At 70.9% G+C, this 56,930-nt stretch carries 55 protein-coding genes (1 of these 55 running past the window's edge); 39 read left to right on the forward strand and 16 right to left on the reverse strand.

Translation table 11 applies throughout. The features are described from left to right. Both ACXAHD_RS04535 and ACXAHD_RS04540 read left to right on the forward strand, forming a co-directional pair. A partial coding sequence (locus ACXAHD_RS04535) for a hybrid sensor histidine kinase/response regulator (protein WP_475048780.1) occupies positions 1-2,273 on the forward strand: 2,273 nt, incomplete at its 5' end. Then, a complete protein-coding gene (locus ACXAHD_RS04540; RefSeq protein WP_281552161.1) occupies positions 2,270-2,833 on the forward strand; it encodes a response regulator in 564 nt (187 codons plus the stop codon). The genes ACXAHD_RS04535 and ACXAHD_RS04540, both read left to right, overlap by 4 nt. A gap of 60 nt (positions 2,834-2,893) precedes the next feature. Here ACXAHD_RS04540 and ACXAHD_RS04545 read toward each other — a convergent pair whose 3' ends face one another. Further along, positions 2,894-3,223, reverse strand: coding sequence for an STAS domain-containing protein (locus tag ACXAHD_RS04545; RefSeq protein WP_281552162.1), 330 nt, complete (start codon positions 3,221-3,223; stop codon positions 2,894-2,896). A 117-nt stretch (positions 3,224-3,340) separates the two neighbouring features. Between ACXAHD_RS04545 and hemL the strand changes: the two genes are divergently transcribed. Genes hemL through ccsB form a run of 6 tightly spaced genes read left to right on the forward strand, consistent with a single transcriptional unit; the run spans position 3,341 to position 9,393 of the window. Next, entirely contained in the window at positions 3,341-4,708 is a 1,368-nt protein-coding gene (hemL, locus tag ACXAHD_RS04550; RefSeq protein ID WP_281552163.1) for a glutamate-1-semialdehyde 2,1-aminomutase, read from the forward strand. After that, on the forward strand, positions 4,705-5,352 hold the full coding sequence (locus tag ACXAHD_RS04555; protein ID WP_123607031.1) for a histidine phosphatase family protein: 648 nt from the start codon (positions 4,705-4,707) through the stop codon (positions 5,350-5,352). The genes hemL and ACXAHD_RS04555 overlap by 4 nt, the downstream gene beginning before the upstream one ends. A gap of 1 nt (position 5,353) precedes the next feature. Further along, on the forward strand, positions 5,354-5,995 hold the full coding sequence (locus tag ACXAHD_RS04560; protein ID WP_281552164.1) for a TlpA family protein disulfide reductase: 642 nt from the start codon (positions 5,354-5,356) through the stop codon (positions 5,993-5,995). Then, positions 5,988-6,788 (forward strand): cytochrome c biogenesis CcdA family protein, encoded by an 801-nt coding sequence (locus tag ACXAHD_RS04565; protein ID WP_281552165.1) that lies wholly within the window; start codon positions 5,988-5,990, stop codon positions 6,786-6,788. The genes ACXAHD_RS04560 and ACXAHD_RS04565 overlap by 8 nt, the downstream gene beginning before the upstream one ends. Then, positions 6,788-8,377, forward strand: coding sequence for a cytochrome c biogenesis protein ResB (resB, locus tag ACXAHD_RS04570; RefSeq protein ID WP_289211522.1), 1,590 nt, complete (start codon positions 6,788-6,790; stop codon positions 8,375-8,377). The genes ACXAHD_RS04565 and resB overlap by 1 nt, the downstream gene beginning before the upstream one ends. Continuing rightward, entirely contained in the window at positions 8,377-9,393 is a 1,017-nt protein-coding gene (ccsB, locus tag ACXAHD_RS04575) for a c-type cytochrome biogenesis protein CcsB (RefSeq protein ID WP_281552167.1), read from the forward strand. The genes resB and ccsB overlap by 1 nt, the downstream gene beginning before the upstream one ends. On the opposite strand, the gene ACXAHD_RS04580 is transcribed toward ccsB, so the two are convergent. From ACXAHD_RS04580 to ACXAHD_RS04590, 3 genes are all read right to left on the reverse strand, one after another. Next, positions 9,356-9,910 carry a GNAT family N-acetyltransferase gene (locus ACXAHD_RS04580; protein ID WP_281552168.1) on the reverse strand — a complete coding sequence of 185 codons (555 nt, stop codon included), beginning with the start codon at positions 9,908-9,910 and terminating at the stop codon, positions 9,356-9,358. The genes ccsB and ACXAHD_RS04580 overlap by 38 nt on opposite strands. Positions 9,911-9,920: 10 nt before the next feature. Then, complete coding sequence (locus tag ACXAHD_RS04585) at positions 9,921-10,877, reverse strand: EamA family transporter (protein WP_281552169.1); 957 nt, start codon at positions 10,875-10,877, stop codon at positions 9,921-9,923. Between the two features lie 138 nt (positions 10,878-11,015). Beyond that, the gene (locus ACXAHD_RS04590) at positions 11,016-12,020 is read right to left on the reverse strand and encodes a hypothetical protein (RefSeq protein ID WP_475048785.1); all 1,005 of its coding nucleotides are present in this window, start codon (positions 12,018-12,020) and stop codon (positions 11,016-11,018) included. Positions 12,021-12,239: 219 nt separating this feature from the next. On the opposite strand from ACXAHD_RS04590, the gene ACXAHD_RS04595 reads away from it, so the two are divergent. The 15 genes from ACXAHD_RS04595 (at position 12,240) to mqnP (ending at position 31,432) form a co-directional block, all read left to right on the forward strand. Then, positions 12,240-13,040, forward strand: a complete 801-nt coding sequence (locus ACXAHD_RS04595; RefSeq protein ID WP_281552171.1) for a hypothetical protein — start codon at positions 12,240-12,242, stop codon at positions 13,038-13,040. Positions 13,041-13,129: 89 nt separating this feature from the next. Further along, positions 13,130-13,705 carry a GNAT family N-acetyltransferase gene (locus tag ACXAHD_RS04600; RefSeq protein ID WP_281552172.1) on the forward strand — a complete coding sequence of 192 codons (576 nt, stop codon included), beginning with the start codon at positions 13,130-13,132 and terminating at the stop codon, positions 13,703-13,705. Positions 13,706-13,748: 43 nt separating this feature from the next. Next, a complete protein-coding gene (locus ACXAHD_RS04605) occupies positions 13,749-14,333 on the forward strand; it encodes a cysteine hydrolase family protein (RefSeq protein WP_475048788.1) in 585 nt (194 codons plus the stop codon). A gap of 31 nt (positions 14,334-14,364) precedes the next feature. Beyond that, a complete protein-coding gene (gene hypE / locus ACXAHD_RS04610) occupies positions 14,365-15,390 on the forward strand; it encodes a hydrogenase expression/formation protein HypE (RefSeq protein WP_281552174.1) in 1,026 nt (341 codons plus the stop codon). A 32-nt stretch (positions 15,391-15,422) separates the two neighbouring features. Further along, positions 15,423-17,777, forward strand: coding sequence for a carbamoyltransferase HypF (gene hypF / locus ACXAHD_RS04615; protein ID WP_281552175.1), 2,355 nt, complete (start codon positions 15,423-15,425; stop codon positions 17,775-17,777). A gap of 30 nt (positions 17,778-17,807) precedes the next feature. Further along, the gene (locus tag ACXAHD_RS04620) at positions 17,808-19,142 is read left to right on the forward strand and encodes a diaminobutyrate--2-oxoglutarate transaminase family protein (protein ID WP_281552176.1); all 1,335 of its coding nucleotides are present in this window, start codon (positions 17,808-17,810) and stop codon (positions 19,140-19,142) included. A 43-nt stretch (positions 19,143-19,185) separates the two neighbouring features. Continuing rightward, on the forward strand, positions 19,186-19,893 hold the full coding sequence (locus ACXAHD_RS04625; protein WP_281552177.1) for a cyclase family protein: 708 nt from the start codon (positions 19,186-19,188) through the stop codon (positions 19,891-19,893). Next, on the forward strand, positions 19,883-21,223 hold the full coding sequence (locus ACXAHD_RS04630) for an MFS transporter (RefSeq protein ID WP_281552178.1): 1,341 nt from the start codon (positions 19,883-19,885) through the stop codon (positions 21,221-21,223). Before ACXAHD_RS04625 ends, ACXAHD_RS04630 begins: the two co-directional genes overlap by 11 nt. A 39-nt stretch (positions 21,224-21,262) precedes the next feature. Beyond that, positions 21,263-22,555 carry an amidohydrolase gene (locus ACXAHD_RS04635; RefSeq protein ID WP_281552179.1) on the forward strand — a complete coding sequence of 431 codons (1,293 nt, stop codon included), beginning with the start codon at positions 21,263-21,265 and terminating at the stop codon, positions 22,553-22,555. Beyond that, positions 22,542-23,792 (forward strand): ATP-grasp domain-containing protein, encoded by a 1,251-nt coding sequence (locus ACXAHD_RS04640; RefSeq protein WP_281552180.1) that lies wholly within the window; start codon positions 22,542-22,544, stop codon positions 23,790-23,792. Before ACXAHD_RS04635 ends, ACXAHD_RS04640 begins: the two co-directional genes overlap by 14 nt. 49 nt (positions 23,793-23,841) lie before the next feature. Next, on the forward strand, positions 23,842-26,451 hold the full coding sequence (locus tag ACXAHD_RS04645; RefSeq protein WP_281552181.1) for an ATP-grasp domain-containing protein: 2,610 nt from the start codon (positions 23,842-23,844) through the stop codon (positions 26,449-26,451). After that, positions 26,448-27,728, forward strand: a complete 1,281-nt coding sequence (locus ACXAHD_RS04650) for an MFS transporter (protein ID WP_281552182.1) — start codon at positions 26,448-26,450, stop codon at positions 27,726-27,728. Before ACXAHD_RS04645 ends, ACXAHD_RS04650 begins: the two co-directional genes overlap by 4 nt. A gap of 35 nt (positions 27,729-27,763) precedes the next feature. Continuing rightward, positions 27,764-28,990, forward strand: a complete 1,227-nt coding sequence (locus ACXAHD_RS04655; RefSeq protein WP_281552183.1) for a hypothetical protein — start codon at positions 27,764-27,766, stop codon at positions 28,988-28,990. A gap of 55 nt (positions 28,991-29,045) precedes the next feature. Continuing rightward, positions 29,046-30,509 (forward strand): menaquinone biosynthesis decarboxylase, encoded by a 1,464-nt coding sequence (locus ACXAHD_RS04660; protein WP_281552184.1) that lies wholly within the window; start codon positions 29,046-29,048, stop codon positions 30,507-30,509. Continuing rightward, positions 30,485-31,432, forward strand: a complete 948-nt coding sequence (gene mqnP / locus ACXAHD_RS04665) for a menaquinone biosynthesis prenyltransferase MqnP (protein ID WP_281552185.1) — start codon at positions 30,485-30,487, stop codon at positions 31,430-31,432. The genes ACXAHD_RS04660 and mqnP overlap by 25 nt, the downstream gene beginning before the upstream one ends. A 38-nt stretch (positions 31,433-31,470) precedes the next feature. Here mqnP and ACXAHD_RS04670 read toward each other — a convergent pair whose 3' ends face one another. Further along, positions 31,471-32,517 (reverse strand): terpene synthase family protein, encoded by a 1,047-nt coding sequence (locus ACXAHD_RS04670; RefSeq protein WP_281552186.1) that lies wholly within the window; start codon positions 32,515-32,517, stop codon positions 31,471-31,473. Between the two features lie 109 nt (positions 32,518-32,626). Here ACXAHD_RS04670 and ACXAHD_RS04675 point away from each other — a divergent pair, with 109 nt between their 5' ends. Then, positions 32,627-33,256, forward strand: coding sequence for a UbiX family flavin prenyltransferase (locus tag ACXAHD_RS04675; protein ID WP_281552187.1), 630 nt, complete (start codon positions 32,627-32,629; stop codon positions 33,254-33,256). Positions 33,257-33,281: 25 nt separating this feature from the next. Here the strand turns inward: ACXAHD_RS04675 and ACXAHD_RS04680 are convergent, their stop codons facing one another. Beyond that, the gene (locus ACXAHD_RS04680; RefSeq protein WP_281552188.1) at positions 33,282-33,542 is read right to left on the reverse strand and encodes a BldC family transcriptional regulator; all 261 of its coding nucleotides are present in this window, start codon (positions 33,540-33,542) and stop codon (positions 33,282-33,284) included. 247 nt (positions 33,543-33,789) lie between these two features. On the opposite strand from ACXAHD_RS04680, the gene ACXAHD_RS04685 reads away from it, so the two are divergent. Together ACXAHD_RS04685 and cds1 are read left to right on the forward strand one after the other, a co-directional pair. Continuing rightward, the gene (locus ACXAHD_RS04685; RefSeq protein ID WP_281552189.1) at positions 33,790-34,239 is read left to right on the forward strand and encodes an Lrp/AsnC family transcriptional regulator; all 450 of its coding nucleotides are present in this window, start codon (positions 33,790-33,792) and stop codon (positions 34,237-34,239) included. Between the two features lie 30 nt (positions 34,240-34,269). Further along, positions 34,270-35,370 carry an L-cysteine desulfhydrase Cds1 gene (gene cds1 / locus ACXAHD_RS04690; RefSeq protein WP_281552190.1) on the forward strand — a complete coding sequence of 367 codons (1,101 nt, stop codon included), beginning with the start codon at positions 34,270-34,272 and terminating at the stop codon, positions 35,368-35,370. Between the two features lie 6 nt (positions 35,371-35,376). Here cds1 and ACXAHD_RS04695 read toward each other — a convergent pair whose 3' ends face one another. From ACXAHD_RS04695 to ACXAHD_RS04705, 3 genes are all read right to left on the reverse strand, one after another. Next, positions 35,377-35,997, reverse strand: coding sequence for a putative glycolipid-binding domain-containing protein (locus ACXAHD_RS04695; RefSeq protein ID WP_289211524.1), 621 nt, complete (start codon positions 35,995-35,997; stop codon positions 35,377-35,379). 67 nt (positions 35,998-36,064) lie between these two features. Further along, positions 36,065-37,471 carry a DEAD/DEAH box helicase gene (locus ACXAHD_RS04700; RefSeq protein WP_281555754.1) on the reverse strand — a complete coding sequence of 469 codons (1,407 nt, stop codon included), beginning with the start codon at positions 37,469-37,471 and terminating at the stop codon, positions 36,065-36,067. A gap of 359 nt (positions 37,472-37,830) precedes the next feature. Continuing rightward, positions 37,831-38,244 carry a hypothetical protein gene (locus tag ACXAHD_RS04705; RefSeq protein ID WP_281552192.1) on the reverse strand — a complete coding sequence of 138 codons (414 nt, stop codon included), beginning with the start codon at positions 38,242-38,244 and terminating at the stop codon, positions 37,831-37,833. A 439-nt stretch (positions 38,245-38,683) separates the two neighbouring features. Here ACXAHD_RS04705 and ACXAHD_RS04710 point away from each other — a divergent pair, with 439 nt between their 5' ends. Next, entirely contained in the window at positions 38,684-39,166 is a 483-nt protein-coding gene (locus tag ACXAHD_RS04710; protein WP_475048796.1) for a hypothetical protein, read from the forward strand. 209 nt (positions 39,167-39,375) lie between these two features. On the opposite strand, the gene ACXAHD_RS04715 is transcribed toward ACXAHD_RS04710, so the two are convergent. Continuing rightward, positions 39,376-40,992 (reverse strand): C40 family peptidase, encoded by a 1,617-nt coding sequence (locus ACXAHD_RS04715; RefSeq protein WP_289211526.1) that lies wholly within the window; start codon positions 40,990-40,992, stop codon positions 39,376-39,378. Between the two features lie 295 nt (positions 40,993-41,287). Here ACXAHD_RS04715 and mqnE point away from each other — a divergent pair, with 295 nt between their 5' ends. Both mqnE and ACXAHD_RS04725 read left to right on the forward strand, forming a co-directional pair. Beyond that, positions 41,288-42,457, forward strand: a complete 1,170-nt coding sequence (mqnE, locus tag ACXAHD_RS04720) for an aminofutalosine synthase MqnE (RefSeq protein ID WP_281555755.1) — start codon at positions 41,288-41,290, stop codon at positions 42,455-42,457. A gap of 119 nt (positions 42,458-42,576) precedes the next feature. Beyond that, positions 42,577-43,797, forward strand: coding sequence for a DUF2254 domain-containing protein (locus tag ACXAHD_RS04725; RefSeq protein ID WP_281552195.1), 1,221 nt, complete (start codon positions 42,577-42,579; stop codon positions 43,795-43,797). On the opposite strand, the gene ACXAHD_RS04730 is transcribed toward ACXAHD_RS04725, so the two are convergent. Further along, positions 43,765-44,979 carry a cation:proton antiporter domain-containing protein gene (locus ACXAHD_RS04730; protein ID WP_281552196.1) on the reverse strand — a complete coding sequence of 405 codons (1,215 nt, stop codon included), beginning with the start codon at positions 44,977-44,979 and terminating at the stop codon, positions 43,765-43,767. The genes ACXAHD_RS04725 and ACXAHD_RS04730 overlap by 33 nt on opposite strands. A gap of 165 nt (positions 44,980-45,144) precedes the next feature. On the opposite strand from ACXAHD_RS04730, the gene ACXAHD_RS04735 reads away from it, so the two are divergent. Then, on the forward strand, positions 45,145-45,564 hold the full coding sequence (locus ACXAHD_RS04735; RefSeq protein WP_475048799.1) for a hypothetical protein: 420 nt from the start codon (positions 45,145-45,147) through the stop codon (positions 45,562-45,564). A gap of 8 nt (positions 45,565-45,572) precedes the next feature. Beyond that, positions 45,573-45,875, forward strand: coding sequence for a DUF4229 domain-containing protein (locus ACXAHD_RS04740; protein ID WP_278173167.1), 303 nt, complete (start codon positions 45,573-45,575; stop codon positions 45,873-45,875). A gap of 77 nt (positions 45,876-45,952) precedes the next feature. On the opposite strand, the gene ACXAHD_RS04745 is transcribed toward ACXAHD_RS04740, so the two are convergent. Continuing rightward, positions 45,953-46,441, reverse strand: a complete 489-nt coding sequence (locus tag ACXAHD_RS04745; protein ID WP_475048802.1) for a glutathione peroxidase — start codon at positions 46,439-46,441, stop codon at positions 45,953-45,955. 172 nt (positions 46,442-46,613) lie between these two features. Here ACXAHD_RS04745 and ACXAHD_RS04750 point away from each other — a divergent pair, with 172 nt between their 5' ends. After that, positions 46,614-47,168, forward strand: coding sequence for a Uma2 family endonuclease (locus ACXAHD_RS04750; RefSeq protein WP_281552200.1), 555 nt, complete (start codon positions 46,614-46,616; stop codon positions 47,166-47,168). 162 nt (positions 47,169-47,330) lie between these two features. Here the strand turns inward: ACXAHD_RS04750 and ACXAHD_RS04755 are convergent, their stop codons facing one another. The 4 genes from ACXAHD_RS04755 to ACXAHD_RS04770 form a co-directional block, all read right to left on the reverse strand. Further along, positions 47,331-48,917: a ricin-type beta-trefoil lectin domain protein gene (locus ACXAHD_RS04755; protein WP_475048805.1), complete on the reverse strand. Its 1,587-nt coding sequence runs from the start codon at positions 48,915-48,917 to the stop codon at positions 47,331-47,333. Between the two features lie 650 nt (positions 48,918-49,567). Next, positions 49,568-49,831: a hypothetical protein gene (locus ACXAHD_RS04760; protein WP_475048808.1), complete on the reverse strand. Its 264-nt coding sequence runs from the start codon at positions 49,829-49,831 to the stop codon at positions 49,568-49,570. Then, on the reverse strand, positions 49,809-50,117 hold the full coding sequence (locus ACXAHD_RS04765; RefSeq protein WP_475048810.1) for a hypothetical protein: 309 nt from the start codon (positions 50,115-50,117) through the stop codon (positions 49,809-49,811). The genes ACXAHD_RS04760 and ACXAHD_RS04765 overlap by 23 nt, the downstream gene beginning before the upstream one ends. Then, a complete protein-coding gene (locus ACXAHD_RS04770; RefSeq protein ID WP_278173158.1) occupies positions 50,110-50,247 on the reverse strand; it encodes a hypothetical protein in 138 nt (45 codons plus the stop codon). The genes ACXAHD_RS04765 and ACXAHD_RS04770 overlap by 8 nt, the downstream gene beginning before the upstream one ends. A 440-nt stretch (positions 50,248-50,687) precedes the next feature. Between ACXAHD_RS04770 and ACXAHD_RS04775 the strand changes: the two genes are divergently transcribed. From ACXAHD_RS04775 to ACXAHD_RS04805, 7 genes are all read left to right on the forward strand, one after another. Beyond that, positions 50,688-51,527: a helix-turn-helix domain-containing protein gene (locus ACXAHD_RS04775; RefSeq protein WP_281552204.1), complete on the forward strand. Its 840-nt coding sequence runs from the start codon at positions 50,688-50,690 to the stop codon at positions 51,525-51,527. Next, complete coding sequence (locus tag ACXAHD_RS04780; protein WP_278173156.1) at positions 51,524-51,718, forward strand: DUF397 domain-containing protein; 195 nt, start codon at positions 51,524-51,526, stop codon at positions 51,716-51,718. Before ACXAHD_RS04775 ends, ACXAHD_RS04780 begins: the two co-directional genes overlap by 4 nt. Before the next feature lie 117 nt (positions 51,719-51,835). Continuing rightward, positions 51,836-52,708, forward strand: a complete 873-nt coding sequence (locus ACXAHD_RS04785; protein ID WP_475048813.1) for a hypothetical protein — start codon at positions 51,836-51,838, stop codon at positions 52,706-52,708. Positions 52,709-52,821: 113 nt separating this feature from the next. Continuing rightward, on the forward strand, positions 52,822-54,129 hold the full coding sequence (locus ACXAHD_RS04790) for an ATP-grasp domain-containing protein (RefSeq protein WP_475048816.1): 1,308 nt from the start codon (positions 52,822-52,824) through the stop codon (positions 54,127-54,129). Next, positions 54,126-54,953, forward strand: a complete 828-nt coding sequence (locus tag ACXAHD_RS04795) for a Rossmann-like domain-containing protein (RefSeq protein ID WP_475048819.1) — start codon at positions 54,126-54,128, stop codon at positions 54,951-54,953. Before ACXAHD_RS04790 ends, ACXAHD_RS04795 begins: the two co-directional genes overlap by 4 nt. Continuing rightward, entirely contained in the window at positions 54,950-56,002 is a 1,053-nt protein-coding gene (locus ACXAHD_RS04800) for a PLP-dependent cysteine synthase family protein (protein ID WP_475048822.1), read from the forward strand. Before ACXAHD_RS04795 ends, ACXAHD_RS04800 begins: the two co-directional genes overlap by 4 nt. Further along, positions 55,999-56,930: the 5' portion of a dipeptide epimerase gene (locus ACXAHD_RS04805; protein ID WP_475048824.1), read on the forward strand. It continues 118 nt past the right edge of the window; only the first 932 of its 1,050 coding nucleotides appear in the window; it begins with the start codon at positions 55,999-56,001; its stop codon lies beyond the right edge, outside the window. The genes ACXAHD_RS04800 and ACXAHD_RS04805 overlap by 4 nt, the downstream gene beginning before the upstream one ends.

A 56,930-nucleotide genomic window follows, 5' to 3' on the forward strand; every position in this document is an offset into this window, starting at 1 on the left:
AACTCAAATCGACCGTCAACACCATGGTCGACCAACTGTCGTCGTTCGCCGACGAAGTCACCCGCGTCGCCCGCGAAGTCGGCACCGAGGGAGAGCTTGGCGGCCAGGCGCAGGTCAAGGGTGTCTCCGGCACCTGGCGGGACCTCACCGAGAACGTCAACCAGTTGGCGTCCACCCTGACCACCCAGCTACGGGCGATCGCCCAGGTCTCCACCTCGGTGACCCGAGGCGACATGACCCAGCACATCACGGTTCAGGCGCAGGGCGAGGTCGCCGAGCTGAAGGACAACATCAACCAGATGATTGTCACTTTGCGGGACACCACCAAGAAGAACGCCGAGCAGGGCTGGCTGGACTCGAACCTGGCGCGGATCGGTGGTCTGCTGCAGGGGCAGCGGGACCTCGGCGAGGTCTGCCGCATGATCATGAATGAGGTGACGCCGCTGGTCGACGCGCAGCTCGGCGCGTTCTTCCTCGCCGACGCCGACGACGGGGTGACCCGCCTCGGGCTCACCGCCGCGTACGGCTATGTCGCCCGGGACCACAAGATCATTTTTGGTCCGGGTGAAGGGCTGGTCGGCCAGGCCGCCGTCTCCCGCCGGACCATCCGGGTCGGCGCCGGCGCCACCGGGGCGCTCACCCTGCGCTCCGGTCTGCTCAGCATCCCGCCCCGGGACCACGTGGTGCTGCCGGTGCTGTTCGAAGGCGAAATGCTCGGAGTGATCGAGTTCGCCTCCGTCGCCGCCTTCTCCGAGCTGCACCTGGCGTTCCTGGAGCGGCTGGTCGCCACGATCGGCATCGCGGTCAACACCATCCAGGCCAACAAGCGCACCGAGGAGCTGCTCGCCCAGTCGCAGCGGCTGGCCAACGAGATGCAGGCGCAGTCGGCCGAACTGCAGCGCACCAACGCCGAACTGGAGGACAAGGCCCGGCTGCTGTCCGAGCAGAAGGGCAACATCGAGACCAAGAACCGGGAGATCGAACTGGCCCGGATCGGCCTGGAGGAAAAGGCCCAGCAGCTGTCCCGGGCCTCGGCGTACAAGTCGGAGTTCCTGGCCAACATGAGCCACGAGCTGCGTACCCCGTTGAACTCGCTGCTGCTGCTGGCCCGGCTGCTGGCCGACAACCCGGACGACAACCTCACCGAGAAGCAGATCGAGTTCGCCAAGACCATCCACAGCGCCGGCTCCGACCTGCTGTCCCTCATCGACGACATCCTCGACCTGTCGAAGATCGAGGCCGGCCGGATGGACGTGCAGCCGGCCGAGGTGCCGTTCGGCGAGATCCGGTCGTACGTCGAGCAGGCGTTCGCACCGCAGGTCGACGAGAAAGGGCTGGAACTGCGCGTCGAGGTGGCGCCGGACCTGCCCCCGGCGGTCGTCACCGACGCACAGCGACTGCAGCAGATCCTGCGCAACCTGCTCTCCAACGCGGTGAAGTTCACCGACTCGGGGTCGGTGACACTGCAGATCGCCCCCGCCCCGCAGGACCTGACCTTCGAACAGCCAGCGCTGTCCACCGCCGACCAGGTGGTCGCCTTCACAGTGATCGACACCGGGATCGGCATCTCCGACGACAAGCTCTCCCTGATCTTCGAGGCGTTCCAGCAGGCGGACGGGACGACCAGCAGGCGGTACGGCGGCACCGGGCTCGGCCTGTCGATCAGCCGCGACCTGGCCCGGCTGATCGGCGGCGCGATCTCCGTGTCGTCGGTGCCGGGCAAAGGGTCCACCTTCACGCTGTACGTTCCCGACGTGCTCAACACCGACGCGGTGCTGCCGCCGGCACCGTTGCCGGCCGCCGCGCCGATCCGCACCGCGCTGCCACCGCTGACCCGGCCGATCGAGGTGGACCGCCCCGAACCGCCGACCACCCGGCGGCTGGACGGGGCCACCGTACTGATCATCGACGACGACGTCCGCAACGTCTTCGCGCTGACCAGCGCGTTGGAGCTGCACGGGATGACCGTGATCTACGCGGACAACGGGGTCGACGGCGTACGTAAACTCGCCGAACGCCCCGAAGTGAACATCGTGCTGATGGACGCGATGATGCCGGACCAGGACGGTTACGAGACGACCCGGATCATCCGCCGCAACGAACGCTTCGCGGACCTGCCGGTGGTCTTCCTGACCGCCAAGGCGATGCCGGGTGACCGGGAGTCCGCGCTGCAGGCCGGGGCGACGGACTACATCACCAAACCGGTGGACCTGGACGAACTGATCACCCTGATGGTGACCTGGATCAACGCGGCTGAGGAGTTGAACTCGTGACTGCCGGATCGGCGAAGGTACTTCTGGTGGACGACCGGCGGGACAACCTGCTCGCTCTGGAGGCGATCCTGCAGGGGATGCCGGTGCAGGCCGTGGCGGTGGAGAGCGGCGAGGACGCGCTGAAGAAGCTGCTGGTGGACGACTTCGCGGTGATCCTGCTGGACGCGCAGATGCCGGAGATGGACGGATTCGAGACGGCCAACCACATCAAGCGTCGCGAACGCACCCGGCACGTACCGATCCTGTTCCTGACCGCCGCGGACCGCGACGCCCAACTCGCCCTGCGCGGGTACGCCGCCGGCGCGGTCGACTACCTGATCAAGCCCTTCGACCCGTGGGTGCTGCGGGCCAAGGTCGGCGTCTTCGTCGACCTCTGGGTGAAGAACCGCCAACTCGCCACCCAGGCGGACCTGGTCCGGCAGCGGGACGAACAGGTACGGCAACTGTGTGCGGCGATCGACCGGGCGACCGCCCGGCTGCGCGACGGCGAGGTGGCTCCGGCCGAGGTCGCCGACGAGTTGGAGACGGCCCGCTGGGGCGGCGACGGCCGGGCCGGCTGACCGCAACGGCCGGGCCGGCCGCCGCCGGACTGACCGCGAGGCCTAGCTGGCCGCCCCGGGTCAGCCGGCGCCGTTACGGATGGTGAGCGCCGACCGCAGCCCGGTGATGTTCAACACCCGGTGCAGGAACTCGCCGACGTTGGTGAGCAGCAGCAGACTCTGCGCGTGGCTGGCCTTGCGGGTGAGCACCACCAGGGTGCCCAGACCCTGCGAGTCGCAGAAGGTGACACCGGCCATGTCCAGCACGATCCGGGCCGGCGCGTCACCGAGCAGATCGTTGACGGTGGTGGACAGCTGGGCGGCGGTGAGCATGTCGATCTCACCGACGAGGCGTAGCACAGCCTCATCGGGAGTGCGCCGCAACGCGATCGACAACTCCGCCCGCTCCACCCGGCCAGCGTATCGCGACAGCGCGAGCCCGGCCCTGGTACGGCGGTCGCCGCAACCCGGGCGTTGGGCAGGGTCGGATGTGCGGTCCCCTGGTGACGCTGCCACAATGGCAGGGCCGTGACTGCCACCGAAACTGCCGGCGCCCGCCCGTACCCGGCGCACGCGCCCGCATCCCAGGCCCTGTTCGACCGCGCCACCGGGATCATCCCTGGCGGGGTCAACTCGCCCGTGCGCGCCTTCAGGGCGGTCGGCGGGACCCCCAGGTTCATGGTCCGGGGGTCCGGCCCGTGGCTGTTCGACGCCGACGACCGCCGTTACCTCGACCTGGTCTGCTCCTGGGGACCGCTGATCCTCGGCCACGCCCACCCCGAGGTGGTCGCCGCGCTCAGCGCAGCCGCCGCGCACGGCACCAGCTTCGGTACGCCGACGCCCGGCGAGGTGGCGCTGGCCGCCGAGATCGTCGACCGTACCCCGGTGGAGCAGATCCGGCTGGTCAACTCCGGCACCGAGGCGACGATGTCGGCGATCCGGCTGGCCCGGGGGCACACCGGTCGACCCAGGATCGTCAAGTTCGCCGGCTGCTACCACGGCCACGTCGACGCGCTGCTCGCCGCGGCCGGCAGCGGGGTGGCCACCCTCGGGCTGCCCGACTCGCCCGGGGTGACCGGTGCCGCCGCCAGCGAGACGATCGTGCTGCCGTACAACGACGTGGCGGCGGTGGAGGCGACCTTCGCCGAACACGGCGACCAGATCGCCGCGATCATCACCGAAGCGGCCGCCGGCAACATGGGTGTGGTGCCGCCGGCCCCCGGCTTCAACGCCGCGCTGGCCCGGATCGCCCACGCGCACGGCGCGCTACTGATCGTCGACGAGGTGATGACCGGGTTCCGGGTGGCCCGGGGCGGCTGGGCCGAGCTGGAGCCGGTCGACGCCGACCTCTACACGTACGGCAAGGTGATGGGTGGCGGCCTGCCGGCCGCCGCGTTCGGCGGCCGGGCCGAGATCATGCGGCAGCTGGCCCCGGCCGGCCCGGTCTACCAGGCCGGTACGCTCTCCGGGAACCCGCTGGCCTGCGCCGCGGGACTGGCCACGCTCCGGCTGGCCGACGCCGACCTGTACCGGCAGCTCGCCGACACCGCGACCCGGGTCGCCGAGCTGGCCACCGGGGCGCTCACCGCCGCCGGGGTGCCGCACCGGCTCTCCACCGCCGGCACCATGTTCTCGATCTTCTTCACCGACGCCGAGGTCACCGACTACGCTGGCGCCCGCCTGCAGGACGTCGACGCGTACCGCGCCTTCTTCCACGCGATGCTCGCGCACGGCGTCTACCTGCCCCCCAGTGCGTTCGAGGCATGGTTCGTCTCGGCGGCGATCGACGACGCCGCCCTGGAACAGCTCGCGGCTGCGCTGCCAGCCGGGGCCGCAGCCGCCGCTGCGGCAGCGGACGGCGCGCTGCGGGCACCGACGCTGGGGGAAAACGGATGAAACGGACGGTCGTCCACGTACTGCGGCACGGCGAGGTCCACAACCCGGAGAAGATCCTCTACGGCCGGCTGCCCGGTTTCCGCCTCTCCGAACTCGGTGTGCAGATGGCGAAGGCGGCCAGCCAGGCCCTCGCCGACCGGGACGTGGTGCACGTTGTCGCCAGTCCGTTGGAACGCGCCCAGGAGACCGCCGAGCCGATCGCGGCCCAGTTCCGGTTGCCGGTGTCGGTCGACGAACGGCTGATCGAGTCGGCCAACTGGTTCGAGGGCCGGCGGGTCTCCCCCGGCGACGGATCGTTCCGCGACCCGCGCAACTGGTGGGTGCTGCGCGATCCGGTCACCCCGTCGTGGGGCGAGGCCTACACGGCGATCGCCGAGCGGATGTTCGCCGCGGTGCACGCCGCCCGGGTCGCCGCCGAGGGTCACGAGGCGGTCTGCGTCTCCCACCAGCTGCCGATCTGGACGCTGCGCCGCTACCTGGAACGCAAGCGTCTCTGGCACGACCCGCGCCGCCGGCAGTGCGGCCTGGCCAGCCTGACCGCGATCCACTTCGAGGACGCGAAGGTGGTCGGCATCGGCTACTCCGAGCCGGCCGCCCACCTGATCGCCATGTCGCCGTCGGCGCGGACGGCCAAGGGCGCCTGAGATGCGGTCGGCACGTCGTGGGCTGATCACGCCGGGCCGTCGGTCGGTCGCCCTTCTCGCCGGTACGTTGGCCGCCGCGCTCGCCCTGACCGGCTGCGCGGCCAGCGACTGGACGACCGACTGCGAGACCGATCAGCGAGGCGTGATCCGATGCACCGGCGACGACCGGCCGGCAGCGCCGGAGCTGGACGCCGAGCTGCTCGACGGCTCCGCGTTCGATCCGGCGGCGTACCGGGGTCAGGTCCTGGTGGTCAACTTCTGGGGCTCCTGGTGCCCGCCCTGCCGAGCCGAGGCCGCCGACCTGGAAGCCACCTACCAGGCGACCCGGGACCAGGGGGTGCGTTTTCTCGGCATCAACGTCCGCGATGAACGGGACAAGGCCCGCGCCTTCGAGGCGGGCCGGGTGACGTACCCGAGCCTGTTCGACCCGGCCAGCCGGCTCGCCCTGGACTTCAACATCCCGCCGAACAGCATCCCCGCGACGATGATCATCGACCGGAGCGGCCGGATCGCCACCGTCGTACGCGCCGAGATCCGTCAGGACGGCCTGCAGCCGCTGGTCGAACAGGTCGCCGCAGAGGCGACCGGCGACGATGCCGAGGCGTCCGGCACCGGCACCGAGCCGGATCCGGCCGATGGGTGAGACGTTCGCCGAGATCGCCCGGGGCGGTCCGGTACTGCTGGCTCTCGGCCTGGCCGCACTGGCCGGACTGGTCAGCTTCCTCTCCCCGTGCATTCTGCCGCTCGCCCCCGGCTACCTGTCGTACGTCACCGGACTGGCCGGCTCCGACCTCGACGCCGCCGGTGGCCGCAGCGGCAGCGGTGGCGGCGCGAGTGCTGGCGGTTCCTTCGGCGGCCGGCACGGCCGGGTGCTGGCCGGAACCCTGCTGTTCATCAGCGGGTTCACCGTGGTCTTCACACTCACCGCGATCCTGATGGCCAGCGTCGGCCGTCACCTGTTCGTCTACCAGCGGCCGGTGGAGATCGGCGTCGGGCTGCTGATCGTGCTGTTCGGGTTGGCCTTCCTCGGTCTGGTACCCGGCCTGCAACGCGAGGTGCGGGTACGCCGGCTGCCGGAGGCCGGCCTGGTCGGCGCCCCGGTGTTCGGCGCGGTCTTCGCGCTGTCCTGGACGCCGTGCGTCGGCCCCACCCTCGGCGCGGTGATGGGGATGGCGACGGTCAGCGGCCAGACCGACCGGGCGGTGGCGCTCGCCGTGGCGTACTGCCTCGGACTCGGTCTGCCGTTCGTCGTCTTCGGCCTGGCGTTCCGCCGGCTGCTCGGCGTGTTCACAGTGATCCGGCGCAACAGCCGCTGGGTCACCCGGGTCGGCGGGGCGATGCTGATCCTGGTCGGGGCGGCGCTGGTCACCGGCGCCTGGACCGACTTCGTCATCTGGTTCCAGGCCACCGTCGGGGCCGGCGAGGTCGGCATCTGATGTCCCGGCCGAATCCGGCGCTGGCTCTGCTGCGCAACTCGTGGCGGCAGCTGACCAGCATGCGGACCGCGCTGATTCTCCTCTTCCTGTTGGCCGTGGCGGCGATCCCCGGTTCGCTGCTACCGCAACGCGACGTCAACATCGAAAACGTCGACGCGTACTTCGCGGCGAACCCACGGCTGGCTCCGGTGCTGGACCGGCTCGGCATGTTCGACGTGTTCGCCTCGACCTGGTTCGCGGCGATCTACCTGCTGCTTTTCACCTCCCTGGTCGGCTGCATCGTGCCCCGGCTGCGCGAGCACGTACGGGCGTTGCGGGCGGCGCCGCCAGCCGCGCCGCGCCGGCTGGACCGGCTGCCGCAGCACGCCAGCTGGACCACCGCCGGCGACACCACGGCCGGCGACCCACCCGCCGCCGCGCGGGACGCGATCGCCGCCGAACTGCGCCGCCGCCGCTGGCGGGTCACCGTCACCGACGACAGCGTCGCCGCCGAGAAGGGCCACCTGAAGGAGACCGGCAATCTGGTCTTCCACCTGTCGCTGATCGGCGTCCTGCTCGGGGTCGCCGTGGGCAGTTGGCTCGGCTGGAACGGCAACCGGCTACTGGTCGCCGGGCCGGACACCGCGTTCTGCAACACCGTGCAGCAGTACGACGAGTACCGGCTCGGCCCTCGGATCTCCGACGGCGACCTGCCCCGGTTCTGCCTGGAGCTGACTGACTTCACCGCCACCTTTCTGGAGTCCGGGCAGCCGGCGAGCTACTCCGCCGAGGTGCGGGTCGACGCCGACGGCGGTGCCGCCCGGACCGAGACGTTCTCGGTGAACTCCCCGCTGCGCCTTGACGGCGCCAACATCTACCTGCTCGGGCACGGCTACGTGCCGGTGCTGCGCTACACCGACCGCTACGGGCAGGCGCAGAACGTCTCCGCGCCGTTCCTGGCCGTCGACGGGATGCTGACCAGCGAAGGGGTCGCCAGCTTCCCGGACGCCAACGTCGACCCGGCGAACGGCGAACGTGATCCGCAGCTTCAGGTGGCCTTCGAAGGGCTCTTCCTGCCGTCCGCCCCGCCGCAGCCGCCGTATGTCCGCTCCACCCACCCGGAGCTGCGCGACCCGGCGGTGATGCTGTGGGCGTACCGGGGCAACCTTGGGCTGGACGCCGGTATCCCCGGCTCGGTCTACCAAATCGACCAGCGGCAGGTGGAGGCCGGCCGGCTGCTGCCGGTCGGTGACCCGCAGCTGCTGCGGGTCGGCGAGACGATGACCCTGGACGACGGCACCACCATCGAATTTCTCGACATCTCGCAGTACGTGACCCTGTCGGTCCGGCACGATCCCGGCAGCGGCCTGCTGCTGGCCAGCTCGGCGGCGCTGCTGCTCGGGCTGATGCCGGCACTGTTCGGCCGGCGACGTCGGGTGTGGTTCAGGGTCACACCGGCCGGCCCCGACGCAGCGTCAACGACACCCGGTAGTAGCTTGGTCGAGGCCGGTGGGCTGCCGCGCACCGACCATCCCGGGTTCGGCGACGAGTTCCGGGAGCTCATCCGGGCACTCGGCGGCGACGCCGGGCCACGGGAAGGACGGCACTGATGTCAGCACTGTCGGATCAACTCCTGGTAGTGGCGATCTTCGCGTATTTGCTCGCGATGATCTGCCACGCGGTCGAGGCCGGGTTCGGCACCCGGCGTACCGCGCCGGTCGTGGTCCGCGAGCGGGAACTCGCCACCGCCACTGTTGCCGCCGGGTCGTCGTCGACGACGTCCGGCCCGACCCCGGACGGCCCGGTCTTCAAAGCCCCGATCCTGGACGGTCCGGTCGGGGTGGAGCCGGATCCGCAGGAGCGGACCGGCTGGCCGGCGGTCGGACTCGCCGGCTGGTTCGCCGTCGGCGCCACCGTGCTGGGTGCCCTGTTCCACCTGGCCTGCCTGGTCACCCGGGGGGTCGCCGCCGAGCGGCTGCCGTGGGGCAACATGTACGAGTACATGCTGGCGATCACCTTCGTCGGGGTGGCCGCCTGGCTGGTGCTGGTCTACCGGCGGCCGTCGCTGCGGCTGCTCGGCCTGTTCGTCGCGCTCGTCATGGTCGTCCTGCTCGGCCTGGCCGGCCTGGTGTTCTACACCCCGATCACCCCGCTGGTGCCGGCCCTGCAGTCCTACTGGTACGCCATCCACGTCTCCACGATCATGGCATCGTCCGGACTGCTGCTGCTCGGGTCGATTCCGGCCACGATGTTCCTGCTGCGGTCCGGCTACGAGCATGGTCGGCGCGGGTTCCCGTACCTGCTGGCCAAGCGGGTCCCGGCCGCCGCCTCGCTGGAACGGCTCACCTTCGGGCTGCACGCGATCGGTTTCCCGGTCTTCACCTTCGCGGTTATCGCCGGGGCGATCTGGGCCGAACACGCCTGGTCGCGGCCGTGGGCCTGGGACCCGAAGGAGACCTGGGCGTTCATCTCCTGGGTGATCTACGCCGGCTACCTGCACGCCCGGGCCACCCCGAGCGTCCGGCGGACCACGGTCACCTGGATCGCGATCCTCGGCTTCCTCACCATGCTGATGAACCTGATCGGGGTCAACTACTTCTTCGAGAGCCTGCACTCCTACGCCTGACAGCGGTGGAGAAGTCGTCCCGCAGCAGGCCGTAGATCATGACGTCGCGCCAGCATCCGCCACGGAACTCCGCGCTGCGCAGCGTGCCCTCGTGCCGGAAGCCGAGACGTTCCAGGATGCGCTGCTCGACGACGTTCTCCGGTTGGGTGACCGCCTCGATACGGGGTGCCGCCGAGTGCTCGAACAGGTACGCGCAGAGCAGGCGCTGCGCGGCCGACCCGACACCGTGGCCGCGGTACTCGGGCAGCAGGGATATGCCGATCCCCCAGTAGCAGCCGTTGCCCTGGCTGACCTTCGCCCACGCCACGAACCCAGCCGGCTCGTCGTCGACGGTCACGGTCATCCGGCTGTCGTCCTCGCCGAGCCAGCCGTCCTGCTGGAGTCGGCGGGCCAACTCGCCGGAGTCCCGATGCCCGTACCAGTTCGGACCGATGAGACCGGGCTCCAGCCGGAACCGCAGCAGGGCATCGAGATCCCGGTCCAGAATGGGACGTATCGCGACCGGCTTCGCATCCATGGGTGACGACCTACCTCGAATCGACGGGATCGGCCGAGGCCGGGTCGGGCGCGGCCGGCTGGGTGGGCAACGATGCCGGCGGGCTGCCGGTGACCGCCCATCGGCCCAGCCGGTGCCACGGGATCTGGGTCACCACCAGGCCGAGCACGACCATGGCGCCGGCGATCAGCTTCGTTGCGGTCAGCTGCTCGCCGAGTACCAGCACCGAACTCCCCATGCCGAACAGCGGGACGAGCAGGGTCAACGGTGCGACCAGCGCGGCGGTGTGCCGGCGCAACAGCCAGTTCCACACGGCATAGCCGAACAGGGTGGTGGGGTAGACCAGGTACAGCACCGAGGCGGCGGCGGTCCAGGAAATGTCACGCAGTGAGTCGACGACCGACTCCGGGCCGCTGAGCAGCAGGGTGAGCAGAAACAACGGAACGGGCGGGATCAGGCTCGACCAGACGATGAAACCGAGTATGTCGTCGGTCGCGGCCCGTTTGGCGATGATGTTCGCCGCGCCCCAGGAGGCCGCCGCGGCGGTGACCAGCAGAACGCCGGTCACGGTGGCCGACCCGTCGGTGACCGCGGTGGCGATGAGCACCATGCCGGCGGCGGCGAGTGCCATGCCCACGCCCTGCACCGGCTTGACCCGCTCACGCAGGACCAGGGAGGCGAACCCGATGGTGAAGAAGACCTGCAGTTGCAGGACGATGGAGGCCAGCCCAGCGGACAGCCCGGCGTCGATCCCGGCGAAGAGCAGCCCGAACTGGAAGACCCCGAGCACCAGACCGTATGCGACGAGGTAGCGGATCGGCACCCGCGGCCGTCGGAAGAAGAAGATCGCCGGCAGGCAGCAGAAGGCGAAGCGGAGCGTCGCGAGCAGGTAGGGGTCGAAGGAGTCGAGCCCGACACGGATCACGACGAAGTTGAAACCCCAGACCGCAGTGACGAGTACGCCGAGTGCGAGGTGTCCTACTGACAAGGTGACCGCCAAACCGATGATCGCTGATCCGGTCGGTGTGGTCGCCGACAGGCCAGCGGCACGACGCCCGTGGACGGCCGACCCGCCACCCGGGTACCGGACGGGCCTGGGTCAGCCCCACTCCCGTGGGGACCCGTCCTACAGGTCCATCTTGGCCACAAGATACCCCAACTGGAGCCGGTTGCGCGCACCAAGCGTCCCCATGATGTAAGCAATGTGTCGCTGACACGAACGGAGCGACAGCCCGACCTGCTGGGCGATCTTGGCGTCGGCCTCGCCGGCGACCAGCAGGGAGATGATGGCTTTCTGCACGTCATGGACCGTGGCCATGGTCTCCCTGCGGTGCCAGCTGGTCGACACCGGGTCGGCTCCGTTCCAGCAGCGCCCGAAGGCGTCCGCGATGAAGGCGACGACGTTGGAATCACGCACGACGGCGGCTCCGTCGACCGAGTCGGGCAGCCCGACGACGGCGACCCGGCGGTCGAACACCAGGCAGCGGGCGAATCCGTCGGCAGTGGTCCGGACCTGACCGCCGAGCGCGCTCACCCACCTGACGTAGGCGATCGTGGGCTGGCTGAAGCGCGCGGTGTGCTGGTACAGCGTGTTCATCCGTACGCCTCGGCGCAGCATGTGCTCGGTCCGGTCCAGACTCTCCGCCAGCACACCCTCCGGCCTGCCGCCGCCGGGTTGGGAGGTCAGCACCTCGCGCTCCGCCTCGGCCGCGAGCCCGTCGATGAGTTCACGTACCTGCTCGAGGTCGGCAATGACCTGGGGCTTGCCGTTGGCCCACTGTCTTGCGACACCGTCGGCGTAGCCGGCGGCGAGGGTTTCCAGCTCGCCGCGGAGCTCACCTACGCGGTCGCGCCAGATGTCCATCTCCCGCTGCAGTGGACTTAATATGCGGCATCGCACTAACTCCGGCGAGACGGGCAGAAGGCGATCGACATCTGTCACATCCGGGCTGAGCAGCCCGATTTCAAGCAGGTTGCCGATCGCCCGCATGATCCTTTCGCGGCATATTTTCAGGCCACTCTCAGGCAGGCGCCTGTCTATGCCTTGCTGGCGCACGGCATGAAGGTAGACAAGACGGTCATCTGACTGCAGTCTGGGCAATTTGCCGTGGTAGATTGCGGCTTTTGCCATGCTAGCACCCTTCATCTTTCCGCCAACGAGAACATGAACCCCTCGGAATCTAGCCACGGATGACGCGGTAAGCAATCATATTCATTGGTCACCAAAACCACGGAATCACATTGACATGGAGGTATGTGATCATGTATGCGGGCGAGGCAGTTGCTCGCAATTATCAGGCACCACCAAAGATTCCCGTTCGCCGTCCTTTCGACCTGGGTTGGGGGAGAAATGCCTCGTAGCAAGTCCTACAACACCTATTCATCGCTGCAGCGTCCGGAATTCCGTAAGCGGGTCGACGATCTGCTGTTGAAGTTCGAGCGGGACTTCTACGAGCAGAACAAGGGCGCAGAGGGAATGCTGCAGACCGAGAGCTTCAATCTCGATCTCTACAAGCGGCACAACGTGGAAACCATGATCCGCATCGGCCTGAAGCGGGCCGTCGATCCGCTGATCGCCAACTACTGGGCCACCCGCGACCCGCAACTGTGCAAGGAATGGGGTCTCTACGGTGCCGAGGAGGGACGCCACGACCGGATGTTCGCCGGCGACCTGCACAAGGTGGGCATGACCGACGAGGAGATCTACTCGATCAGACCAACCTTCGCCACCGAGATCCTCAACGGCTACTTCTACTACACGATGGCCACCGAGGGACCCCTCGCCTCGATGATCAGCGGTTTCTACCTCGAGTACATCGCCGGCAAGACCCAGCCCGACTGGCTCGACGTCATGGAGCAGCACGTCGGCGCGGACAAGACCAAGGGCGCGCGCGCCCATCTCGCGCTCGACGACGAGGACGACCACGTCGACATGGTATGGAACATGATCATGCGGGTGATTCACACCGAAGAGGACGAAGAACGCTTCGTCGAACACCTCATCAAGATCAACGCATTGTTCGTGTCGTACTTCGTCGAGGTCTACGCCGCCACCGTCCTCGGCGCCGGCGCCGACCCGTCCGCCCTGGCCCAGGCCGCACCGACCGCATCGCTCAAGACGAACCTGATGACCCAGGCGTCGATGGCCTGACCCTCGTCGGCACCGCCCGGTGCCCCGCCCCCACCCCGGCCACCCTTCCCACCCACGTCCGGCCGTGCGCCGACAGACGGAGGTTGTCGATGAAGTACGACTGGCCCGCCGAACTGTCCGCCAAGGACATCCGCGAGATGATCGGCCTGATGAACGCCGTCGCCGTACGCGAAATGACCCTGGGGTTCACCGAACCGCTGAACGACGAGGACGGCTTCGCCCTGATGCGTGCGTTCGACGCGGAGCTTCGTCGCGGAGCTCTCGAGCTACTCGCCGTACGCACCGACGACGGCACCATCGTCGGGATGGTCACCCTCGCCCGCGCGCCGCTGCCCGCCCGACGGCACGTCGTCGACCTCAGGCGCTGCGTGATCGACCCGGAGCACCGCGGGAAGTTCCTGCTGGAGGGTTTCGAGGAGACCATCCGCAAGGTCGCCGAGATGGGCTGCGACGTGATCACCCTGGAGGTCCGCGACGACGGACCGAGAGTCCTCTGGCACCGGCTCGGCTTCCAGGAGTACGGCCGGCTGCCGGACTACGCCCGCAAGGCGGGGCAGGCCGTCACCGGCCACTTCATGTACGCACGGCGCGCGGATCTGGAGGCCCACTTCCGCCAGACCGGGACCTGGCTGCACGAGCTTCCCGCGCCGTCCGCAGCCGGCTGACCGGCCACGCGCCCCGCCCCACCGGAAAGGAACACCACGCACCATGTCGAAGATCGCTGTGCTCACCAACGACCTGCAGTACGAACTCGTCGAGAAGAACCCGGAGCGGGTGGCCGCGGTCGGTGCCGCCACCGCCCACTTCACCGCGTTCCTCGACGGGATCCGGCAGCGTGGCCACCACGTCTTCCACCTGCAGTTGATCAACGATCCGGACGACCCCAACGCGGAACGCTACGACGGCTACCTGCCCGTACAGCGGGGCACGCGGGGCGCCGAGATCATCGCGGAGTTCCTCGACCCGGCGGACATCGTCGTGGAGAAGAACAAGGACAGCGGTTTCTACGACACCGACCTGCACGAACGACTACAGGCACTCGGCGTGGACACCGTGCTGATCACCGGGATGCAGACCCAGATCTGCGTGCAGACGACGGCAGCCGACGCCTTCTTCCGCGGCTACAACGTCTGGGTGCCCGCCGACTGCGTCGTCTCCGCCCGGCCCGAGGACCGGGACCGGGCCCTGGAGTGGCTGGCCGGCTACTGCGCCACGGTGACCCCGTCGGCCGAGGTCCTCCAGGTACTCGACCAGCACGGTGCCCTCCCCCGCAAGGAGATCAAGACCCCGTGACCTGTCAGGCCGTGCACCCAGGAGGCGCGTTGTGACCCGGAAGACCGACCCGGCCGGGCAGATAGTTTTGGACCACGGCACCGGTGCCCAGCTCAGCCACGAACTGCTGGACCTCATCGTGGAACGACTCGGTGACGTCTACGTCGGGGTGTTGGAGGACAGCGCCGTGCTGTCCGTCGACGATCCTCGGATCGCCATGACCACCGACTCGTTCGTCGTCGATCCGCCGTTCTTCGGCAACGGCGACGTGGGCAAGATCGCCGTCTGCGGGACCGTGAACGACCTGGCGGTGGCCGGCGCGACCCCCCGGTTCCTCACCCTCGGCATGATCCTGGAGACCGGGCTGCCGGTACGCCGCCTGATCCAGGTACTCGACTCGGTCCGGGCCACCGCGGCGGAGGCCGGTGTCCAGATCGTCGCCGGCGACACCAAGGTGGTCCGGGCCGGCGAGGCCGACCAGCTCTACCTGAACACCGCCGGCGTCGGGGTCTTCCACCGCGAACCGCTGCGGATGGCGTCCGTACGCCCGGGCGACGTCGTCGTGCTGAGCGGGCAGATCGGCAGTCACACCGTCCACCTGCTGTCCATCCGGGAAGGACTCGGCTTCGAGGCCCGCGTGCTCAGCGACTGCGCACCACTGAACAACATGATCGAAGGCGTACTCGCCAAGACCGCGCCGGGCGCCGTGCGGTCCATGCGCGACGTCACCCGGGGCGGGCTGGCGGCCGTCCTGCACGAGTACGCGGCCAGCACCGGACGGGTCATCACCGTCGACGAGTCGGCCCTGCCGATCCAGCACGAGACCGCGATGGCCGCCGACATGCTGGGCATCAACCCCATCCACGCGGCGAACGAGGGCTGCGCGGCGCTGTTCGTCGATCCGGCCGCCGTGCCGGACGTGCTGTCCGCGCTGGCCAGCAGCCCGTACGGCACGCACGCCGCGGTCGTCGGGACGGTGACCGACCGGGACGGGCCGGCGGTGACGATGCGCGACCGGGACGGGCGTGAGTCGGTGATCGACCAGCTGCGGGGGGCCGAACTCCCGCGGCTGTGCTGAGGACGCGCCGTGGATCTGAAAGAGGACGCGCCGTGGATCTGAAACAAATCGAACACGAAATGCGAAGGATCCGGGTCACCGGCGTCGTGCAGGGCGTGGGCTACCGCCCCTTCGTCTACAAGCTGGCCCACCGGTACGGCCTGTCCGGGTCGGTGCTCAACGACACCGAGGGCGTGCTGGTCGAGGTGACCGGCCCGGTCGAGGTGCTGGAACGGTTCACCACGGAGCTTCGGACCGCCGCCCCGGCACTCGCCCGGGTCGACGAGGTACGTGTCGACGAGACACGTACGCTCGGCGACCCGCCGGCCGGGCCGGACGGCGACCAGGGGTTCGTGATCGTGGCCAGCCGGTCCGCCGCCACCCGGGCCGCGCTGGTCCCGCCGGACACGCACGTCTGCGCCGACTGCCTCGCCGAGTTGCGCGACCCGGCGGACCGCCGGTACCGGTACCCCTTCATCAACTGCACGAACTGCGGACCCCGCTACTCGATCGTCCAGGATCTGCCGTACGACCGGGCGAAGACCACGATGGCCGGGTTCACCATGTGCCCACCGTGCGCCGCCGAGTACCAGGATCCGTCCGACCGGCGTTACCACGCACAACCGAACGCCTGCCCGGCCTGTGGACCGCAGCTGCTGCTCGCCGGCCCGACCGGCACGACGCTACGGGGCGACGCCGCGTTGCGGCACTGTGTCGACGTGCTCGCCGGCGGCGGGATCGCCGCCATCAAGAGTGTCGGTGGGTTCCACCTAGCGGTGGACGCCACCGACGCCGAAGCGGTCGGTCGGCTCCGTCGCCGCAAACGCCGGGACTCCAAGCCGTTCGCGGTGATGGCCCGCGATCTGGCCACCGCACACCGGCTGGTTCAGCTCTCCCCGGCGGAGGTCGATCTGCTCCGCTCCCCGGCCCGGCCGATCCTGCTGGCCCGCAAACGGGCCGGTGCTCTCGCGGAAGGCGTCGCCCCACGTAACCCCAACCTCGGCATCATGCTGCCCTCGGCCCCCCATCACCACCTGCTGCTCGACGAGGCCGACCTCGGCGTCCTGGTGATGACCAGCGGAAACATCTCCGGATATCCGATCGCCTACCGCAACGAGGACGCGCTGGACCAGCTGTTCGACATCGCCGATGTGGTGCTCTACCACGACCGGGACATCGAGATCCGGGTGGACGACTCGGTGGTTCGGCTGTCGACGCACCCCGACCTGCGCAAGCCGGTACTGACGTTTCTGCGCCGGGCCCGTGGTTACGCCCCGTACCCGGTCGACGTGGGACGCCCGCTGAAGACCGTCGTCGGCTACGGGGCGGAGCTCAAGACAACGGTCGCGTTGAGCAGCGGATCGCGGGTCTACCTGAGCCAGCACATCGGGGACCTGAAGAACGACGAGACCTTCGAGTCACACCAGCGCACCGCGGCCCACCTGGCCAACCTGTACGCCCTGCGGCCGGAGCTGGGCGCGTACGACATGCATCCGCAGTTCCGGTCCTCGGTCCGGGCGGCGGCGGGCGACGGGCCGGAGGCGGCCGCCGTGGAACTCGTGCAGCACCACCACGCCCACATGGCCTCCTGCATGGCGGAGAACCAGTTCACCGGACCGACGCTCGGCGTCGTCTTCGACGGGGCGGGCTTCGGCGAGGACGGCACCGTCTGGGGTGGCGAGTTCCTGCTCGGTGACTACGCGACGGTCCAGCGGGTGGCCCGGCTCCGCCCAGTGCCGCTGATCGGCGGCGACCAGGCGGTCCGCGAGCCCATCCGGACCGGTCTGGCGCTGGCCCTGGACGCCTTCGGGAACCTGGCCGCCGCCACCACGGCGTTCCGCGTACTCGACAAACTGTCGCAACAGCAGCGGCACGTCTACTCCCGGATGATCGCCCGAGGCGTCAACTGCCCGATGTCGTCGGGCATGGGGCGGTTGTTCGACGGGGTCGCCGCGCTGGTCGACGTGTGTCAGCTCGCCGAGTACGAGGCGCAGGGTCCGATCGAATTGGAAGGTCTGCTGGAACGGGACCACATGCAGGAAGCCGGCTACCGGTTCGGCCTCGTCACCGGCGCGGTCACCGAACTGGACCCGCGGCCGGTGGTCCGCCGGATCGCCGACGATCTGGCCGCCGGGGTCGGTCTGCCCCGGATCAGTCGCCGCTTCCACACGGCGGTGGTCAACGCGGTGCGGTGGCAGTGCCGGACGGTTCGCGCGGATACCGGGATCAACCAGATCGTGCTGTCCGGTGGGGTCTACCTGAACGAGTTCCTCCTGGTGAACTGCCTGGTCGCGCTGGAGGCGGAAGGTTTCACGGTGGGCTGTCATCGGCAGGTGCCGGCCAACGACGGTGGCATCGCGCTCGGACAGGTGATGGTCGCCGACGCTCGAGCCAGGACCACGGCCTGAGCGCCGGACCAGCCACGGAAGGAAATTTCGATGACGGACGTCGCGACCAACCACCCGGACGACATCTACGACTACGTACGCAGGCGTGAGTCCAGCGCCCGGACCTACGCCGACGCCGTGGGCCGGGTGCTGGTGCAGGGCAGGCTGACCCGGGTCCACGACGCCGACGGCAACGGCTACCTGGACTGCCTGTCGGCGGCCGGGACCCTGGCGCTCGGACACAACCATCCGGCGGTGCTGGCCCGGGTCCGGCGGTACCTGGACTCCGACCAGTTGCAGCAGGCGCTCGACCTGACCACCCCGGCCAAGCACGAGTTCCTGCGCATGCTCTACCGCCAACTGCCGCCGTCCTTCGCGGCGACCGCCAAGGTGCAGTTCTGCGGGCCGACCGGTGCCGACGCGACCGAGGCGGCGGTCAAGCTGTTCAAATCGGCCACCGGCCGGCGCACCATGCTCGCCTTCCACGGCGGGTACCACGGGATGTCGGCCGGCGCGTTGAGCCTGACCGGCAACCTGCAGGCCAAGCAGCGGGTCGCGGCCCTGATGCCGGAGGTGCACTTCCTGCCGTACCCGTACGACTACCGGTGCCCGTTCGGTCTGGGCGGCGCCGAGGGCGTACGGGCCGGGCTGCGCTACATCGAGAACGTACTCACCGACCCGGAGAGCGGTATCACCAAACCAGCCGCCGTCATCCTCGAAGCGCTGCAGGGCGAAGGTGGTGTGGTGCCCGCAGCCACCGAATGGCTACGCGGACTACGTGCCGTCACCGCCGCCCTCGACATTCCGCTGGTCCTCGACGAGATCCAGATGGGTCTCGGACGGACCGGAACGATGTTCGCCTTCGAGGCCGCCGGCATCGAACCGGACGCGGTGCTGCTGTCCAAGGCCGTCGGCGGCGGCTATCCGCTGTCGCTGGTGGCCTACCACGAGAAGTATGACGGCTGGCTGCCCGGCTCGCACGCCGGCACCTTCCGGGGCAACCAGCTCGCCATGGTCGCCGGTGCCGAGACGATGGCGGTCATCGCCGAAGAGGGCTTGGTCGCGCAGTCCGCGAGCAAAGGGGAGCTGCTGCGCGACCGGCTCGAGGCGATGGCCGTCCAGCGGCCGGAGATCGGCGACGTCCGTGGCCGGGGACTGGCCTGGGGGTTGGAGATCGTCGACCCGGCCGGTCCGGTCGACGCGTTGGGCCGACCGCCGGCGGACGGGCGACGGGCCCGGGAAATTAAGCGGCGCTGCCTGGAGAACGGACTGCTCATCGAGAGCGGCGGCCGGCACGGCGCCGTACTGCGACTGCTGCCCCCGCTGGTCATCAGCGACGACGAAATCGCGGAACTGATCGAGAAGCTCGACAAATCGTTCGACTGAGCGGCAGGATCTCCGCGTTTGTCAGCGAGCAGAGGAGTGCGGCGTGCGAGCAGGTGGCAGTTCGGAACAGTGGCGGGTGGAGTTCGACGCGGACGTCGAGTTCAGCAATGGTGGCGGCCTGCAGGTGCAGGGATTCCGTCTCGACATCGCCGGGAACGACATCGACGACGACGAGATCGCGGAACTGTTCGTCCACCATCTCGGGCTGCTGATGGTCGGCCGGACGACGGTCAAGGGAAAGACCCTGCTCCGGGAACCCCACAAGGGCTCCCGCGGCGTGGACGTCGGCCGGGACGAGGTACGCCGAGTCGTCGACCTGACCGGCCCCGACACCGAGCTGCATCCCCCCACCCGGGACGTGCCGCTCGCCGGTCTGGTCGATCTGCCCGGTGTGCTGGCCCGGCTGACCGGCGGCGGGGCCACCGTGGACCGTGGCGCACTGGCGCCGTACCAGGTCGAGGGCCGCGCCGTCGTGGTGCACGGCGGTCCCCTCGACGGACCGCGGCTGACCGCCGAGGCGGCGGCCGTGCTGGCCGACCGGCACGCCGCGCTGGTCGGCACCGACGCCGCCCCGCTGCCCGGGGCGACGCGGCTGCTCACCCGGCGGGGCGTCCCGGTGGTCACCGGGCTGTCCGGGCTGCACGACCTGCCGCCGACGGGTTTCCGCGTGCACGCCGTGCCCACCGGCACGGCCGTCGGCCCCGGCGGGGTCCAGCCGATCCGGATCTACGGGGTGTGCGATGGCGGATAGCGGCGTGCCGCGCGACCGGCCCGGCACCGGGCTCCCGGCCCGCTGGCCCCGGCGGGAACTGGCGGCCGCGACGGTCGGCTCGGTGGTCGAGTCGTACGACTGGACGGTCTACGGCGTGCTCGCACCGTACTTCGCCGAGCAGCTCTTCCCCGGGTCCTCCCCGACCACCCGGTTGATCGCCGCCTACCTGGGATTCGCGCTGGGTTTCCTGGTCAGACCGTTGGGCAGCATCGTCATCGGCTGGTTCGCCGATACCCGTGGCCGCCGGTTCGGCCTCACGCTGAGTGTGACGCTGGTGGCGGTCGGCTCCGCGGTGATCGCCGTGGCGCCGACCTACGCACAGGTCGGCGTCGCCGCGACCCTGCTCGTCGTGCTGGCCCGGCTGGTGCAGGGGCTGTCCGTCGGAGGCGAGAATCCGAGCGCCGCGGCATACGTCACCGAGACCGCACCGGGTCGACGACGGTTCCTGTTCAGCGCGGTGTCCTACGGCGGCATCGTGATCGGCAGCGCGCTGTCCCTGGCGGTGCTGGCGGTCCTGCTCCGGCTGTACGGCTCCGACGGGGTCACCGCCGGAGCCTGGCGGATCGCCTTCGCCCTGGGCGCCCTGCTCGGGTTGATCGCCCTGTGGATCCGGCTCGGTGTCGCCGAGACCGGGGTCTTCGTCGCCGCGACCGCAGACGCCGCCGCCGGGGCCCGACCGGGCCGCCTGCGGCTGCTGCGTGCCCACCGCCGCGAGATCGCCGTCGTCTTCCTGGTCACCGCCGGCGCCACGGTGGTGTTCTACTTCTGCACGGTCTATCTGCCGGTGTACGCCGACGAGGCCGCCGGCGTGCCTCGCGAACAGACCGCGACAGCGTTGCTGATCGGCATGGTCGGACTGCTGGGCGCGATGGTGGTCGCCGGGGCTCTCGCCGACCGGTACGGCGGGCTGCCCGTACTGCGGATCGGCTTCGCCGGGCTGGGGCTGCTGAGCGTGCCGTTGCTCGCCGGTCTGGTGACCGGTCAGGTGCCGGTCCTGGTGGTCGCCCTGGTACTGCTGGCGTTACTCGGTCTGCCGCTGGCGGTGAACAACGTGTTCGTCGGCGAACTGTTCCCGCCGGCGATCCGGACCCTGGCGATCGGGCTGCCGGCGGCCGCCGCGATCAGTCTCTTCGGCGGCACCTTTCCGATGCTCGCCGAATTGTTGCGGGACAACGGCCGGGTCGGCTGGGTGCCGTGGCTGGTGGCCCTGATGGCCACCGGTGCGCTGCTCGCCTCGTGGGGGGTCCGGGAGCGCGGGTTGCCCGGTGACCGCCCGCACCAGCAGCCCTCGTTGGCGCGATCCGGCTGACCCGCCCACCACATTCGCCCGTCCATGAGGAAGGACATCATGTCTGAGCTGTTCGAGTCCCTCGCCCCACTACTGCCCGAGCTCGAGGACACCTACCGCACCCTACACGCCCGTCCCGAGCTGGCCTTCCAGGAGGAGAACACGGCGTCGATCGTCGCGGGCCAACTGACCCGGCTGGGCTGGGAGGTCACCACCGGGATCGGACGCACCGGCGTGGTCGGGGTGCTGCGCAACGGCGACGGCCCGGTCGTGATGTTGCGGGCCGACATGGACGCGCTGCCGGTCCGGGAGCAGACCGGTTTGTCGTACGCGAGCACGGCGACCGCGGTCGACGACAGCGGCGGCACCGTCGCGGTGATGCACGCCTGCGGACACGACCTGCACGTCACCTGCCTGCTGGGTGCCTGCGCGGTCCTGGCCGCCGAGCGGGACTGGCGGGGCACGGTGATCGCCCTGTTCCAGCCCGGCGAGGAGAGCGGGTACGGCGCCCGGGCGGTGGTCGACGACGGCCTGTTCGACCGGTTCGACAAGCCGGACGTCATTCTCGGACAGCATGTCGGGCCGGGTCCCGCCGGTCTCGTCGCGACCTGCCCCGGCACCGTCATGGGTGCCACCGACAGCATCCGGATCCGGTTGTTCGGCCGTGGCGGCCACGGATCGAAGCCGGAGTCGAGTGTCGATCCGGTGGTGATGGCGGCTTCGCTGGTGATGCGGTTGCAGACGGTCGTCTCCCGGTCGATCGCCGCGAACGAACCGGTGGTGGTGACGGTCGGTGCGCTGCACGCCGGTACCACCGCGGCGGTCATCCCCGACGAGGCGGAACTGTCGATCAACGTACGGACGCCCAGCGTCGGCGTCCGCGACCAGGTGTTCACCCTCATCGAGCGGCTGGCACGGGCGGAGGCGGACGCCGCCGGCGCCCCACGGCAGCCGGAGATCACCTCGGTCTACCATCTGCCGCCGACCGTCAACGATCCGGCCGCGACCGCCCGGGTCGCCACCGCCCACCGGGCATTCTTCGGTGATCACCGGGTCCTTCCGATCACCACGACCACCGCCAGCGAGGACTTCGGCATCCTCGGCGCGGCCGCCGACGTGCCGTACGTGTACTGGTTCTTCGGCGGTATCGAGCCGCAGCGCTACCAGGCCGCCGCGGCGGCGGGGCGGATCGACGAGGACATCCCGCAGAACCACGCGGCCACCTTCGCCCCGGTGCTGCAGCCCAGTCTCACGATCGGGGTGCAGGCACTGGTCACCGCCGCGCTCGCCTGGCTGACACCGGCCCTGGTCGGGGCCGTCGGTGACGGGACGGCCGGTCGTGCCCAGCCGTGAGCCACCGGCCCGGCCGGGCCGGCACGTCGTGATCCTGCACCGCTGGCGGGGCCAGCACGCCCGGTACGCCGACTACCTGGACCACACGACGAACAAGGTCAGCTACGTGGTCGCCCCCCACGCGGTGTCGTCGGTGCCCACCGGGGCAGCGGAGGTGGTCGTGGTGCCGGCGACCGACGATCCGGCGGCGGTACGCGAGGCGGTGGCCGGCCTCACCGCCCGCCACGGCGTACCGGACCGGCTGGTCGCCCTCAACGAGGGTGACCTGGATTCCGCCGCGCTGCTGCGCGCCGAGTTCGACCTGCCCGGCGACCGACCGGAGCAGCTCGTCGGCTACCGGGACAAGCTGCTGATGGGGCAGCGGATGCAGCGGACGGGGATTCCGGTCCCGCCGTTCGCGGACGCTCCCGACCTGGCCGCGGTGCGCGCGTTCGCCGATCGGCACGGTTGGCCGGTGGTGGTCAAGCCACGTTTCGGCACGGCGAGTCGAGGGGTGCAACGCCTGGACGGGCCGGCGGCGTTGACCACACCGACCCCGATCGGCGAGGAACCCTATTTGGTGCAGCGGTTCGTCGCCGACCAGATCCTGCACATCGACGGGCTCTGGCAGGGCGACCGGCTCGGGGTCTGGCGGGCCTCCCGTTACCTGAACACCTGCGCGGCGTTCACCACCGGCGCCTATCTGGGGTCGGTCGAGATCGACGACCACCGGTTGCTGGCGGAGATCGAGCGGTTCACCACCGAGGTGTGTGCCGGGTTCTCCGACCGGCCGTGGGTGTTCCACCTCGAAGCGTTCGTCGCGACCAGGCCAGGTGGTCAGGTGACGCTGAGCTTCCTCGAGGCGGGTGCCCGGGTCGGTGGGGCCGAGATCCCCTTCGTGTGGCGCGAGGTGCACGGTGTCGATCTGATGGCCGCGGCGATGGACGTCCAGCTTGGTCGGGTGCCGGCGGTGCCGGTATCCGACCGCGGTGAGGTCGGCGGCTACCTGCTGCTGCCCACGCCGGTGCCGGCTCCGTGCCGGGTGACGGTCGCCGGATGGCAGGACGACCTGCCGGACGGTGCCCGGCCGTACGCCGAGGTGGTGCCCGGACCGGGCACCGTCATTCCGCGGATCGGCGGGTACGAGCACGTGGGCGCACGGTTCCGGTTCCGGGGCCCGTCCACCGGGGACGTCGAATCGGCGATCCGGACCGCTGCCACCGCGTACCAGCTCGCCTGCGTCGCCGTGGGCGACTGAGCGACCCCCGGATCCGAAGATCCGCAATCGAGCAGGAGGAACAGACACCGTGACGATTGACTCCCCGCGGCTGATCCTGGTTGGCAGCCGTCTCGCGGCGTACCGCGAGTACGCGCTCGCCTCGTTGGCCACGGCGTACGAGGTGGTGCTGATCGCCCCCGAGGCGCCCACCTGGCAGGCGAAGTACGTCAAGACGCACCGGATCGCGGACACCACGGACCGGGCCAAGCTGTTTCCGTCGGTCGCCGACCTGCGTGGCGAGGTGTCCGAGGCGGCGATCGTCACCTGGGACGAGTGGTCCCTGGTCCCGGTCGCGGAGGCGGCCAGTCGGCTGGGGATGCGACACATGTCGCCGACGGCTGCCCGCCGCTGCCGGGACAAGTACGCGGTCCGTGAGGCGATGTCCGCCGCCGGGCTGAGCGCGGTCCGGTACGGTCTCGCGCGCGACGCGGACGAGGCCCACGCGGTGGCCGAGTCGATCGGGTACCCGGTCGTGGTCAAGCCGCGGTCGTTGGGTGGCAGTTTCGGAGTGACGGTGGTGTCCGGCGCCGCCGGGCTGGCCACCGCGTACCAGCTGGCCACCACTAGCCGGCTGCCGGGTGTGCCCGGCGGTGACGGGGTGCTGGTCGAGGAGTACCTCAACGGCCCGGAGATCAGCGTGGAGAGCGTGGTCGTCGACGGCGACGCCCGGCCGGTGCTGGTGGCCCGGAAACGACTGGGTGCCCCGCCGTACTTCGAGGAGCTGGGTCATCTGGTGGACCGGTGGCGGGACGAACCGTGGGCGGCGGAGGTGGTGGAGCTGGTCCGGGCCGCACACCGGGCGGTCGGTGTCGACTGGGGGGTGACCCACACCGAGATCCGGCTGACCACACGCGGCGCCCGCCTGATCGAACTCAACGGCCGGCTCGCCGGCGACCTGATCCCCTACCTGGGGCAGCTGGCCTGTGGAGTGGATCTGGTCAGCGCTGCGGCGGAGATCGCCTTCGAGCGGATCCCGTCGCTGGTGACCACCGCCGACCGGGTGGCGGAGATCCGCTTCCTGCCGCCGGCACACGCCGGCACGGTCGAGCGGATCGAACTGCCCGACCCTCGGCGGATTCCGGACCTGGTCGCCGCGGTGGCGCTGGCCTCGCCCGGCGACCGGCTCGAACCGCCGCCGCGCACGCTGACCCCACGCACCGCCGCGTTCGTCGCCGTCGCCGACGACGAGTCGGCCTGTCGGCGGGCGTTGGACCACGCCGAGGCGGCGACCACCGTACGGCTGACCGCCGCGCTGGAGACCCGGCTCGGCGCGCACTGGGAGAACTCGGTCACCCGCCGGTTCCTCGACCACGAACGCGGCGAGGACCGGATGACCGTCGCGGGCGTACGCGGCGACGAGTGGTTCAGGTACGGCGCCGGCGGCGGCGAAGGGTTGAACCGTCCGGTGTTCCTCACCGCCGGCGAGGTACGCACGTTGGAGCGGGATCTGGCCGGTTTGTTCGAACTGGTGGCCGGACTACCCGACCGGTTGTTCGACGGCGACCTGCGGGAGTTCGCCCGGGCGGTCGGGATGTCCGAGGTGCAGACCCGACTGGTGCTGCGCGGTGCCGGGCCCCGACTGGCGCCACTGGCCCGCGCCGATCTCTACCGGCAGAGTGACGGCTTCCGACTGATGGAGCTCAACACCGGCAGCTCGCTGGGCGGCTGGCAGATGGGCATCTTCGGACGGGCGCTGGCGGCCGACGAACAGTTCGCCCGGTTCGTCGAGGCGGAAGGGTTGACGTTCCCGGACCCGCTGGCCGAGATCGTCCGGGTGCTGCGCGCGCAGGCCCCGCACCTGGACCGGATCGAACGGCCGTTGCTGGCGATCACCGACTGGCCGGAGGGCTTCGAGAAGACGAAGTGCTGGATGGACTTCGTCGTGCCGGGATTCGTCGAGCTCGGCTTCGACGCCGTGGTCTGTCATCTGGACCAGTTCCGGTACGCCGACGGCATGGTGCTGTTCGACGACCGCCGGGTGGACGTGGTGTACCGCATGTTCCTGCCGGGCGAGATGCCGGCCGAGCAGCGCACCTACGACCGGGTGGAGCCGCTGCTCGACGCCGCCGAACGGGGCACCGTCCAGCTGTTCGCCGCGCTGGACAGCGAACTGTACGGCAACAAGGGCAGCCTCGCGCTGCTCAGCGACGAGCGCAACCGCGACCGGTTCACCGCCGAGGAACTGGCCCTGGTCGACCGGCTCCTGCCGTGGACCAGGTTCGTCCGTGACGAGAAGGTCACCTGGCAGGACCAGACCGTCGATCTGGTGCCGCACATGCTGGCGAACAGGGACCACCTGGTGCTCAAGCCCACGTTGCTCTACGGGGGCGTGGGTGTCACACCGGGCTGGACGGTCTCCCAGGACGAGTGGGAGCGGCGGGTACGGGCGGCGGTCGACGAACCGTACGTGGTGCAGGACCGGGTCCTGCCGGTCACCGAGCGGTTCCGCGCCGACGACGGGGACGGGTTCCAGCTGATGGCGGTCGCCTACGGGGTGATGCTGATCGGTTCCCGGTACGCGGGCACGCTCGCCCGCGCGGTGCCCGACCCGGCGGTCGGCATCGTCAGCATGATCAACGGAGCACAGATCGGCTGCGTCTTCCACGCGGTGGACCGGTCGGCGGGCGACGCGGCGTGAACGGCCGGTCCGGCACCGGGCTGTGGCACGACCGGCAGTTCCTCAGGTTCTGGGCGGGTGAGGCCACGTCGCAGGTCGGTGCACAGGTGACCCAGCTGGCGCTGCCGCTGACCGCGGTACTCGCGCTGCAGGCCAGCGCCTCCGAGGTAGGTCTGCTCAACGCCGCGTCGTATGCGCCGTTCCTCCTCGTCACCCTGCTGGTCGGGGTCTGGGTGGACCGGGTCCGACGGAAGCCGTTGATGATCTACGCGAACGTCGGCCGGGCCGCCCTGGTGACCCTGGTGCCGGTGCTCGCGGCCCTCGGCCAGCTGCGGATCGAGTTCCTCTACGCCATCGCGGTGCTGGTGGGCACGCTCACAGTGGTCTTCGACGTGGCGTACCAGTCCTACCTGCCGACGCTGGTGCGCCGGGAGCACCTGGTGGAGGGCAACAGCAAGCTGCAGGGCACCAGCTCGTTGGCGCAGATCGGTGGCCCGGGCCTTTCCGGGCTACTGGTCCAGGTGGCCACCGCACCGGTCGCATTGCTGATCAACGGCATGTCCTACCTGGTCTCGGTGGCGACCCTGGTCGCCGTCCGGCGCCCCGAGCCGCCCCCGCGACGGCACCACGCACCGGTGCCGTTGCGGCGCAGCGTCGCCGAGGGGATCCAGCTGATCCTCCGCTCGCCGATTCTGCGGGCGTGCGCTCTGCAGTCCGGCCTGTACAACCTGTTCCTGATGTCGTTGCAGACGCTCTTCGTGCTGTACGCGGCCCGGGTGCTGGGCTTCGGCGCGGGCGGTATCGGAGCGCTGCTGAGCGTGGGAGCGGTCGGCTCGTTGCTCGGTTCGCTGGTGGCCCGACGGCTGACCGCGACGGTCGGGCTGGGGCGGAGCATCCTCACCTCGACCGTCCTGTGCTGTGTGGCGCCGATGCTCATTCCGCTCGCGCCGGGCGCGACACCGCTGGGGATCACGATGATCGTCGGTGGGTTCGCGATCGCCGGAGCCGGCGCCACCATGGCCAACATCCAGATCATCAGTCTCCGGCAGGCGATCACCGCCGAACGGTTGCTCGGCCGGATGAACGCCGGCTACCGCCTGATCTCCTGGGGCACTCTGCCGGTCGGCGGCGCGTTGGGTGGCTGGCTCGGCGATCTGATCGGACTGCGCCCCGCGTTGTATCTCACCGCGATCGGTTTCCTCTCGGCGGTGGTGGTGATCGCCACGTCACCGGTCCGACGGCTGGTCGACTTTCCGGCACGCGACCGGCCGACGTCCGAGTTCGCCACCGTCGACTGACCGTTCGCCGTCCCCACCCGACCGAGGTAGCCGTTGTGGACATCGACGAAGCACCAGCGAAGCCGGCGACCGTCCGAGGTCCGTCGCCACGCCGGCTGGCCGAGACGCGGCTGCGGACCGAACTGGCCGCCCACCGGGCGACCGCGTGGCGCCGGCTGCTGACGGACCGGACCGCGGTGCCCGCCTCGACCCGTACCCGGCTCGACATGACCTTCCGGTTGCGCGGCCCGGAACGGTTCGTCGCGGCGCTCGGTCAGGCGATGACCGTCGCGGACCTGCCGGACGGCCCGGACGGCGCGTTCACCCTCGGTCTACGGGTGGACGACCGCCGGCTGGCGGTCGTCTACGAGTTTCCCGGACCGGAGGTGGTTCCCGGCGGCGTCGGCCACGGCCGCGTCGGGGCGCACGGACCGGTCGGGGCCCGGTCACGGCCGACGGACGCACGCCGGCGGGCGTACCAGGATCTGGTGGCCCTGCTGACGCTGCGTGCGGTGGCCGACGCGTTCGACGCGACCCCGGGATATCTGGTCGACAGTGTCGCGTTCACCGGGTACGGACCACCGGTCGACGGCGTGCCGGGGGGCGATCCGCCGCTGCTGGTCGACGCGCTCGTCGGTCGGGACGCCTTCGCACGAATACCGCTCGACGATCCCGACCTCGACCCGGTGAGCTGTCTACCCGGCCCTGACCCGGTGAACCGGCCGCCCGGCCCCGTCACCGCGCCCGACGTCTGGTCGGGCCGCCGCTTCGCCCACTGCGGTGGGGCGTGCTGGCGGGATCCGGCCCTCGCGCCGGACCTGCTGGTCCTGCGCCCTGCCGAGTTCGGGCGACTGCTGCGCAGGTTGTTCGAGGTGACCGGGATGACCGACTGGATGCGGTTGTCGGCCTCCGACGACGAACTGCTCGCCGCCGCGATCGATCCCGATGCGGCCACCGGCGGGGTGTGCATCCTGCTGGCGGTACGGGGTCCGGTCCGGCCGGCGGCGATGGAGACGCTGTCCCGGACGCTCGACAAGTGGGTGCCGGCGCGTGGACTCATGATCAGCACCGGGCGGGTCGATCGGGCTGGGCTGCCAACCGACGACCGCATCCGGATCATCGACGGGGCCGCGCTGCGTGACCTCATCCGCCGCGAACTACGACTGGACCTGCTCAGCGGCGGTCACGACACCGGCCACCTGATCCTCGAGACCGACCGGACGGCACCGACGACCGGTCACGGAGCGGGTACCGGCGGACGAACCGGGAGCCGCCCACGGTGAGCCGGAAGAGACCCAGGTGCCGGTGCCGGTCGGCAGGTAGGCCAGACTTGGCGGCATGGCGGCTCCAGGTTTCCCGTACCAGGATCTGAAGGACTTCGTCGCGGCGCTGGAGACGGCCGGTGAGCTGCGGCGGGTCGACGTACCGGTGGATCCGACGCTGGAGATCAGCGAGGTGGTCACCCGGACCGTACGCGCCGGCGGGCCGGCGCTGCTGTTCGAGCGGCCCACCCGGGGCGAGATGCCGGTGGCGATCAGCCTGTTCGGCACCGAGCAGCGCACCGCGATGGCGCTCGGCGTGGACCGGCTCGACGAGATCGGCGACCGGATCGGGGCGATGATCAAGCCCGATCTGCCGGTCGGCTGGTCCGGCATCCGCGACGGGCTGGGCAAGGTCATGCAGCTCACCTCGCTGCCGCCGCGCAAGGTGAAGACCGCGCCCTGCCAGGAGGTCGTCTACACCGGTGCGGACGTCGACCTCAACCGGCTGCCCGGGCTGCAGGTCTGGCCCGGCGACGGCGGGATCTTCCACAACTACGGGCTGACCCACACCAAGCACCCGGAGACCGGCAAGCGCAACCTGGGCCTGTACCGGCTGCAGCAGCACTCGCCCACCACGCTCGGGATGCACTGGCAGATCCACAAGGACTCCACCGCCCACCACGCGGTCGCCGAGCGGCGCGGCGAGCGGCTTCCGGTCGCGGTGGCGATCGGCTGCGACCCGGTGGTCAGCTACTCGGCGTCGGCACCACTGCCCGGCGATATCGACGAATACCTGTTCGCCGGGTTCCTGCGCGGCCAGCGGGTCGAGATGGTCGACTGCAAGACCGTACCGTTGCAGGTGCCGGCGCACGCCCAGATCGTGCTGGAGGGCTACCTGGAACCGGGCGAGCGGCTGCCCGAGGGCCCGTTCGGCGACCACACCGGCTTCTACACCCCGGTCGAACCGTTCCCGGTGCTGCACATCGAGTGCATGACCATGCAGCGCGACCCGGTCTACCACTCGATCATCACCTCGAAGCCGCCCCAGGAGGACCACGGGCTCGGCAAGGCCACCGAACGGATCTTCCTGCCGCTGCTGCGGATGCTGATCCCGGACATCGTCGACTACGACCTGCCGGCGGCCGGGGTGTTCCACAACTGCGTGATCGTGTCGATCCGCAAGCGCTACCCCAAGCACGCCCAGAAGATCATGTCGGCGATCTGGGGTGCCCACCTGCTGTCGCTGTCGAAGCTGATCGTCGTGGTCGACGACGACTGCGACGTGCACGACTACCACGAGGTGGCGTTCCGCGCCTTCGGCAACGTCGACTACGCCCGCGACCTGCTGCTCACCGAAGGCCCGGTGGACCACCTCGACCACTCGTCGTACCAGCAGTTCTGGGGCGGCAAGGCCGGCGTCGACGCCACCCGCAAGCTGCCCACCGAGGGCTACACCCGGGGCTGGCCGCAGGAGATGATTATGTCTCCGGAGATCGTCTCGCTGGTGGACAAGCGATGGCGGGAGTACGGGATCTCGTGAGCGCCGCAGCCACCGCCGGACCGGCCGGCGCGCCCGCCGCCCCGGTCGGCAAGATCCGAGCCTTCCTACGGCTCGTCGCGATCGAACACTCGGTCTTCGCGCTGCCGTTCGCGTACCTGTCCGCGCTGACCGTGATGGCCCGCCTCGACGGCGGCGTCCGCTGGCTCGACCTGCTGCTGATCACCGTGGCGATGGTCGGTGCCCGGACGTTCGCCATGGCCGCGAACCGGATCATCGACCGGCACATCGACGCGCGCAATCCGCGTACCGCCGGTCGGGAACTGGTGACCGGGGCGGTCAGCGTCCGGACGGCCTGGACCGGCGCGGTGGTCGCTCTGGTGGTCTTCCTCGGCGCCGCCGCCGCGCTGAACCCGCTCTGCCTCGCGCTCGCCCCGCTGGCGGCGGTCCCGCTGGTGGTCTACCCGTACGCCAAGCGGTTCACCGACTGGCCGCACGCGGTGCTCGGACTGGCCCAGCTGATCGGCCCGGTCGGTGCCTGGCTGGCGGTCACCGGCACCTTCGACGGCGCCGGGCCGGCGATCCTGCTCGGCGCGGCGGTCGGGCTCTGGATCGGCGGCTTCGACCTGATCTACGCCTGCCAGGACGCCGAGATCGACCGTGAGATCGGGGTACGCAGCGTACCCGCCCGGTACGGTCGACGCTTCGCGCTGCATGCCTCGACGGTGGCGCACCTGGTGACGTTCGCCCTGTTCGGGTGGTTCGGCGTGCTGGTCGGCTTCGGCTGGCCGTGGTGGATCGGGCTGGTGTTGACCGCGGTGGCGTTCGGCTACCAGCATCTGGTGGTGACGCCGACCGACCTGTCCCGGGTCAACCGGGCGTTCTTCACCGCCAACGGCTTCGTCGGCATCGCGTTGTTCGCGTTCGCCCTCGTCGACCTGGTGGTACGGCTCGGCCTGCGTTGACCGTTGACCGTTGACCACCCCGGCCGGGCCGGGCCGGGTCAGCGCCGCTGCTGGTAGCGGGCGCTCTCGAACGACCAGTCGATGGTGCCGCGCACGGCGTACCCGACCCCGACCAGCAGGCCGTGGGCCGCCCGGTCGTGATCCGGCCCGAACGACGGCACCTCGGCTTGGCGTGCGCCGAACGCCGCCATCTCGGCCCGCCACCGGTGCGCGACGATGACCAGCGCGTCGCCGATCGGCACCCGCCGCGTCTCGGCGACCGCCACCACCAGGTTGTGACCGCCGGCGGTGGTCAGGTCGCGGGACAGTGAGAAGAGATCGTTGTACCAGGAGAGCAGGTCGTTGCCGGCGACTCGGACATCGCGCACCCGGGGGTGGTGGAAGACGGCGTCCGGCACCGGGTCGCCGGTCGCGTACTCGATCAAGGTGTACGCCACGTGCGCCGCCGAGGTGGCCCGGCGCAACTCGACGTACTCGTCCGGGCCGGGCCGGTAGCCGGCCGCCTTGTTCGCCGCCTCGCGTACCGCTCCGTCGAGGTGCTCCGCCACCGCCTCGACGAACCGTCGGTGCCACCACTCGGGCATCGACTGGCGTACGGCCTGCCACGGACCGGCGAGCATCCGGCGCAGCGGCCCGGCCAAGACCGGGTCACTGCCCGGTGCCGGATCACTGCACAGCACCGCCAGCACCCCGTCGGCCAGTCGGCGCAACCTCCCCTCCTGCGGATCCGCGACCCCGTCGAACTCGTCGTCGAGCAGGAAGAACCAGGCGAACATGGCGGCCAACACACGCAGCCGGCCGATCGGCGCACCCGGATAGAGCCGGGCGGCGTACCGGCCGATCCGGGCCCCGGCGAGCCGACGGTGGGTCGCGGTGCCCGGTGGCAGGCCGCACCGCTGCAGCCAACCGGGCAGCCAGGCGTCGGCCTGCGCCGCGTACGGGGACAGCACGGCGGGCAGCGGGCAGCCGGCGCGCAGCGCAACGAGCAGTTCGCCGAGCAGTTCGGCGGCCGGCCCGTCGAGGCCGGTACGGCTGTACGGGACGTCGGGGCGGGGCGGCGGCGGGGTGGATTTGCGGGAGTCCATGGGCTGCCTGCGAAGTTGCTGCCAATGTGTCCGTGAGGCGGGTCGTCTTACCCTATGGGGTGACCGGGCACCGTGACAGCCCGCGACCAGCCACGCGAGCAGGGATCTTATGAGAAGACCATGGGTGATCGGCGTCTCCGGGGCGTCTGGTACGCCGTATCCGGCTGCGGTGCTCCGCGCGCTGCTCGACGCCGGCCATCCGGTCGACCTGGTGGTGTCCCGCGCGGCCCGACTCACCCTGCTCGACGAGACCGGCGCGCCACTGCGGGACAGTCACTGGCGGGCCGACCTGGCCCGCTGGCTCGGCCGTGGGCTGGACGACGCGGACGTACGGTTCTGGCCGGCGGGTGATCTCGCCGCCGGGCCAAGCAGTGGCTCGTACCAGGTACGCGGGATGGTGGTCGTACCGGCCAGCACGGCCGCCTGTGCCGGCATCGCCATCGGGCTGTCGAAGGACCTGCTGCAGCGGGCCGCCGAGGTGAACCTCAAGGAACGCCGGCCGGTCGTGCTGGTCCCCCGGGAGACCCCGGTGACCCGCAGTCACCTGGAGCATCTGCTCGCCCTGCACGACGCGGGGGCGGTGGTGCTGCCGGCCAGTCCCGGCTTCTACGGTGCGGGTGCCGGGGCCACCGCCGCCCAGTTGGTCGACTTCGTTGCCGGGAAGGTGCTGGACGCGCTCGGCGTACCGCACGATCTGTTCCGGCGGTGGTCCGGCGAGTTGGGCGCGGACCGGGCGTGACCACCTGCTCGGTACGGCCCGGCGGTCAGTACGGCCCGGCTCCTCCTGACCCGTTCTCGGTGTGCCGGGGCCGGGTGGTCTCCGCGCTTTCTGCCTGCATCTCCTCCAGCACGCCTTCGCCTTCGAGTAGCGCACGCACCTCGGACTCCCGGAACCGACGATGGCCTCCGGGAGTTCGGATACTGCCGATCCGGCCGGCCGCTGCCCATCGTGTGACGGTCTTCGGGTCGACGCGGAACAGCGCGGCCACCTCGCCCGGCGTCAGCAGACGATCTCCAGTGTCCACGGTCCCCTCCTCGCGTCCGCGACGGCTCTGGCGTGGCCAGTCAGCCCCCCGATGGACCGTGTGCCAGATGCCGTAGTGCCAGACGTACGGCCATTAGAGCACCGGCCGACCCCCGTGTCCGGGAAATGCGGAAAGCTACCCGACTGGGCAGTTATCCGGTAGGATTTGCGCCCTATGTTGTAATTTACCCCAGCTCGTCGACCAGCGGGCCACCCGGGCGGGCGGCAGGCACTAGGGTCTACATTCCGTGGACGCCATCGATTCCCGGCTCGTCGACCTGCTGCGCGGCAACGCCCGGCTCTCCTACGCCGAACTCGCCCGCCAAGTCGGACTCTCCGCACCCGCCGTACACGAACGGATCGGCAAACTCGAAACCACCGGGGTGCTGCGCGGCTACCGGGCCGACGTACAGCCGGAGTCGGTCGGCCTCGGCGTCACCGCCCTGATCGGACTGGTCGAAGACTCAGGTGCCGACACCGAGGCGGTGCTGGACGCGCTGCGCGACATGCCGGAGATCGAGTCCTGCTACTTCATGGCCGGCACCGAGTCGTTCCTCTGCCTCGCCCGGGTCGGCACCATCGCCGAGCTGGAACAGCTCATCATGCGGCTGAACCGGACACCGGGGATCGCCAACACCCGGACCAGCGTCACGCTGTCCACCAAATGGGAGAACCGGCCCCGCCCCCTGACCGGGTGATTCGGCGACTGCACTTGTTACCGTCTGCGAGTGAATCAACTGGACCGGTACGACGACGCCGGCCGGGCCTGGGTGACCGACGCGATCGCCAAGGTCGAGGCGGACGCCAACCGGTCCGCCGACACCCACCTGCTGCCGTTCCCACTCCCCCCGTCCTGGGGCATCGACCTCTACCTCAAGGACGAGTCGGTGCACCCGACCGGCTCGCTCAAGCACCGGCTGGCCCGCTCGTTGTTCCTCTACGCCCTGTGCAACGGATGGATCGGGCCGCAGACCACGATCGTCGAAGCGTCGTCCGGCTCCACCGCCATCTCCGAGGCGTACTTCGCCCGGATGCTCGGCCTGCCGTTCGTCGCGGTGATGCCCGCCGGCACGTCGGCGGAGAAGATCGCCCAGATCGAGTTCCACGGTGCCCGCCCCCACCTGGTCCGCGACCCGGCCGCGGTGGTGATCGAGGCACGGTGGCTCGCCGAGGACCTCGGCGGGCACTTCATGGACCAGTTCACCTACGCCGAACGGGCCACCGACTGGCGGGGCAACAACAACATCGCCGAGTCGATCTTCGCCCAGTTGGCGCTGGAACGGCACCCGGTCCCGCACTGGATCGTGGTCGGTGCCGGCACCGGCGGCACCAGCGCCACCATCGGCCGGTACGTCCGCTACCAGCGGCACCGCACCAAGATCTGCGTCGTCGACCCGGAGAACTCCGCCTTCTACCCGGCATGGTGCAGCGGCGACTGGTCGACCTCGACCGGCCGGGGGTCGATGATCGAGGGGATCGGTCGGCCGACCGTCGAAGCGTCCTTCCAGCCGTCCGTGGTGGACCGCATGATCCAGGTCCCGGACGCCGCCTCACTGGCCGCCATGCGCATCGCCAGCGAACTGCTGGGTCGGCGGGTCGGCGGGTCGACCGGCACCAACCTGTGGGGTGCGTTCGGGCTGATCGCGCAGATGCGGGCCGCCGGCGAGCAGGGCTCGGTGGTGACGTTGCTGTGTGACAGCGGCGAACGGTACGCCGCCAGCTACTACTCGTCCGACTGGCTGACCCGGCACGGGATCGATCTGGCCCCGTACCGGGCCGTGGCCGATCAGTTCATGCGTACCGGCGAGTGGCCGACCGACGCGCCATGATCGGGATCAGGCGCGCTGCGCCAGCCCCGGGTAGTGCAGCACGAAACCGTGCGGATCCACCGTCATCTCGGCCGTGAAGCTGTCGCTGCGGTAACGGACCCGGTCAGCGCCGAGCACCGTGTAGGTCTGCTCCATCGGTATCACCTCCAGGCTCGGCACCCGGACCCAGGCCGCGACCAGCCGGTGCTCCTGCCCGACCGGCTGCTCCGACAACCGCAGCCGGCGGATCGGCAGGGTGTTGAACAGCGGCACCCCGCCCAGATCGACGTCGAACGCCGCGTCGAGCCGGCCCGGTTCCTCGGTGCCGGGCAGGCCGACCGGGCTGCGCCCGGCCGCCCGCAGAGCACCGTCCAGGTCGCCCTGTTCGGCGGTGCTCACCCGCCACCGGCCGAGCGCCCGTTCCATCCGTACGGTCCGCAGCCAGCCGGCACCCTCGACGGTGACGGTGAGCCGGACGGCGGCCCACTGCTCGTCGGTGGCGAGTTCGTAGTGGCAGCTGTACGGCAGTGGCGCCGCCGCCACCGCCACACCGCGAGCGGTCAGCCCGCGCTGGTCGTCGAAGAGGACATGATCGGCACCGCCGGTGTCCGTCCGCGTCCAGACGATCGATTTCGGCAACGTCGGCATGTTCCCGACCGTACCGGCCCGACGAGCCGCTGCGGAGCGGGTCGCCGGTGCCGGTCACGCACGCGCGTCAGTAGCTGCGGCTCGGCCGCCGGTCAGTGAAGCGCCGGTCACCACCGCCGCGCCGCCGGTCACCACCGGCCCGGTCGGCACCACCGCGGCCGGCCCGGTCGGCACCACCACGGGTGCCCCGCTCGCCGTCGCCCCGGAAGCGGTCCGCTCCGTCGGCCCGGGAGCGGTCGCCCCGCCCTCGGAAGCGATCGGGGCGGTCCGGCCTGAACCGGTCCCCTCGCGGGCGGGACTGCCGGGGCGGCTCCGGCTCGTTCACGATCGGCACGCCGCTCGGCTCCGTCGCTCCGGTCAGCTCGGACAGTGCGGCGTCGCCGCGGCGTACCCGGGTCTGGGCCGGCTCCACCCCGGCCTTCTCCAGCATGGCCAGGGTGCTGCGCCGCTGCTTCGGCAGCACCAGGGTGGCGACCGCGCCGGACTCGCCGGCCCGCGCGGTCCGCCCCGCCCGGTGCAGGTAGTCCTTGGGGTCCTTCGGCGGGTCGACGTGCACCACCAGCGAGACCCCGTCGACGTGAATGCCCCGGGCAGCCACGTCCGTGGCGACCAGGACGTTCGTCCGCCCTTCCTTGAACTCGGCGAGGGTACGGGTGCGTACCCGCTGGGTCTTGCCGCCGTGCAGGGCACCGGCCCGCACGCCGACCGACGCCAGCTGGTCCACCAGCCGGTCCACCCCCAGCTGGGTCCGGGCGAACATCATGGTCCGCCCGGAACGGGCGGCGATCGAGGCGGCCACGGCGAACTTGTCACTCGGCGGGATCAGCAGCAGGTGGTGGTCCATCGTGGTCACGGCGGCAGTGGCCGGCGCGGTGGAATGGGTGACCGGATCGGTCATGAACCGCTGGACCAGCGTGTCGACGTCATTGTCCAAGGTGGCCGAAAAGAGCAGCCGCTGGGCGTCCGCCGGAGTCTTGGCCAGCAGCTCGGTGACCTCTGGCAGGAATCCCATGTCGGCCATCTGGTCGGCCTCGTCCAGGACGGTGATCTCGATGTCGTCCAGCTGGCAGACGCCGCGCTGGATCAGGTCACCAAGCCGCCCCGGAGTGGCCACGATGATTTCCACACCGCGACGCAACGAATCGATCTGCCGGTCGTACGGGACGCCGCCGACCGCGGTCTTGAGGAAGACCCCGACCGCCCGGCCCAGCGGGAACAACGCGTCGTTGACCTGCATCGCCAGCTCACGGGTGGGGACCAGGATCAGGGCCCGGGGCCGCAGTGGGCGGGCCCGGCGGCCGTCGGCGATCCGGGCCAGCAACGGTAGGCCGAACGCGAGGGTCTTACCGGAGCCGGTCTGGCCCCGGCCGAGCACGTCCCGGCCGGCCAACGCGTCGGGCACGGTGGCGCGCTGGATCTCGAACGGAGTGGTGATGCCCTCCCGGGCGAGTGTCCGGACGAGTTGCCGGGGCAACCCGAGCGCCGCGAAGTCAGGCTCGTCGGCAACCGGCTCGGCGGCCCTGGCCGCGACGACCGGCTCAGCGGTCTGCCTGGTCGCCTGCTCCGCAGGCAGGTCAGCGGCTTCGGGCACGGTGTCGAGAACGGAGGGGAACGTGCTGGGATCAGCGAAGGTGGTCAAGAAAACCTCTCAGAGCGGGGCGGATCTTCGCGAATGGCCCGTTCCGGTGTGCACCGTTGAATCGCCCGCAAGATCGCCCATGAGCACGCGGTAGCGCGCCGGGTTGATGATCGAGTGACAAGTGTACGGGTTTGCCGCGCTGCTGCCACCTGACCCGTCCGACCGTGGGCCCGCTCACCTCCGCCGATCCGGCGTCAACCGCCCAGCAGCCCGTCGAAGATGTCGGCGAAGGTGTTACCTACGGCGAACACCGCGACGATGCCGATCACCACCATCACGGCCAGGCCAACCACCATGACCAGCACCACCTTGGTCGTACTGCGGTCCTCCCGCTCAGGCAGGTCAGCCCAGCCCTGGGCCAGGATGTGGCCGGTCAGCGAGCCGGAGTTTTCCACGGCGGGGTTGAACACCACGCCGCCGGGTGCGCCGGACATGCCGCCGGGTGCCCCCATCGGCAGACCCATGGTCGGATCGGCCGCTGGCCGGCTGGTCGGGCCGGGTCCGGGCGTGTCGCTGTCGGGCCGGCGGGCCCCGTACACCCGCCCGGCCGCCGGGGTGGGGGTGCTGCGTGCCCACTGCCCGTCGGCCGGCGAAGGCTCCGGCAGCACGACAGGCTCCGGCGGCTGATGCCAGGGCGTCGGTGGTGACTCGCGCCACGGCGTCGGTGGAACTGCCGGTGGGATCGTGTAGCCCCCGGCCGCCTGGGTCATCTGGTACGCAGTCCCGGCTGGCGGTGGGAACGGCGGCGGCGGAGTCGGGCCCGGTGGGTTCGGACCCGGGCCCGGCGGGTACGGGCCTGGCACCGGAGCGGGTGAGGTCGGCCGTGGCGGCAACGGCGGAGCCGGGGCCGGGGCGGGTTCCGGCTCGGGTGAGTTCGGCCCGGACGGCGGTTCCGCAGGCGCGGGCGGCTGTACCGGGTCGGGGGGTAGGGCCGGATCGCTGGGCGAGGGCTCCTCGGTACGACGCGCACCGTAGACACGGGTCCCGCCGGTCGGCACCCGGAGCGCCCCGACGTCGCTGGCGGAGACCCGTTGCGCTCCGGCCACCGTGGCGCGGGCACGGGCCGACGCGGCCTCCCCGCTGGCCGCCGGAGGCGACGACACCACGGCGGGTGGCTCGGTCCCGGCGGCTGCGGACGCCGACGCGGCATGGTCGGCGGGTGGCTCGGTCGCGGCGGGTGCGGACGCCGACGCGACATGGTCGGCCGGTAGTTGGTCGGCCGGTGGCCGATTAGTCGCGCCCGGCGGCTGCCAGGGCGAGGCAAACGCCGACCATGCGGACGCCGGCGACGCGGGAGCCGGCGAAGTCGGAGCCGACGGTCCGGCCGCCGGCGAAGTCGGAGCCGACGGCTCGGCCGGCGACGACGTACCAGGCACGACCGGGACGTCGGCACTGGAGCCGGTGCCGACCGGCGACGCCCACAGCGCCCCGTCCGGCGGCGGTGGCGGTGGACTGAACGGAGCCGGCAACTCCTCTGCCGGTGGCGGCGCCGATCCTGACCGGTCGACCTGGTCGGGCACCCGCCGCTGACCACCGTCGACCTGGTCCACCGACGACCAGGGCCGAGCTTCGTCCATCACTGCCTCCCGTGCCAGCTCACCGGAACACCTCCGGCCGGTGAGGGGTCCGCCGGTTTACCGTGCCATACCGATGCACCTCGGCACAGCCGGAGTATCGGCGTACCGACCGTGGCCGTCTGTCCGGTCCTGGGCGCAACGGCCCGACCGGAGGACGTACGGTCAGCCTTCCAGCGGGCCTGCGCTCGGCGTGCCGGCCGACGTCGCCGACGCGCTCGGGCCGGCCGACGCGGAACTCGACCCGCTCGGGGTACTGGTCGGCGTCCCGGAGCCACTCGCGTCCGGATCCGGCGTCCCGGAGCCGGGGTCGGTCGGCGATGGACTCGGATCACTCGGCGTCGGCATCGGACCGGGCGTGGACGGGCTGGTCGACGGCGACGGGTCAGGGGACGGCGAATCCGACGGGTCAGGGGACGGCGAATCCGACGGGTCAGGGGACGGCGAGTCGGACGGATCGGGCGACGGCGAATCCGTGGGGTCCGGTGTCGGGTCCGGTGACGGGGTGGGCGTCGGAGTCGGGGTGGGCGTCGGAGTCGGGGTGGGCGTCGGAGTCGGTGCGACCTCGCGGATCACCCGGGTCGCCGCGTAGAACCGGGACCACCAGACGGTGGAGACCTTGACCACGTCTCCGGTGGTCGGCGCGTGCACCATCTTGCCGTTGCCGACGTACATCCCGACGTGGTGCACCGTCGTCCAGCTGGAGCCGGAGGCGAAGAAGATCAGGTCGCCGGGGAGCAGCGCCGACCGGTCCACCTTGTTGTGCCGGGTCGCGTAGTACTGGTCCTTGGCGACCCGGGGCAAGCTGAAGTAGTCGGCACCGGGCGACCGGTACGCCGCCCACATCAGGCCGGAACAGTCGTAGCGATGCGGCCCTTCGGCCCCCCACAGGTACGGCTTGCCGAGCTGCTTGAGGGCGAACTCCAGGGCGGCGACGGCACGGGGATGGGCGGCGGCACCGTCGATCCCGTCGATGCCCTGCCCGATTTCCTGCTCGGCGGCCTCCCGCTGGCGTTCGATCGCCACCAGCTGCTCGGTGTTCTGCTCCTTCAAGGCGAGCAGCGCGGTCTCCCGCTGCTTGAACGTGCCCTCAGTGCTACCGAACTCGCTGCGCAGCGCGTCGACCAGGGCCAGCGCCGCCGTGTAGGTCTGATACGCCTCCTGCTCGGCGGCTGCGGCGAGCGAGACGTCCCGGTTGGCGGCGTCGGTGCCGACGCCGGGCTGCTGGCCCCGCTGCAGTCGGGACAGGGCGCCGAGGCCGTGCAGGTCACCGCGGTACTCGCCGGGCGGCATCGCGGCGGCGTCCTTCAGCGCGTACGACGCCGCGCTGTCCGCGTCCCGCTGCGCCTCGATCAGTGCGGTCCGCGCCTCGCGCAGCGACTGCTCGGCGGCGGCCAGCGCGGTCTCCGCCGCGGTCTGCTCCTGTTCGAGCTCGAGCATCTGCTGACCGAGCAGCGCGACCTCGGTCTCACCGGCGTAGATCTGCGCGGCGAGCGGGCCCTCCACCGGGGTGGGGGTGATGGCCGGCGCGTCGGTCGTCGGTCCGGTGCCGGGCAACTGCAGGCCGCCGGCGGGCACCGGCCGGCTGCCGGTGTCCGGCACGGTCACCGGCTGGGCGTACACCGGGGAGGCGAGGGCGACTGCGGTGACGGCACCGAGCAGGCCGGCCCACAGGGCCGGGCTCAGCCGGACCGGAACGGCGCCGACCATCACGAACCGGCGTTGCCGCCGTGCTCCGCCGTGCCGCTGGCCCACTGCCGCGCCCCTGCTTCTTCGTGCCATGCCCGCTCGCTCCCCGTACGGCGCATTTTGTCCGGTGCCGATGCGCCGGAACCGAGTCGCGCCGCCTGGTGTCGCCTGTCCCACATCGGTCTTACCGCACGGGGCTGCTGATGTCGATGATTCGTGAGGTAACGAGAAGCTGAGAGGTTGGCGACCCGGGCATGACGCAGGTCGCTGTGCCGCCGGGCGAGGAGCCGACCGGCGGTCCCGGGACGTACGCTCGAACGCGGATCACGGCTGATGGTCGTCGACGGCGGGTCGTCGGCGTGGCCGGCCGGGAAGGGGCGTGGCGGACGTGGACGCTGGTCGCAAGCGTGAGCTCGAAGAGAAGGTGTACGCCGGGGAGCGGCTGGACCACACCGACGGGGTGGACCTGTACGCCAGCGACGACCTGGCCTGGCTGGGCCGGCTGGCGCATCATCGGCGGACCGAGCTCAACGGCGACCGGGTGATGTTCAACGTCAACCGGCATCTCAACCTGACCAACGTGTGCAGTGCCTCCTGCGCGTACTGCTCGTTCCAGCGCAAGCCGGGCGAGAAGGACGCGTACACGATGCGCATCGACGAGGCCGTCCGTAAGGCCAAGGAGATGGAGGACGAGCAGCTCACCGAGCTGCACATCGTCAACGGCCTGCACCCGACCCTGCCCTGGCGGTACTACCCGAAGGTGCTGCGCGAGCTCAAGGCGGCGCTGCCGAACGTCAAGCTCAAGGCGTTCACCGCGACCGAGGTGCAGTGGTTCGAGAAGATCAGCGGGCTGCCGGCGGACGAAATCCTCGACGAGCTGATGGACGCCGGCCTGGAGTCGCTGACCGGTGGCGGCGCGGAGATCTTCGACTGGGAGGTCCGCCAGCACATCGTCGACCACGCCTGTCACTGGGAGGACTGGTCACGGATTCACCGGCTGGCGCACAGCAAGGGGCTGCGGACGCCATCGACGATGCTCTACGGCCACATCGAGGAGCCCCGGCACCGGGTGGACCACGTGCTGCGGCTGCGCGAGTTGCAGGACGAGACCGGCGGTTTCACCGTCTTCATCCCGCTGCGCTACCAGCACGACTTCGTCGACTCGGCGGACGGCAAGATCCGAAACCGGATCCAGGAGCGCACCACGATGGCGGCACCGGCCGAGTCGTTGAAGACCTTCGCGGTGTCCCGGCTGCTGTTCGACAACGTGCCGCACGTCAAGTGTTTCTGGGTGATGCACGGGCTGTCCGTGGCGCAGTTGTCGCTCAACTTCGGCGTCGACGACCTGGACGGGTCGGTGGTCGAGTACAAGATCACCCACGACGCGGACTCCTACGGCACGCCGAACACCATGCACCGAGAGGACCTGCTGCACCTGATCTGGGACGCCGGCTTCCAGCCGGTCGAGCGGGACACCCGCTACCAGGTGGTACGCGAGTACGACCGGCCGCCGGCGCTGGCCGACCGGCGGGCCGAGCCGCAGCAGATCTGGGCCTGAGCGAGGCCGCCGCAGATCTGGGCCTTGGCGAGCCGGAACGGCAACGCCTTCGAGCGGCCCGGACCGGCCTGATCCGGCCGGCAGGTGTCGACCCGCCCTGGCGTGGGTAGGACGCTGCGGTGAGTCAGCCGCGCGGCATGCTGTCCCGCCTCCGTGGCGTGTGGGGCAGTTTCTGGGCGGTACCGGCGGCGTTCGCGACCGGCGCGGTGCTCGGCGCGATCCTGCTCACCGCCCTGGACCTGCGGCTGCGACTGCCACTGGACGGCTTCCTGCCGAGCGGGCCGGCCGGCGCGAGATCGCTGCTGTCGTCGGTGATCACCGCGATGATCTCGTTCACCGCGCTGGTCTTCTCCATCACGGTGGTCGCGGTGCAGCTGGCTTCCAGCCAGTACTCACCCCGGGTGCTACGGACGTTCCTGCGCGACCGGGTCACCCAGGCCACCCTGGGCACGTTCGTCGCGACGTTCCTGTTCGCGATGGTGGTCCTCGCCGCGCTACCGGGCCGGGCCGAGGCCCGGCTGCCGGCGCTGTCGCTGGCCGTGTCGATGGCCCTGGTGCTGGGCAGCACCGGGATGTTCATCTACTACCTGCACCACATGACCGCGCTGATGCGGGTCTCGCACATGATCGCGGCGATCGGGGTGCAGAGCAGGCGCAGCATCGACCGGTGGGCGGCCCGGCCGACCGATCCGACCGGTTCCCCGGACGGCCCGATCGTCGACGTGCTGGCCGCACCGGCCACCGGGGTGGTCGTCGCGGTCGACGTCAATCTGCTGGCGCGGCTCGCCCGCCGGTACGGCTGCGCTCTCACGGTCGAGCGGATCCCGGGCGAGTTCGTGGTGGCCGGCATGCCACTGGTCGCCGTGCACGCCGTCGGTGACGCCCCGCCGGGCCCGGTTGACGCGACGCTGGCCGGGCAGGCCGTCGAGGTCGGCGTCGAACGGGTACCCGGCCAGGACGTCGGCTTCGGGCTACGGCAGCTCGCCGACATCGCCGAACGGGCGCTCTCGCCCGGCATCAACGACGCCACCACCGCCGTCCGCGCCCTGCAGGAGGCGCACGACCTGCTACGCCGACTGGCCGACCGGCCGGACCGACCGCGGATCGTCCAGGACGACGACGGGACGGTCCGGGTCCACGTCCGCCGGCAGTCGTTCGCCAGCCACCTCGCCACCTCGATCACCGACGTCCGGCGGGCCGCCACTGACCAGCCGAGGGTCATCGAGCTGATCGACAGCATTCTCGCCGACCTGACCACGGCGGTCCGGCCCGAGCACCGGCCGGACATCCAACGGTGCCAGGCGGCCTCACCGGTCGCCGACACCACGGGACATCGCTGAGTACCAGCGGCGACCGGCGGTGGCGGTCACCCCGTGCGCCAGGGTGCTGGCCGCGATCACCAGCGTCCCGGCCGCCCACAGCCGGGAATCCGTCGCCCCCTCGGCGTAGCTGTACGTCAGGTAGAACAGCGCGGACACGCCGATCGGGCCGAACCAGCCGAGAAACACGGTGTCCCGCCACGACATGCCCAGCGCCGGCCGCAGGGCCAGCACCACCGGCAGCCGGCGCAGCAGTAGCACGGCCACCGGGAACGCCACGACGGGCCAGCCGAGCTCCAGCCACTGCCGCCACGGGACCACCAGACCCAGCAGGAAGAACACCGGCAGGACGAGATACCGGGTGAGCGCGTCGTCGAGTTGCTGCTCGGACGCCCGGGACCGGCGGCCGATCATCCGGTTGTAGGCCAGGCCGGTGACGAACACGGCGAGGATCGCGTCGGTACCGGCGACCCGGGCGACGCCCAGGGCGGCCACGCCGAGAACCACGGCGAAGACCAGCAGCGAGCCCTGGTCGACCTGCTCCCGCGCCTCGGCGGCCCGTACCGCCCAACCGGCCAGGTAGCCGACCGCCCCGCCGACCAGGACCGCCCCGCCGACGCCCCAGGCCGCCTCGACCGCCTGCTGGCCGGCCGGCCGGGCGGCGGCTGCGATCAACGCCAGCGCGACCAACAGGTACGCGAGCCCGTCGTTGATCCCGGACTCACCGCTGATCACCTGACGCAGCCGGGCCGGCAGTGCCCGTTCGGCTGGTGTCCCGGACACGACGCTCGACGCCAGCACCGGGTCGGTCGGGGTCAGGCAGACCCCGAGGAGCACCGCCAGGGCGACCGGTAGGCCGAGCAGCAGCCAGGCCAGACCGGCGCTGACCACCGCCATCCCGACCATGCCCAGGGTCAGCAGCACCCCGACCGGGCGGGCCACCATCAGATATCCGGTGGCGGGAAACCGCAGCGCCACCGCCATCAGCGACACGGCCAGCAGAATCCGGCTGGCCTCCCGGAGCAGGCCGGTGGTGTCGTGGTCGGACGGATCGATCAGCCCGGACACCGGGCCGACCAGGATGCCGAGCAGCAACGCGAGCAGCGGTTCGCTGACCGGCGCGCGGCGGATGGCGCTCGACCAGAAGGCCAGCAGTACGGCGAGCACGCCGACCAGCGCGTAGCTCAGGTGCAGCGGGTGCATCCGGACACCTCCACCGCAGCGGCCAGCGGTTCATACCTGGCAGCGCCGACCCTCGGTGCCCCGTGCCATCGGGGGTCGGCAGTCACCTGGGCCGGTTATCCGGATGGCGGCTTGGCAAACCTGGTCCGGGTGCGGCACCGGCCCAGGCGTACCCTCATCCTGGTCATGACGGAATCGAAGAGCGACAGTCTTCCGCGCCGGGACGCCGCAGGTCGGGTCGTCGCGTTGCCGGATCTGCTCGGCGTGGTCGGCGCCGGCCTGGTGATCGGCCTGGTCGTGCTGCTGCTGTTCGACTGCGTGTTCACGCTGATCGGCGACGGCCGGCTCGGCCAGTCGAACGGCTGGTTGGCGGTGATCCTGCCGGCGTGGCTGTTCGCCGAGGACTTCCGGGCCTGGGCCGGCGGCTCCGCTCGGTTCGTCGCCGCCGCCGTGGCGACCGGGGTCGGGGTCGCGTCCGGGCTGCTCGCCGCCGGGATCGCGGCCGACCTGCCGCCGACGGCCGGCGGCGGGATCGGAGCGGCGGTCTTCGCCCTGGTGTACGCGGCGGTCTGGTTCCATGGCGTCCGGTGGCTGGACGGCCGGTGAGGAGAGGCATGAGCCCTGCGGTGAAGTACACGCTCGGCCGGATCGGGCTGTTCGTGATCGTTGTGCTGGCCCTCTGGCCGGTCGACATCAACATTTTTCTGAAACTTATGATCGCGGTCATTTTCTCGGCCGCGCTGTCCTGGTTTCTGATGCGCGGCTGGCGGGACGAGATGGCGCAGCAGATCGCCGAGTCCGCCGAGCGCCGCCGGTCCGAGAAGGAACGGTTGCGGTCCGCGCTGGCCGGCGAGGACCAGACCGACGGTACGGCCGGCAGGTCCGGTACGGCGGGCAAGTCCCAGGAGGATTCCTAGCATTCGCCCCGGCCCGGTGACCGTACGGCCGGCCGACCCCAGCCCAGGGCCGGCCGGTACAACGCGGCAGTCCTGCCCTAGCCGGGCAGTTGTGCCTCGATCGCGGCGACCACCGCGTCGTCGGTCGGCTCGACCCGGGGCCGGAACCGGCCGACCACCCGGCCGTCCGGCGCGATCAGGAACTTCTCGAAATTCCACTGGATGTCACCGGCCGTGCCGTCGGCGTCGGCGGTTTCAGTCAGCTCGGCGTAGACCGGGTGCCGGCCGGGCCCGTTGACCTCGATCTTGGCGAACATCGGGAACGTCACGCCGTACGTCGCCGAGCAGAACTCCTGGATCTCCTCGGCGCTGCCCGGCTCCTGGCCACCGAACTGGTTGCACGGGAAGCCGACCACCGAGAAGCCCCGGTCGGTGTACCGCTCGTGCAGCTGCTCCAGGCTGGCGTACTGCGGGGTCAGCCCGCACTTCGACGCCACGTTGACCACCAACAGTGCCTTGCCGGCGTAGTCCCCCAACGAGCCGGGCTGCCCGGCCAGGGTGGTGAGCGGAATGTCGTAGATCCCCACGTCTCGATCCTCTCTCCCGCCCGGTGCGCTCACACCGGCCGGCCGTCGTACAGGTTGGCGACGTGTCCGTGATCGGCCGCCGCGAGCGCACACCGCACCCGCCTGCCAACATAAGCCGCCGCAGCCTTCCGACCGCCTCGGGGCGGACGAACTGGTTGGTAGGCTCGAAACCATGAACCAGCCCGTACTCGCCTACCGATGGAGTCGGAGCGAGTTCGTGCGCGCCTTTGAAGCGGGTGCCTTCGACCGCCGGGTCGAGCTCGTCGAAGGAGAGATCTGGCCAGTGGTGATCGGTTCGTGGCACGGCGACACCGTCGGTCAACTGCTGGCGCTGCTGCCACGATCCGGGGTGCGGGTGACGACTGCGACCCTGCCGACCGGGGAGTCGCTTCCCGACCCGGACTGCTGGGTGCGTCGAGCCGACGCGGATCCGATCGGGTCCGTCGGGACCCGGCTGTCGGTCTGGGACGCCGCCGACGTGCTGCTCGTGGTCGAGGTCGCCGACGAGACCGCGATCCAGGACCTCAACGTCAAGGCCAGGCTCTACGGTCAGGCCGGTTACCCCGTGTACTGGGTGGTCACCCAGGAGGCGATCTACGAACACACCGGTCCTGTCGCAACCGGGTACCGCACGCGGGTCGAGTACCGGCACGGTGAGCGCATCCCGGTTCCGTACACCCGGATGGACCTCGCGATCGACGACCTGATCGCCCCGCGTCTCGGTTGACCGCCCCATTCCCTTTCCCATCTCGTGGTTCCGCCTCATCCTGATACATCTGCGGCCTACTCGGACGATCGACCCGGCTGCCCTGTCGACGAAGGGTGCCCGTGATGCCGGCGGCATCACGGGCACCTGGTGCCGCCGGTATCAGCACCGCGGTTCGGTCGGTCAGCCGCGCCGCCACTTCTGGTTGGCGCCGCCGTGGCACTCGTAGATGATCAGGCGGGCACCGTCGGCGGTGTTCCAGTCGACCACGTCGACGCACTTGTTGGCCTGCGGGTTTACCAGGTCACCGGCGCCGGAGAGCACCCACTGCTGGGCCGGGTTGCCACTGCAGTTCGCGAGCTGCACCACGGCGCCGTTGGCGGTCGAGCCCCAGGCGACGTCCATGCACAGGCCCAGCGCCCGGATGGTGCCGTCGCCGGGGAAGGTCCAGTTCTGCGCGTTGGTGCCGTTGCACCGGTACAGCTGCAGGTACTGGCCGTCGACTCCGTTGGAGTTCGGTACGTCGATGCACTTGTCGGCGAGCCCGATGATCCGGCTGGTCGAACCGCCGCCGGTGGTGGTCAACGACAGCCCGTAGCGGGAAAGGATCTCGTTGACCGGCTGGTAGACGGTGGTGCCGCCGGAGCTGCAGTTGCCGCCGGCGCCGGAGGTGACGCCCTGCGCCTGGGTGCCGGCGAGGAACGAGCCGCCGGAGTCACCGGGCTGCGCACAGGCGCTGCTGGAGACCAGTCCGTAGACGAGCTGGCCTGAGTAGTTGACGGTGACATTCTTGGCGGTGATGGTGCCGCACCGCCAGCCGGTGGTCCGGCCGGACCGGCAGACGGCGGCCCCGACCGCCGCCTCCTGGGAGCCGGTGACGTTGACCGTGCCGCCGCCGTAGTTGTTCACCCAGGGCCGGGGCACCCAGTTGGCGTTGGTCTGCACCCAGGCCAGGTCGTCGCCGGGGAACGACGACCCCCGGAAGGTGCCCTGCGCGACCCCGCTGCCGGCGGTGGAGGCCCCGACGCCGCCACAGTGGCCGGCGGTGACGAATCCACCGGCGACGGCGAAGCCGACCGAGCAGAGCACACTGTCGTTGATCACGTACTGGTCGCCGCCCCGAATGTCGTACACCGGGCGGTAGGCGTCGTCGCTGCGTACCACCGATGTGGCGGCGGTGGGCAGCCCGGCGGCGCGGGCGAAGCCGGCCGCCGCCGCGACGTCGGCGGCCTCGATGGTCACCGTGTTGGTGACCGGGTCGACGTACCAGGAGTGCACGGCGGTGTCGGCGCTGGCGGCCTGTCGGTCGAGTCCGGCGGCGAGCCGGTCCAGCTCGGCGAGGCTGCGGGTGACGGTCCGGGGCTCGGCACCGGCTGCGCGGACCCGGGCGGCCTGCGCCGGGTCGGTCACCCCGACGACGACGGTACGGCCGTCGTCGGCGACCCAGGTGCCGGCGTACGCGTCGGCCAGTTCGGTGCGCAGGCGGTGTTCGATCGGTACGGCGGCCGCCTCGACGGCGAGCCGGGTGGCCAGTTGGTCCGGGGTGAGGTCGAGATCCCGGCGCAGCGCGGCGATCTGGCCGGCGGGCAGCGCGGCCATATCGGCGGTTGCGGCGGAGTCGGCCGGATCGGCGATCTCGGTGGCGGCGGCCGGCGCGCTCGTGGCGGGGCCGGAGGTGCCGGCGGTCGGCGCGGCGGCGGCCGGTGGCGGTACGGCGAGCAGGCTGGCGCTCAGGGTCAGGCCCAGCAGCGCACCCAGCTTGCGGTTCATCTGCATACCTCCGAGAGGTCGATGTGAGCAAGTCGTGAGAGCGCTCTCAGGAAGGAAAGTTTACTAATTGACAAACTTCTGTCAATATCCACAGAGGTCGACCCGATCACCTACGGTCGGAGACCGTCGACGGATGCCGCCGGCGGACGGGTTCGGCCGGGGTCGGGCTGGATTCGCCCGGTGCGCCGCGGACCGGTTCTCCTGACCGCCGCAGGCGGCTGCGCCGTGCCGCGCTGGCCCGACTCCGGTCATGGCGCGGTCAGCCACGCGGTCGTCGACGTACTCGGGAACGCGTTGGCCAACCGGGTCAGCTCGGCGGTCCGCCAGCCTGCCGCCGGCGCCGCGTCATTGACAGCCCGTCGACGGCCAGCATGATCACGCCATGGCGTGCCCACGACAGTTCTGCGAGGACGACATCGGGGACGTCCGACAGTGAGGTGTACGGAGCCGACGGCACAGATCCCCTCTTCCCCGGCTTCGAGGATCACCGACGCCACCGGCACCGCCGGGCTGACCGGCACCGACGCCACGAGTTGAAGGTGAGACACCTTTCCCGCCGACTGAAAGGTATCTCACCTTCAACTGATCTTGGTGATCCCGGCCGGGCGGGCAGGTGACCCCGGCTTGGTGGGTGTCGGGGCGTGCGTCGGTCAGGGTGAGCCGTGCAGGACGACCCGGTAGCCGAGTTGCTGGCCGTAGGTCATCAACGGGCGCAGGGTCGGGACGAGTTCGGTGGCCTGCGTGGACCAGTGGTGTCCCCGGTTGCTGTCGAATCGGCGGTGGCGGGCCGATGCCGTGTGCCGTTGTTGGTGCAGCTCGCGGCGCAGGTGGTGCAGCCGCTGGGAGGCTGTGGACCGGCCGGAGCGCCAGTCGAGCCAGCGTAGCCACCAGTCACGGAGTATCTCGGTGATCATTTCTCTCCCTTGGTCGATTGGTCGATGGCCAGGTTTCTGTGCGCCGGGGCAGTCGGTAGAGTCCGTGGCGCTGGACGAATATCTCCCGCCGTTCGGCTGCGGTGCCGTGGCGGTCGATGACGTATCCGGTGATCCAGATCCACCCGTCGTAGGTCCACTTCCGGTCGACGGCGATGACCCGGAGTCGGATGGCGCGGTCATCGGCGAACTGGACGCTGGCTTCCCGGCCGATGATCAGCACGTCGCCGGGTTTCGGCTCCGGTGTGGCGAGTAGCCGGCTACTCACCAGGCCGATCCGCCATCGGGTACGTCGTACGCCCGCAGTCCGGGCACCACCTGGACTTGACCTTGAACGACCACAACCCCGCGCAGAAGCCGAGCAGCGCCGCGCTGAACAACGCTCCCACTTCCATCATCGACATCCCCTCCTGTGGGATCGACACAGCATCAGCGCCACCACCCAATGAACCGCCAGTACAGGTACCCGGACCTGTGCAGCGGCAGATCGGTCATGGCGTCTATCAGGCACGTGGCCATGTAGACCGACAGCGACACCCGTGCGCCGGTGTACTCGGCGAGGAGCTCCTGACGGCGCGCGTCGCACGGCCATGGAAGTCCGCACTTCGCACACATCCAGTGGGGACGATCCGGAGTGTGCGTGCTCACTGGGCTTCCTTCGGCCAGTGCCCCCGGTTGATAGGGACGTGTTGAGACATGCCCGCCCCCTCGCATCTGCGCGATGTGGCTCGTGCGTCCATTTTGCGCGCGCACTTTTGTGGAGTCAAGGATTGGCAGCCATCTAGGATTGACGAAATATGGATGGCCGAGAATGAGGCGTCAGGAGCAGAATGTGGGCATGACGAGCCCGACCTTCGTGCGGTTCCAGCTCGGCGTGCAGCTCCGCCGAGCACGCGAGGAAGCCAACGTGACCACCGAGAAGGCAGCTGACACCATCGAAGTCTCGGCAAGCACCTTGCGCCGCATCGAGCAGGGCAGGGTCGGGCTGAAGGGTCCGGCGCTGAACGCCCTACTGGACCTGTACGGCGTGGCCGACGCCGAGCTGCGCGAGACCCTGCTGTCGATGGCGCGGAGCGGCAAGCAACGCGGCTGGTGGGCGAAGTACGGAGACCTGCCGAACTCGTACCGGCAGTACATCGGACTGGAGTCCGCCGCCACGACGATCCAGAACTTCGAGACGCTCGTGGTGCCCGGCCTGCTGCAGACCGTCGACTACACCCGTGCGATCACGGTCGCTGACGCATCGCAGCCCACACCGCAGGCCGTAGAGGAACGGGTAGCGGTCCGCGTGGAGCGACAGAAGCTGCTCACCGAGGAGAAGCTCCGCCTGGTCGCGGTCATCGACGAGGCAGTGCTGCACCGCCGGATCGGCGGACCGGAGATCATGACCAACCAGCTGACAGCGCTGCTCGAAGCCCAGGACCGGTGGAACGTGATCATTCAGGTCATCCCGTTCGGGGAGGGTGCATACGCCTCGATGCTGTCGAGCTTCCACATCCTCAGCTTCGACGAGGGGCCGGGGGTGGTCTACATCGAAGGGCTGACCGGAGACCTCTACGCTGAAGGTGAGGATGTGCAGAGGTGCGCCAAGGTCTTCGACGACCTGCGGGCATCTGCCCTGTCACCCGCAGCATCGGCCGAGATGATCAAGGACCTCCGGGATAGGGAGACACCATGAAGGCACTCGACAACCAGTGGCGCACGAGCAGCCGCAGCGGCGGCAACGGTGCCTGCGTGGAGGCACGGTACGTCGACCAGGCCGCCCAGGTGCGTGACAGCAAGGACCAGGCTGGGCCGGTGCTGTCCTTCACCCCGGCCCAGTGGACCGGCTTCGTCCAGGACATCAGGACCGGCAGGTTCGAAGCCTGATACCCGTCCGACCGCTGGCCCGGCAAGCGAAGGCCAGCGGTGCTGCTCCGTCGATGTCCGCCTGGAGCGTTGGTAAGCGATCCGACCGCTGGCAGAGGGGCGAGTAGGATTCACCCGGTGCGTCGCGGACCGGTTCTCCTGACCGCCGCAGGCGGATGCGCCGTGATCCACGTCGCCGGCGTCCTGACGGACAGTCCGGCCTGGCGCTACACCGAGGTGCTGGCGATCAGTCTGCTCGTCGCCTATGCCGTGGTCAGCGGGCTGCCGACGCCACGTTGGGCGGTGCCGGCGGCGCTCGCCGTACTGATGCTGGACACCGTCCGGACGATGCCTGCCGACCGGGCCGAGGGTCGTGGCTGGCAGGTGCTGCGGCCGGATACCGCCGGCGTCGACCGGTTCGCTGGCGTCGAGGCGGGCCTCGCCCTCTGCTGGGCGTCGCTGACCGCGGTGGCGATACTGCTCGCGGTGTGGCACCGCCACCCCCGGCGGCGACGGACAACGGTCGCCACAGCACTGGCAGCCGCGGTTATCACCGGGTACACGGTGATCCGGATCTCCGCCATCTGGCTGACCTTGGCGGCGGACCACCGTGACCATCCGACCGGGGCTGACCTGGCCGGCTCGGTGATCGCCGTGAGCCTGGCGGTGCTGCCGCCGTTGGGGCTCGGGTTGGCCGCGCTGGCGCTCGCCACGGCGCTGGCCGGGCACCGCCGGTGGCTCGCCTCGGCCGGGGCGGCGCTGCTCGCCGTCACCGCGCTGCCCCATGTGGACGCGGCCATCCGGGCCGTGCCGCTGTCCCCGTACGTGGGCGACCAGCTGGCCTGGTCCGCCGCCTACGCCATCGGGTCCACGCCGTCGACGCCGTACCCGGTCACGGCGCTCATCACGCTGCTGGAACTGACCGCGTACCTGCTGCTCGTCACGGGCTTGGCCGATTTCCACCCGCCGACATCCACTGCCCGGACCGAGGCAGACCAGTCGCGGCGGTGAGCCCTCGGGGCCGCTGCCGCACTCGCTGACCGGCTGCCGGGCAGCGTGCGCCTATCCTCAGTAAACGATAACCGTTACCATCACCATGCCGGTTTCCGAGCGAGGAGGCGTCGATGGCGCATGTGCTGCTGGTGGAGAGCTGGATCGGTGCGATGGCGCATCTGCTGCCCAGGGCCGTGCTGGAGGCCGGTCACCAGTTCTCCTTCCTGACCCGCGACCTGCACCACTACCTGCGCAGCGCACCGGCCGGGGGTGCGCATCCGTTGCTCGCCGCGCACAATGTACTGACCGCCGAGACCAACGAGCTGCCCGGACTGCTGGAGCACACGGAACAGCTGCACCGGGCGCTGCGCTTCGACGGCGTGCTCACCTCCTGCGACTACTACCTCGACACCGCCGCCCAGCTGGCCGCCCACCTAGGACTGCCCGGCGCGGACCCAGAGGCGGTGCGCCGGGCGTACCGCAAGGACCTCGCCCGGGCGGCGATGGACGCCGCCGGCGTGCCGCAACCCCGGTACGCGCTCGCGCAGAGCTGGTCCGACGTCGCGCAGGCCGCCCGGGAGCTGGGCTTCCCGTTGGTGGTCAAACCGGTCGACCTCTGCGCCGGCATGTACGTGCGCGAAGTCGCCGACGAGGCCGGGCTACGGGCGGCGTTCAACGCCCTCACCGGGTTCCCGGTCAACGCCAGACGCCAGCCCCGGGTGCCGACGGTGCTGCTGGAGGAGCTGCTGTCCGGTCCGGAGGTGAGCGTGGAGACGGTCACCGTGGACGGACACACGACGGTCGTCGGGGTGACCGACAAGAGCCTCGGCGGCGCCTCGGGGTTCGTCGAGACCGGACACATGTTCCCGGCGGTGCTCGACCCGGCGACCACCCGCCGGGCCGGTGAGGTGGCGGTGGCCGCGCTGGCGGCGGTCGGGCTGGACCGCGGGGTCGCCCACACCGAGCTGCGACTGACCCCGGCCGGGCCCCGGGTGGTCGAGGTCAACCCCCGGCCGGCCGGCAACCAGATCACCGAGCTGGTGCGCCGGGTCACCGGCATCGACCTGCCCATGGTGTACGCGCAGCTGGCGCTCGGCGAGACCGCCGACCTCACACCCGCCGACACGGGCGTACGCAGCGCGGCGATCGCATTCGTACTGCCGCCGCGCCCCGGTGTCATCGCCCGGGTTGACGGAACCGGGGCCTGGCAGACCGACCCACGGGTGGTCGACTGGTCGGTGAAACCCGCCGGCCACCGGGCCGGGGACAGCAGCAGCAACAACGACTACCTGGGCCACGTCATGGTTGTCGACACGGCCGGGACCGACGCGCGGACCATCGCCGACGGCCTGGCCGCACAGGTACGCGTCGGGTACGTCGACGACGACGGCACCGACCGGCACCGGTTCGCCGCCACGCCGGCCGGAGCGGCGGTATGACGGCCGTGTCGCCGGCCCCGCCGGCGTACCGGTCCCTCGCCGCGCTGATCGACGCGGTACAGGCCGGACGGCACGGCGTGGACCCGACCCGCTGCCAGGTCAGTGTGGGGTTCGTGACCAGGCAGGGCGCGAGGCACGCGAATCGGCTGCGCGGCTACCGCAACCAGGTGCTGAGCCTGCGGGTCGACGCGGCGGCCGGCTCCTGCGCGGTCGAGCCCGGCGCGCTGCCCGACGAGGTCGTCTACGACTGTGTCGGCGCCTCGGTCGCCGACCTGCTCGCGCATCCGCTGCTGCCGGTGCGGGTGGCCGCGCTCGACGCGTACCTGATGGCGCAGCGGCCACACGCCGAGGTGGCCGACACCGTGGTCACCGTGCCCGCCGGCAGCTCGCTGGCCAAGTCGCAGGCCCGGGCCGCCGCCGTGGTCGACCTGCTGCCGCCGACCGGCGGCCCGGTCCTGGTCGTCGGGGTGGTGAACTCGCTGCTGGCCCGGCTCCGCGCCGCCGACCGGCGGTACCTGCCGTGCGACCTGGCCGGCGGCCACACCGAATGGGACGAGCCGTGTCTGCCCGACGCGGCGGCGCTGCTGGACCGCTGCGACGCGATCCTCGCCTCGGGGATGACGCTCGGCAACGGCACCTTCGAGCCGCTGCTGACCCACGCCGCCGCCGAGGGCAAGCCGTTCGTGACGTTCGCGCAGACCGGCAGCGCCGTGCTGCCGTGGTTCCTCGGCGCTGGGCTGACGGCGGTGTCGGCCGAGCCGTACCCGTTCTTCTGGCTCGACGGCGGCCCGACGGCCCTCTACCGGTACGGGGTGTCCGGGTGAGCGCCCCGCAGCTGCTGAACCTGGTGGGGCACACCCCGCTGATCTACGTCGACACGCCGCTGCCGCACCCGCACGGCGGCTTCTGGGCGAAGGTCGAGTCCGCCGCGCCGGGTGGGATGAAGGCCCGCGCGGCGGTGGCGATGCTGGTAGGCGCGCGGCGGCGCGGCGAACTCCGCGACGGCGCACCGGTGGTGGAATCGACCAGCGGCACCCTCGGCATCGGGCTGGTCTTCGCCGGGCAGGCCCTCGGCCACCCGGTGGTGCTGGTTGTCGACCGGGAGCTGGAGCCGTCGATGCGGGCGCTGCTGCGCGCGTACGGGGCCCGGCTGGAGGTGGTCGACCGGCCCCACCCGACAGGTGGCTGGCAGCAGGCCCGCCGGGAACGGCTGACGCAGGTGCTGGCGACGCTGCCCGGCGCGTACTGGCCGGACCAGTACCACAACCCGGACAACGTCGCCGGGTACGCGAGCCTCGGTGACGAGATCGCCGCCCAGGTCGACGCGGTCGACGTGCTGGTGTGCAGCGTCGGCACCGGCGGGCACAGCGCCGGGCTGGCCCGGACGCTGCGCCGGCACTGGCCGCAGCTGCGGCTGATCGGCGTGGACACCATCGGCTCGACGATCTTCGGCCAGCCGGCCCGGCGGCGGGTGATGCGCGGGCTGGGCAGCAGCATCTATCCGGACAACGTGGACTATCCGGCGTTCGACGAGGTGCACTGGCTGGGCCCGGCGGAGGCGGTGGACACCTGCCGGCGGCTGGCCCGGACGGCGTTCGTCACCGGCGGATGGTCCACCGGCGCGGTCGCCAGGGTCGCCGCCTGGGTGGCCCGCACCCAGCCGGACACCCGGGTGCTGGCGGTCTTCCCCGACGGCCCGCACCGCTACCTCGACTCCATCTTCGACGACGGCTGGTGCGGCCGGCACGGGCTGCTCGGCCCCACCCCCGGCCATCCGGTCGAGATACCGCACCCCGGTGCGGTGGAGGTCACCCGGTGGAGCCGCTGCCGGGTGGTCGGCGACCCGGTACGCCACGAGCGGGTGCCGGCATGAAACTGTCCTGGCACCCGTACCGGCTGGTGCTGCGCGAACCGCTGCGGATCTCCCGGTCGGTGATGGCGCACCGCGAAGCGGTCCAGCTGACCGTCACCCACGACGGGCTCGCCGGCCACGGCGAGGTCGTCACCAGCGGCTACTACGGACTCGACCGGGCCGCGATCGAACGTACCTGTGCCGGCTGGACCGGCCGGCTCGCCGGCTGTTCGGATCCGGCGGCGCTGCGCGACGAGCTGAACACGTTCGACGGGCCCGCCGGGGTGCTCGCGGCGCTGGACACCGCCGTGCACGACCTGCTCGGCCAGGCCCGGGGGCTGCCGGTGCACCGCCTGCTGGCAGCGCCGGCGCCGACGCCGGTCGCCACGGCGTACACGATCGGGCTGGTGCCGGTCGCGGACGCGGCGGCGACCGCGCGTCGGCTGGTCGCCGCCGGGTTCGCGGTGCTGAAGGTGAAAGCCGGTGACGACGCCGACGTGGCCCGGGTGGCGGCGGTACGCGCCGAGGCGCCGACGGCCCGGCTGCTGCTCGACCCCAACGGCGGCTGGTCCGCCGAGCAGGCGGTACGGCGGCTCGACGCGCTCACCCCGTACCGGATCGACGCCGTCGAGCAGCCGATCCCGCCGGGCCGGCCCGACCTGCTGGCCCGGGTGGCCGCCCGCACCGCGATCCCGGTCGTCGCCGACGAGGACGCCGAGCGCCTCGCCGACCTGGACCGGCTCACCGGCGCGGTCGCCGGGGTGAACGTCAAGCTGGCCAAGTGCGGTGGGATCGCCGCCGCCACCCGGATCGTCGAGGCGGCCAGGGAACGCGGCCTGGACATCATGCTCGGCTGCCTGGTCGCCAGCACCCTCGGTGTCGCGCCGGCCGTGCACCTGGCCGGTCTCGCCCGCTGGGTCGACCTGGACGGGCACCTGCTGATCGCCGA

The organism is Micromonospora sp. ABR4_055 (genome assembly GCF_056160425.1).

Excerpts from the sequence above, each read along its gene's own strand:
- ACXAHD_RS04555 (WP_123607031.1), top strand. The coding sequence starts at position 4,705 with ATGAAACGGACGGTCGTCCACGTACTGCGGCACGGCGAGGTCCACAAC.
- ACXAHD_RS04560 (WP_281552164.1), top strand. The coding sequence starts at position 5,354 with ATGCGGTCGGCACGTCGTGGGCTGATCACGCCGGGCCGTCGGTCGGTC.
- ACXAHD_RS04565 (WP_281552165.1), top strand. The coding sequence starts at position 5,988 with ATGGGTGAGACGTTCGCCGAGATCGCCCGGGGCGGTCCGGTACTGCTG.
- resB (WP_289211522.1), top strand. The coding sequence starts at position 6,788 with ATGTCCCGGCCGAATCCGGCGCTGGCTCTGCTGCGCAACTCGTGGCGG.
- ccsB (WP_281552167.1), top strand. The coding sequence starts at position 8,377 with ATGTCAGCACTGTCGGATCAACTCCTGGTAGTGGCGATCTTCGCGTAT.
- ACXAHD_RS04580 (WP_281552168.1), bottom strand. The coding sequence starts at position 9,910 with ATGGATGCGAAGCCGGTCGCGATACGTCCCATTCTGGACCGGGATCTC.
- ACXAHD_RS04590 (WP_475048785.1), bottom strand. The coding sequence starts at position 12,020 with ATGGCAAAAGCCGCAATCTACCACGGCAAATTGCCCAGACTGCAGTCA.
- ACXAHD_RS04595 (WP_281552171.1), top strand. The coding sequence starts at position 12,240 with ATGCCTCGTAGCAAGTCCTACAACACCTATTCATCGCTGCAGCGTCCG.
- ACXAHD_RS04600 (WP_281552172.1), top strand. The coding sequence starts at position 13,130 with ATGAAGTACGACTGGCCCGCCGAACTGTCCGCCAAGGACATCCGCGAG.
- ACXAHD_RS04605 (WP_475048788.1), top strand. The coding sequence starts at position 13,749 with ATGTCGAAGATCGCTGTGCTCACCAACGACCTGCAGTACGAACTCGTC.
- ACXAHD_RS04620 (WP_281552176.1), top strand. The coding sequence starts at position 17,808 with ATGACGGACGTCGCGACCAACCACCCGGACGACATCTACGACTACGTA.
- ACXAHD_RS04630 (WP_281552178.1), top strand. The coding sequence starts at position 19,883 with ATGGCGGATAGCGGCGTGCCGCGCGACCGGCCCGGCACCGGGCTCCCG.
- ACXAHD_RS04635 (WP_281552179.1), top strand. The coding sequence starts at position 21,263 with ATGTCTGAGCTGTTCGAGTCCCTCGCCCCACTACTGCCCGAGCTCGAG.
- ACXAHD_RS04660 (WP_281552184.1), top strand. The coding sequence starts at position 29,046 with ATGGCGGCTCCAGGTTTCCCGTACCAGGATCTGAAGGACTTCGTCGCG.
- mqnP (WP_281552185.1), top strand. The coding sequence starts at position 30,485 with ATGGCGGGAGTACGGGATCTCGTGAGCGCCGCAGCCACCGCCGGACCG.
- ACXAHD_RS04670 (WP_281552186.1), bottom strand. The coding sequence starts at position 32,517 with ATGGACTCCCGCAAATCCACCCCGCCGCCGCCCCGCCCCGACGTCCCG.
- ACXAHD_RS04675 (WP_281552187.1), top strand. The coding sequence starts at position 32,627 with ATGAGAAGACCATGGGTGATCGGCGTCTCCGGGGCGTCTGGTACGCCG.
- ACXAHD_RS04695 (WP_289211524.1), bottom strand. The coding sequence starts at position 35,997 with ATGCCGACGTTGCCGAAATCGATCGTCTGGACGCGGACGGACACCGGC.
- ACXAHD_RS04715 (WP_289211526.1), bottom strand. The coding sequence starts at position 40,992 with ATGGCACGAAGAAGCAGGGGCGCGGCAGTGGGCCAGCGGCACGGCGGA.
- ACXAHD_RS04730 (WP_281552196.1), bottom strand. The coding sequence starts at position 44,979 with ATGCACCCGCTGCACCTGAGCTACGCGCTGGTCGGCGTGCTCGCCGTA.
- ACXAHD_RS04735 (WP_475048799.1), top strand. The coding sequence starts at position 45,145 with ATGACGGAATCGAAGAGCGACAGTCTTCCGCGCCGGGACGCCGCAGGT.
- ACXAHD_RS04740 (WP_278173167.1), top strand. The coding sequence starts at position 45,573 with ATGAGCCCTGCGGTGAAGTACACGCTCGGCCGGATCGGGCTGTTCGTG.
- ACXAHD_RS04750 (WP_281552200.1), top strand. The coding sequence starts at position 46,614 with ATGAACCAGCCCGTACTCGCCTACCGATGGAGTCGGAGCGAGTTCGTG.
- ACXAHD_RS04755 (WP_475048805.1), bottom strand. The coding sequence starts at position 48,917 with ATGAACCGCAAGCTGGGTGCGCTGCTGGGCCTGACCCTGAGCGCCAGC.
- ACXAHD_RS04760 (WP_475048808.1), bottom strand. The coding sequence starts at position 49,831 with ATGATCACCGAGATACTCCGTGACTGGTGGCTACGCTGGCTCGACTGG.
- ACXAHD_RS04770 (WP_278173158.1), bottom strand. The coding sequence starts at position 50,247 with ATGATGGAAGTGGGAGCGTTGTTCAGCGCGGCGCTGCTCGGCTTCTGC.
- ACXAHD_RS04775 (WP_281552204.1), top strand. The coding sequence starts at position 50,688 with ATGACGAGCCCGACCTTCGTGCGGTTCCAGCTCGGCGTGCAGCTCCGC.
- ACXAHD_RS04780 (WP_278173156.1), top strand. The coding sequence starts at position 51,524 with ATGAAGGCACTCGACAACCAGTGGCGCACGAGCAGCCGCAGCGGCGGC.
- ACXAHD_RS04790 (WP_475048816.1), top strand. The coding sequence starts at position 52,822 with ATGGCGCATGTGCTGCTGGTGGAGAGCTGGATCGGTGCGATGGCGCAT.
- ACXAHD_RS04795 (WP_475048819.1), top strand. The coding sequence starts at position 54,126 with ATGACGGCCGTGTCGCCGGCCCCGCCGGCGTACCGGTCCCTCGCCGCG.